55 protein-coding genes, 1 tRNA gene and 1 pseudogene (1 of these 57 only partly in view) are annotated in these 57671 nt (G+C 58.8%); 28 read left to right on the forward strand and 29 right to left on the reverse strand.

The features are described from left to right. Positions 1-17 precede the first annotated feature (17 nt). The 6 genes from KG007_RS12035 to trkA form a co-directional block, all read right to left on the reverse strand. Positions 18-803 (reverse strand): Nif3-like dinuclear metal center hexameric protein, encoded by a 786-nt coding sequence (locus KG007_RS12035; RefSeq protein ID WP_213349107.1) that lies wholly within the window; start codon positions 801-803, stop codon positions 18-20. A gap of 264 nt (positions 804-1067) precedes the next feature. Then, on the reverse strand, positions 1068-1631 hold the full coding sequence (locus KG007_RS12040; RefSeq protein WP_213349110.1) for a MerR family transcriptional regulator: 564 nt from the start codon (positions 1629-1631) through the stop codon (positions 1068-1070). A 2-nt stretch (positions 1632-1633) separates the two neighbouring features. Next, positions 1634-3043: a methyltransferase RsmF C-terminal domain-like protein gene (locus KG007_RS12045; protein ID WP_213349114.1), complete on the reverse strand. Its 1410-nt coding sequence runs from the start codon at positions 3041-3043 to the stop codon at positions 1634-1636. A gap of 2 nt (positions 3044-3045) precedes the next feature. Then, positions 3046-3660, reverse strand: coding sequence for a deoxynucleoside kinase (locus KG007_RS12050; protein ID WP_195461401.1), 615 nt, complete (start codon positions 3658-3660; stop codon positions 3046-3048). 17 nt (positions 3661-3677) lie between these two features. Continuing rightward, positions 3678-5162, reverse strand: a complete 1485-nt coding sequence (locus tag KG007_RS12055; protein WP_213349116.1) for a GH3 auxin-responsive promoter family protein — start codon at positions 5160-5162, stop codon at positions 3678-3680. 114 nt (positions 5163-5276) lie between these two features. Next, positions 5277-6617 carry a Trk system potassium transporter TrkA gene (gene trkA, locus KG007_RS12060; RefSeq protein WP_195461403.1) on the reverse strand — a complete coding sequence of 447 codons (1341 nt, stop codon included), beginning with the start codon at positions 6615-6617 and terminating at the stop codon, positions 5277-5279. Positions 6618-6746: 129 nt separating this feature from the next. On the opposite strand from trkA, the gene KG007_RS12065 reads away from it, so the two are divergent. Further along, a complete protein-coding gene (locus tag KG007_RS12065) occupies positions 6747-7019 on the forward strand; it encodes a hypothetical protein (RefSeq protein WP_213349118.1) in 273 nt (90 codons plus the stop codon). A 28-nt stretch (positions 7020-7047) separates the two neighbouring features. On the opposite strand, the gene KG007_RS12070 is transcribed toward KG007_RS12065, so the two are convergent. From KG007_RS12070 to KG007_RS12085, 4 genes are read right to left on the reverse strand one after another with little or no spacing between them, the layout of a single operon-like run. After that, positions 7048-7893, reverse strand: a complete 846-nt coding sequence (locus KG007_RS12070; RefSeq protein ID WP_195461405.1) for a 3'(2'),5'-bisphosphate nucleotidase CysQ family protein — start codon at positions 7891-7893, stop codon at positions 7048-7050. A 57-nt stretch (positions 7894-7950) separates the two neighbouring features. Next, positions 7951-8898, reverse strand: a complete 948-nt coding sequence (locus tag KG007_RS12075; RefSeq protein WP_249413338.1) for a hypothetical protein — start codon at positions 8896-8898, stop codon at positions 7951-7953. After that, a complete protein-coding gene (locus KG007_RS12080) occupies positions 8895-9839 on the reverse strand; it encodes a hypothetical protein (RefSeq protein WP_213349121.1) in 945 nt (314 codons plus the stop codon). The genes KG007_RS12075 and KG007_RS12080 overlap by 4 nt, the downstream gene beginning before the upstream one ends. Continuing rightward, a complete protein-coding gene (locus KG007_RS12085) occupies positions 9836-10204 on the reverse strand; it encodes a response regulator transcription factor (protein WP_195461407.1) in 369 nt (122 codons plus the stop codon). Before KG007_RS12085 ends, KG007_RS12080 begins: the two co-directional genes overlap by 4 nt. A 153-nt stretch (positions 10205-10357) precedes the next feature. Here KG007_RS12085 and rplU point away from each other — a divergent pair, with 153 nt between their 5' ends. The 3 genes from rplU (at position 10358) to KG007_RS12100 (ending at position 12051) form a co-directional block, all read left to right on the forward strand. After that, a complete protein-coding gene (rplU, locus tag KG007_RS12090; RefSeq protein ID WP_195461408.1) occupies positions 10358-10669 on the forward strand; it encodes a 50S ribosomal protein L21 in 312 nt (103 codons plus the stop codon). Positions 10670-10689: 20 nt separating this feature from the next. Beyond that, positions 10690-10950, forward strand: coding sequence for a 50S ribosomal protein L27 (gene rpmA / locus KG007_RS12095; RefSeq protein ID WP_195461409.1), 261 nt, complete (start codon positions 10690-10692; stop codon positions 10948-10950). A gap of 849 nt (positions 10951-11799) precedes the next feature. Beyond that, on the forward strand, positions 11800-12051 hold the full coding sequence (locus tag KG007_RS12100) for a helix-turn-helix domain-containing protein (RefSeq protein ID WP_195461410.1): 252 nt from the start codon (positions 11800-11802) through the stop codon (positions 12049-12051). Positions 12052-12204: 153 nt separating this feature from the next. Here the strand turns inward: KG007_RS12100 and KG007_RS12105 are convergent, their stop codons facing one another. From KG007_RS12105 to nifJ, 3 genes are all read right to left on the reverse strand, one after another. Beyond that, entirely contained in the window at positions 12205-12636 is a 432-nt protein-coding gene (locus KG007_RS12105; RefSeq protein WP_249413339.1) for an META domain-containing protein, read from the reverse strand. A gap of 18 nt (positions 12637-12654) precedes the next feature. Continuing rightward, positions 12655-13428 carry a S1/P1 nuclease gene (locus KG007_RS12110; protein ID WP_213349123.1) on the reverse strand — a complete coding sequence of 258 codons (774 nt, stop codon included), beginning with the start codon at positions 13426-13428 and terminating at the stop codon, positions 12655-12657. A gap of 185 nt (positions 13429-13613) precedes the next feature. Continuing rightward, positions 13614-17147, reverse strand: coding sequence for a pyruvate:ferredoxin (flavodoxin) oxidoreductase (gene nifJ / locus KG007_RS12115; RefSeq protein ID WP_213349125.1), 3534 nt, complete (start codon positions 17145-17147; stop codon positions 13614-13616). A gap of 922 nt (positions 17148-18069) precedes the next feature. On the opposite strand from nifJ, the gene KG007_RS12120 reads away from it, so the two are divergent. The 3 genes from KG007_RS12120 to KG007_RS12130 are packed head-to-tail and all read left to right on the forward strand — an operon-like array spanning position 18070 to position 21007. Further along, positions 18070-19308 (forward strand): M16 family metallopeptidase, encoded by a 1239-nt coding sequence (locus KG007_RS12120; RefSeq protein WP_195461415.1) that lies wholly within the window; start codon positions 18070-18072, stop codon positions 19306-19308. Next, entirely contained in the window at positions 19305-20573 is a 1269-nt protein-coding gene (locus KG007_RS12125) for a M16 family metallopeptidase (RefSeq protein WP_213349128.1), read from the forward strand. The genes KG007_RS12120 and KG007_RS12125 overlap by 4 nt, the downstream gene beginning before the upstream one ends. After that, on the forward strand, positions 20570-21007 hold the full coding sequence (locus tag KG007_RS12130; RefSeq protein ID WP_195461417.1) for a hypothetical protein: 438 nt from the start codon (positions 20570-20572) through the stop codon (positions 21005-21007). Before KG007_RS12125 ends, KG007_RS12130 begins: the two co-directional genes overlap by 4 nt. 6 nt (positions 21008-21013) lie before the next feature. Here the strand turns inward: KG007_RS12130 and KG007_RS12135 are convergent. After that, positions 21014-21448: pseudogene (locus tag KG007_RS12135) on the reverse strand (ribosomal RNA small subunit methyltransferase A); the annotation flags it as partial. A gap of 111 nt (positions 21449-21559) precedes the next feature. Between KG007_RS12135 and KG007_RS12140 the strand changes: the two are divergent. Continuing rightward, positions 21560-21997: a hypothetical protein gene (locus KG007_RS12140; protein ID WP_195461417.1), complete on the forward strand. Its 438-nt coding sequence runs from the start codon at positions 21560-21562 to the stop codon at positions 21995-21997. A 6-nt stretch (positions 21998-22003) separates the two neighbouring features. Here the strand turns inward: KG007_RS12140 and rsmA are convergent, their stop codons facing one another. After that, positions 22004-22795, reverse strand: coding sequence for a 16S rRNA (adenine(1518)-N(6)/adenine(1519)-N(6))-dimethyltransferase RsmA (rsmA, locus tag KG007_RS12145; RefSeq protein ID WP_213349130.1), 792 nt, complete (start codon positions 22793-22795; stop codon positions 22004-22006). Between the two features lie 75 nt (positions 22796-22870). Between rsmA and KG007_RS12150 the strand changes: the two genes are divergently transcribed. Beyond that, complete coding sequence (locus tag KG007_RS12150; RefSeq protein ID WP_213349132.1) at positions 22871-24178, forward strand: hypothetical protein; 1308 nt, start codon at positions 22871-22873, stop codon at positions 24176-24178. Between the two features lie 200 nt (positions 24179-24378). Here KG007_RS12150 and KG007_RS12155 read toward each other — a convergent pair whose 3' ends face one another. From KG007_RS12155 to recQ, 4 genes are all read right to left on the reverse strand, one after another. Further along, positions 24379-24618, reverse strand: coding sequence for a hypothetical protein (locus KG007_RS12155; RefSeq protein WP_195461420.1), 240 nt, complete (start codon positions 24616-24618; stop codon positions 24379-24381). Between the two features lies 1 nt (position 24619). After that, entirely contained in the window at positions 24620-24817 is a 198-nt protein-coding gene (locus KG007_RS12160) for a hypothetical protein (protein WP_213349133.1), read from the reverse strand. A 3-nt stretch (positions 24818-24820) separates the two neighbouring features. After that, the gene (locus tag KG007_RS12165) at positions 24821-25039 is read right to left on the reverse strand and encodes a hypothetical protein (RefSeq protein WP_195461422.1); all 219 of its coding nucleotides are present in this window, start codon (positions 25037-25039) and stop codon (positions 24821-24823) included. Between the two features lie 205 nt (positions 25040-25244). Continuing rightward, a complete protein-coding gene (recQ, locus tag KG007_RS12170) occupies positions 25245-27437 on the reverse strand; it encodes a DNA helicase RecQ (RefSeq protein ID WP_195461423.1) in 2193 nt (730 codons plus the stop codon). Between the two features lie 98 nt (positions 27438-27535). Between recQ and lptB the strand changes: the two genes are divergently transcribed. The 9 genes from lptB (at position 27536) to KG007_RS12215 (ending at position 37635) form a co-directional block, all read left to right on the forward strand. Continuing rightward, positions 27536-28330: an LPS export ABC transporter ATP-binding protein gene (gene lptB, locus KG007_RS12175; RefSeq protein ID WP_195461424.1), complete on the forward strand. Its 795-nt coding sequence runs from the start codon at positions 27536-27538 to the stop codon at positions 28328-28330. Between the two features lie 2 nt (positions 28331-28332). Beyond that, positions 28333-29577, forward strand: a complete 1245-nt coding sequence (gene aroA, locus KG007_RS12180; RefSeq protein ID WP_213349136.1) for a 3-phosphoshikimate 1-carboxyvinyltransferase — start codon at positions 28333-28335, stop codon at positions 29575-29577. Positions 29578-29657: 80 nt separating this feature from the next. Then, positions 29658-30632 carry a chorismate synthase gene (locus KG007_RS12185; protein ID WP_195461426.1) on the forward strand — a complete coding sequence of 325 codons (975 nt, stop codon included), beginning with the start codon at positions 29658-29660 and terminating at the stop codon, positions 30630-30632. Beyond that, a complete protein-coding gene (gene prmC / locus KG007_RS12190; protein ID WP_213349139.1) occupies positions 30632-31471 on the forward strand; it encodes a peptide chain release factor N(5)-glutamine methyltransferase in 840 nt (279 codons plus the stop codon). Before KG007_RS12185 ends, prmC begins: the two co-directional genes overlap by 1 nt. After that, positions 31453-31965, forward strand: a complete 513-nt coding sequence (locus KG007_RS12195) for a regulatory protein RecX (protein ID WP_213349142.1) — start codon at positions 31453-31455, stop codon at positions 31963-31965. The genes prmC and KG007_RS12195 overlap by 19 nt, the downstream gene beginning before the upstream one ends. Further along, positions 31950-33680, forward strand: coding sequence for a M23 family metallopeptidase (locus KG007_RS12200; protein WP_213349144.1), 1731 nt, complete (start codon positions 31950-31952; stop codon positions 33678-33680). The genes KG007_RS12195 and KG007_RS12200 overlap by 16 nt, the downstream gene beginning before the upstream one ends. Before the next feature lie 58 nt (positions 33681-33738). Next, complete coding sequence (locus KG007_RS12205; RefSeq protein ID WP_195461430.1) at positions 33739-34122, forward strand: response regulator; 384 nt, start codon at positions 33739-33741, stop codon at positions 34120-34122. A 139-nt stretch (positions 34123-34261) separates the two neighbouring features. Next, on the forward strand, positions 34262-36310 hold the full coding sequence (locus KG007_RS12210; protein ID WP_213349147.1) for a sensor histidine kinase: 2049 nt from the start codon (positions 34262-34264) through the stop codon (positions 36308-36310). Continuing rightward, positions 36307-37635: a sensor histidine kinase gene (locus tag KG007_RS12215; RefSeq protein WP_213349150.1), complete on the forward strand. Its 1329-nt coding sequence runs from the start codon at positions 36307-36309 to the stop codon at positions 37633-37635. The genes KG007_RS12210 and KG007_RS12215 overlap by 4 nt, the downstream gene beginning before the upstream one ends. A 59-nt stretch (positions 37636-37694) precedes the next feature. Here the strand turns inward: KG007_RS12215 and KG007_RS12220 are convergent, their stop codons facing one another. Further along, complete coding sequence (locus tag KG007_RS12220) at positions 37695-39569, reverse strand: DUF3857 domain-containing protein (RefSeq protein ID WP_213349153.1); 1875 nt, start codon at positions 39567-39569, stop codon at positions 37695-37697. Beyond that, positions 39569-41548: a DUF3857 domain-containing protein gene (locus KG007_RS12225; protein WP_213349156.1), complete on the reverse strand. Its 1980-nt coding sequence runs from the start codon at positions 41546-41548 to the stop codon at positions 39569-39571. Before KG007_RS12225 ends, KG007_RS12220 begins: the two co-directional genes overlap by 1 nt. A gap of 227 nt (positions 41549-41775) precedes the next feature. Between KG007_RS12225 and KG007_RS12230 the strand changes: the two genes are divergently transcribed. From KG007_RS12230 to KG007_RS12270, 9 genes are all read left to right on the forward strand, one after another. Further along, positions 41776-41849, forward strand: a tRNA-Arg gene (locus KG007_RS12230). A gap of 222 nt (positions 41850-42071) precedes the next feature. Continuing rightward, entirely contained in the window at positions 42072-42629 is a 558-nt protein-coding gene (locus tag KG007_RS12235; protein ID WP_195461435.1) for a 30S ribosomal protein S16, read from the forward strand. 86 nt (positions 42630-42715) lie between these two features. Then, positions 42716-43273, forward strand: a complete 558-nt coding sequence (locus KG007_RS12240; protein WP_213349159.1) for a ribosome maturation factor RimM — start codon at positions 42716-42718, stop codon at positions 43271-43273. After that, on the forward strand, positions 43270-43761 hold the full coding sequence (locus KG007_RS12245) for a CPBP family glutamic-type intramembrane protease (protein ID WP_213349162.1): 492 nt from the start codon (positions 43270-43272) through the stop codon (positions 43759-43761). Before KG007_RS12240 ends, KG007_RS12245 begins: the two co-directional genes overlap by 4 nt. Before the next feature lies 1 nt (position 43762). Then, positions 43763-44962, forward strand: coding sequence for a tRNA 2-thiouridine(34) synthase MnmA (mnmA, locus tag KG007_RS12250; protein WP_213349165.1), 1200 nt, complete (start codon positions 43763-43765; stop codon positions 44960-44962). A 14-nt stretch (positions 44963-44976) separates the two neighbouring features. Further along, positions 44977-46050, forward strand: a complete 1074-nt coding sequence (locus KG007_RS12255) for an SGNH/GDSL hydrolase family protein (RefSeq protein ID WP_213349168.1) — start codon at positions 44977-44979, stop codon at positions 46048-46050. Positions 46051-46200: 150 nt separating this feature from the next. Beyond that, the gene (locus KG007_RS12260) at positions 46201-47016 is read left to right on the forward strand and encodes an endonuclease/exonuclease/phosphatase family protein (protein WP_317194942.1); all 816 of its coding nucleotides are present in this window, start codon (positions 46201-46203) and stop codon (positions 47014-47016) included. Between the two features lie 166 nt (positions 47017-47182). Beyond that, positions 47183-49906: a pyruvate, phosphate dikinase gene (gene ppdK, locus KG007_RS12265; RefSeq protein WP_213349170.1), complete on the forward strand. Its 2724-nt coding sequence runs from the start codon at positions 47183-47185 to the stop codon at positions 49904-49906. Positions 49907-50091: 185 nt separating this feature from the next. Continuing rightward, on the forward strand, positions 50092-50553 hold the full coding sequence (locus KG007_RS12270) for an outer membrane beta-barrel protein (RefSeq protein ID WP_195461441.1): 462 nt from the start codon (positions 50092-50094) through the stop codon (positions 50551-50553). A gap of 68 nt (positions 50554-50621) precedes the next feature. Here KG007_RS12270 and KG007_RS12275 read toward each other — a convergent pair whose 3' ends face one another. From KG007_RS12275 to KG007_RS12295, 5 genes are all read right to left on the reverse strand, one after another. Further along, on the reverse strand, positions 50622-51143 hold the full coding sequence (locus KG007_RS12275; RefSeq protein ID WP_288238450.1) for a hypothetical protein: 522 nt from the start codon (positions 51141-51143) through the stop codon (positions 50622-50624). Then, entirely contained in the window at positions 51136-51438 is a 303-nt protein-coding gene (locus KG007_RS12280) for a TRL-like family protein (RefSeq protein WP_195461442.1), read from the reverse strand. Before KG007_RS12280 ends, KG007_RS12275 begins: the two co-directional genes overlap by 8 nt. 1 nt (position 51439) lies before the next feature. Next, a complete protein-coding gene (def, locus tag KG007_RS12285; RefSeq protein ID WP_195461443.1) occupies positions 51440-51985 on the reverse strand; it encodes a peptide deformylase in 546 nt (181 codons plus the stop codon). A gap of 130 nt (positions 51986-52115) precedes the next feature. Next, complete coding sequence (gene ruvX / locus KG007_RS12290) at positions 52116-52544, reverse strand: Holliday junction resolvase RuvX (protein WP_213349174.1); 429 nt, start codon at positions 52542-52544, stop codon at positions 52116-52118. A gap of 144 nt (positions 52545-52688) precedes the next feature. Next, entirely contained in the window at positions 52689-54233 is a 1545-nt protein-coding gene (locus KG007_RS12295; protein WP_195461445.1) for a glycine--tRNA ligase, read from the reverse strand. Positions 54234-54571: 338 nt separating this feature from the next. Here KG007_RS12295 and KG007_RS13990 point away from each other — a divergent pair, with 338 nt between their 5' ends. Continuing rightward, a complete protein-coding gene (locus KG007_RS13990; RefSeq protein WP_249413341.1) occupies positions 54572-55798 on the forward strand; it encodes a BACON domain-containing protein in 1227 nt (408 codons plus the stop codon). A gap of 74 nt (positions 55799-55872) precedes the next feature. On the opposite strand, the gene KG007_RS12305 is transcribed toward KG007_RS13990, so the two are convergent. The 3 genes in view from KG007_RS12305 to fabF are tightly spaced (at most 35 nt apart) and all read right to left on the reverse strand, a layout consistent with a single transcriptional unit that may run on beyond the window. Continuing rightward, on the reverse strand, positions 55873-56508 hold the full coding sequence (locus KG007_RS12305) for a JAB domain-containing protein (protein WP_229095491.1): 636 nt from the start codon (positions 56506-56508) through the stop codon (positions 55873-55875). A gap of 35 nt (positions 56509-56543) precedes the next feature. Beyond that, on the reverse strand, positions 56544-57302 hold the full coding sequence (gene rnc / locus KG007_RS12310; protein ID WP_195461483.1) for a ribonuclease III: 759 nt from the start codon (positions 57300-57302) through the stop codon (positions 56544-56546). 34 nt (positions 57303-57336) lie between these two features. Next, positions 57337-57671, reverse strand: partial view of a beta-ketoacyl-ACP synthase II gene (fabF, locus tag KG007_RS12315; RefSeq protein WP_213349177.1) — the end only. The gene runs 913 nt beyond the window's last position; 335 of the gene's 1248 nt are visible here — the last part of the coding sequence; its start codon lies beyond the right edge, outside the window — the gene reads right to left on this strand; its stop codon occupies positions 57337-57339.

Here is a 57671-nt window from a genome sequence, read left to right on the forward strand (position 1 = left end):
GTCTTTATAGTTTAGACTTAAACCAGATAGTTTACCGGATTACGCGAGCGTTCACTCTTGCGAACCGCAAAGGTACATAAATTTTTCGATAAAATATCAAATATTAATTGAATTGCGCAATATTCGCTTTCAAAATGGCCTATATCTGCTACGGTGAGGGCTTTATCGGGCGTCATGAAGTCGTTGTACTTCATATCGGCGGTGATATAAATATCGGCCCCGGCGCGGCGTGCTTCGCCGATCAGCGAAGCCCCGGCCCCGGTGCAGACCGCCACGCGGCGCACTTCGCAAGCCGCTATGTCACTGTGCCGTACGACGCTCACTTCAAGCCGCCGCCGGATAAACCGCATAAAACCCAGGGTATCAATCGCTTCAGGCAACTCGCCCACAACGCCGAATCCCGCGCCGTCCCCGGCCTGAGAAGGTTGCAAAACCTCCAGCTTTCCGACGCCCAGCATTTCGGCCAGCCGCCAGCTCATGCCCCCAGGAGCGCTGTCGAGGTTGGTATGGCAGGCATAGAGCGCAATCCGGCTGCGGATGGCCCGCTCGACGCACCGCTGAACGGGGTCGGCCGAGTTGAACCGCTTGAGCGCATGGAAGACGATCGGATGGTGGGTTATCACGATATCGCACCCCTCGGCTTCAGCCTCGTCGAGCACCTCTTCCGTAACGTCCACAGCCAGCAGCGCCTTGTGCACCTCGTCGTCCTCACGGCCGACGATAAGTCCCGCATTATCATAGGATTCCTGCCACCGAAGCGGAGCAAAGCGTTCGATAACGTCGGTTATTTGCTTGATAGTCATATGAGTTAATTATTATTGTATCCCGTTATAGGAATTCTTCGCCGCCCACGCCTGCGAAATTCTGTACTTTTTTCCGCAAAAACTCTCCGACTGATACCTTCGCCTGCAACAAACCGTCTAACGCTGGCTCCGGGCGACTATTCGCGGGTTTGCAAGCAAACCGTCCCCTCCGCTCGCGCTTTTAGCCGAATCGTCGCTTCACGGCTCCGGTATCGGGTCGGAATCCTCTCCTGCTGCCAAAATGAATAATCGGCAGGCTTGGCGCTAAAACAACGACTGCTCGTAAAACGCGAACAACTCCTTGTTTTCGACCTCCTCCTTTTTGCGGCGGGGCTTGCGCGCGGCACGTTTGGCGGCAGGCTGTGCGCCGTCGGCGGCCGCTTCGCCCGACTGCTCGTCGATTTTCACGACGGCCTTAGCCCTGCGGCGCACGGGCGCTTCGGGCCCGGCAGCGGAGTCTGCAACATCGGCGTCCGGGACGGCGACGATCTCGCCCTCACCGGCTTTCAGGTCCTCGCGAACCTCCACGAGCAGGGCGCGGATGCGCTGCAAACGCTCCATCAGTTCGGTGTCGCGGTCTACGCCGCTCTCGGCAGGAGCCTTCCGGAGCGCCTTCTTGGCTCCTTCGAGCGTCATGCCGCGCTCCTTGACCAAGTGGTAGATCATTTTGAGGTTCTCGACATCCTCGGGCGAGAAGAGGCGGTTGCCTTTCTTGTTACGCTTGGGGCGAAGGATGCTGAACTGCGACTCCCAGTGGCGGATCAGCGACGTATTGACATCGAACATCTCGGCCACCTCGCCCATCGAATAAAAAAGTTTATCGGCCATATCTATTGTTTTATAATTCGCAATGAATTGGGGTACAGGTTATTTACCCGTACACCGATCCGCTTGGCGAAACCCAGTGCACGCCCCCGTGCACACACGAGGTTCATCCCTTCGGCCAATTCGCCGGCGGCGATGTCCTGTTTACGCAGGAAACGCAGCGCCTCCTCCCCGTCCAGCTCCGCCACAGGCAGCGCACCGCGGTTCAGCCCCTCGAAAAAGGCCAGTGCAGGGTCCGGCTTCAGCACGCCTTTGAACACCTGACCCAGCGCCACCCCCGAATAGATCACGGGCAGCGCCTCGGACAACGCCCGGACTGCGTCCGCCTGTGCGGCGTACCACGCATAGCAGGTGTCGGCGACCACGGCAAAGCGCATCCGCTCGGGTTCCCGCACCCAACGGGCCAGTTCGGCGACGGCCTTTCGGTCGGCAGCCGCAAATACCGTGCGGCGTGCCTTCGGCGTACGCACGCGCCCTCCGGCATCGAAGGATTTGCGGGCCACGGCGGCAAAGAACCCTTCGCCGCAGGCCCGGTGGGGATAGAAGCGGAACGTACGGAACGCTCCGACACGTCCGCAGACGACACCCCACGCATCCTCCACGGTAATTTCGTCCGACCCGGCGATCTCGTCCCCGGCCCACGCGAGCATCCGTTCGAGCGAACCTTCGTCCTCGTCGCGGTTGAACGTACAGGTGCTGTAAACGAGCGTTCCGCCCGGTTTCAGGGCCCGCCACGCTTCGCGCAGGATTTCATCCTGGCGCACAGCGCATTGTTTTACGTTGCCTTCGCTCCATTCGGCCCGGGCGCCGGGGTCCTTGCGGAACATCCCCTCGCCGGAGCAGGGAGCGTCCACCGCCACCACGTCGAACCAGGCTTCGAAATCGCCCAGCGCACGCGGTTCGCAGGTCACGACGGCCACATTGCCCGTCCCCCATTTGCGCACGTTATCCGCCAGTACCGAGGCGCGGCGGCGGTCGATCTCATTGGCGACGACCAGTCCGCCGGGTCCCGCAAGCGAGGCATAAAGCGTAGTCTTACCGCCCGGAGCCGCACACAGGTCGAGGATACGCGCCCCTTCGGTCCGCACACCGTCGAGCAGGCGCCCCACGAACTGCGACGAAGCCTCCTGCACGTAGTAAGCCCCGGCATGGAAATCGGGATCGAGCGTAAACTGCGGACGCACGGCGAGATAACGCCCGTCGGGATTCCACGGCACACGCCCGGCGATTTCCAGGGCCGAAAGCCCGGGGTCCGATCCGCCGGAAGCGCACTCCGAAACCCCGGCGCCGGTCTTGGCGGGATTCAGGCGCACGGACACCGGCGGCTCTCCGTCGAGCGCCGCACAGAGAGCCCTGCCCTCCGCTTCACCGAGATCGCACAGGACCCGTTCTTCGAATTTCACGGGCAGCGTCATGCCTATTTCTTCTCTTTGAGGGCGTCGAGACGCGCGCAGATGCGTTCCAGCACGACAGGGTCCGAGACGAAATCCTCGTGGTCCTTGTCGACGACGAGCACTTCACCCTCGTAGATATTCTCGATCCAGTTGTTGTATTTGTTGTTCAGCCGCTTGAGGTAAAGCTCATCGATGTTCATCTCGTACTCGCGGCCGCGTTTGCGGATTTGCGAAATGAGCGTCGGGACACTCGCCTTGAGGTAGATCAGCAGGTCGGGCTTGGGGATAAGCGTCGTGACCAACCGGAAAATCTTCATGTAGGTTTCGATGTCGCGTGTGGTCATCAGCCCCATTTCATGCAGGTTGTCGGCAAAAATATGGGCATCCTCATAGATCGTGCGGTCCTGGAAAATCACCCCCTCCTTGCAGGCCGAAAGCATGTCCATCGTCTGCTGGATACGGCTTCCGAGGAACGAAATCTGGAGGTTGAACGCCCAGCGGTTCATGTCTTCGTAGAAATCGCCGATGTAGGGGTTGTCACACTCCTCGAGGTAGCATTTGGCATTGTAGCGCTTCGTAAGAATCTGGGTCAGCGTCGTCTTTCCGCTTCCGATATTACCTGCAATGGCTATGTACATAGTGGTATAGGTATTTGTTATTTTTCCATTCCGACCGGCTCCGCGCGGAAAGCCAGTATTTCGTCGGCCACACGGCGGTCGTTGACCAGCCGCGGAACCTTGTTTTTACCACGCGCACGCATCCACGCGAGGAACCGTCCGCGCTCGACGATCGTCAGGCGCTGGCGTTCGAGCGTAGTCCGGCGTTTGGCGTCGTAATCCGAATTGACGGCCCGCAACTCCTCGTCGAGCGTTTCGGCGAAGCGTTCGAGGCTGTCGGGCTCGCGTTCGAATTCCACGATCCACTCGTGGGCGCCCCGTTCGCGGAGCGACATGTAACACGGAGCGACGGTGTACTCCCCGACCACGGCTCCCGTCTTGCGGCAGGCGGCCAGCAGCGCATGTTCGGCGTTGTCGACGATCAGTTCTTCGCCGAAAACATTGATATACTGACGCGTACGACCCGCAAAGCGAATGCGGTAGGGGTTTGTCGAAGTGAACTCCACCGTGTCGCCGATCTCGTAGCGCCACAAACCGTTGTTCGACGTGATCAGCACGGCATAGACCTTCCCGCACTCCACGCCTTCGAGCGGCACGATGTCCGATCCGCTGCGGAACTCGAAGAAGGTTCCGTAATCCAGCATCAGCAGCATGTCGCTGCGCGCCGGATCGTCGGCCATGGCGAAGAACCCCTCCGAAGCGTTGTAGGTCTCCATGTATTTCATCTTCTCCGAAGGGATCAGCGCTTCGAACGTCGCCCGGTAGGGAGCGAACTCCACGCCTCCGTGAGCGAACATCTCCAGCCCGGGCCACACCTCCAGCAGGTTTTGCTTGCCGGTATACTCCAGCACGCGGCGCATCAGCGCGAGATTCCACGACGGCACGCCCGCAAAGGCCGTGATCGGCTCGCCGACGCATTCGCGGCAGATGGCGGCGGTCTTCTCGTCGAAATCGGGAATGATCGCCGTCTCGACCTTCGGCGCGCGGAACCACCCGCTCCAGAAGGTCGTCTCACGGATCAGCAGCGCCGAAAGGTCGCCGACCAGGTTGCGCCCCTCGTTATGGCACGAGCCGCCCAGCGTCAGGGTTTTGCCTTCGAAAACCCGGGTCTTCGGATTGTTGCCCGAAAAGACCGTCGCCACGTCGCGCATGCCCAGCGTATGGTTCCACCACAGCGACTCCATCGTCACGGGGATGTATTTGCTCCGATCGGAGGTCGTGCCCGACGAGCGGGCGAACAGCGACACCCGTCCGGGGGCCGTGACGCTCCTCACACCCTCCATCATCCGTTCGATATAGGGTTTGAAGGTCTCGTAATCGAAGGTCTCGACCTGCGACTGGAACTGCTCGACCGAGCGGATATGCCGCAAATCGTAGCGATCGCCAAACTCCGTGAAGCGGCCCCGCCGCAGCAACTGCCGGAACATCCGCGCCTGCGTCTGGGCAGGATGGCGGCGAAAACGGTCGATAGCCCGCTCGCGCTGCGAGAACCAGGCTTTGAGGATTATGTTTCGGAAAGACATATTGCGTTGCAATTAAAAATGAAAAATTAAGAATTAAAAATTCTCAATACCCGGCAAAACAACTCATCACAAGCCTGTTATGTCCCTTAATTTCTAATTTTTCATTCTTCATTTTTAATTAAAATAATACCCTACTTTCCCCACCGAACCCGGCATGGCGAAGACCACCACGCGGTCGTAGGGATTTATCTCCATGTTGTCGACGGCGATGAAAACCTTGTCGCCGCGGACAATGCCGCCGATGATCGTATCTTCCGGCAACCCGAGGTCCTTGATCCGGGCCTTCGTAGCCGGAGAGTTGGGTTTCACGATGAACTCCAACACCTCGGCGTCGCTGCCCGTCAGGCATTTGATAGCCTGCACGTCGGTCGACATGGTGAAGCGGAAGATGTTCGACGCGGTCACCAGCTTCTTGTTGATAATCGTGTCGATGCCGATCGACTCGGCGAGATTTATGTAGTTGAGGTTCTCGACCTCGGCAATTACTTTCTTGACCCCCATGCGCTTGGCGAGCATCGCCGCCAGGATGTTGGTCTCGCTGCGGCCAGTCACGGCCACGAAGGCGTCCATGTTCGAAAGGCCCTCCTCCATCATCGCCTCGGTATTACGGCCGTCCTCGTTGATGATCAGCGTTTTGTCCAGCGTTTCGGCCAGCCGGTAAGCCTTTTCGGCGTTGTAGTCGATCAGCTTGATGTTTACTTCGTCCTGCAACTCTGTGGCGATGCGGATGCCGATGCGCGAACCGCCGAGGATCATCATGTTCTTGATCTCGATATTCGACTGACCCGAGAACTCCATCACCTCCTTGACGGCATCCTGGCGGGCTATGACGTAGATCACGTCGCCCTCCATGAAATGCTCGCCTTCGCGCGGGATGATCGTCTGGCCGCCGCGCGTGATGGCTACCGTACGGTAACTCAGCGGGGCCTGGTCGTCGTCGAAACCCGTGAGCACCTGCCCCACCAGCGGCGAGGCCGGTTCGAGGCGGAAGACCACGAGCGAAAGTTTGCCGCTCGAAAAATCGACGTATTCCGTGGTCGACGTGTGCCCCAGCAGGTTGATCACCTCGCGGGCCGCGACCTTCTCGGGGTAAAACAGGTAGTCGATGCCCATATCGATGAACATCTCCTTGTTGTTGGGTTCGAGGTATTCGTTGTTGTCGATGCGGGCGATGGATTTCCGGGCGCCGAGTTTTTTGGCCAGCATCGCCGCCACGACGTTGTCGTTCTCCTCGTGGTTGACGGCGATGAACAGGTCGCACTTGCGCACCGAGGCCTTGCGCAGCACGGCGAAGGTCGTCGAGTCGCCCTCGACGGTGATCACGTCGGCCAGGCTGCCCACCTCGGCCAGCAACTTCTGGTCGCTGTCGATGATGGTGATGTCGTGGCCGTTGCCGCTGAGCATCTTGGCCAGGTGGCTGCCCATCTCGCCGGCTCCCGCTATCACGATTTTCATAGTTGCGTCTGTTTAGTCTGCACAATGCGTCGCCCGGAACGGCCGGGCGAGATTTTTGCAATTTATCTTACAAATGTATACATTTGTCCCCGAAACCCCAAATTTCGGGTAGTAAAAAAACGGAATCTTATGCCAACGTGGTTAATCGTCCTGCTTTGTACCATCCTCGCCGTCGGGCTGTTCGTACTGGGCATGTCCCTTACGCTGATGATCAAGGGTCACAATATCGATTCGGAAATCTCGACCAACAAGAACATGCAGCGGCTGGGCATCAAATGCGCCGTGCATGAAACGCGCGAGGCGGACGGCGGAGCCGACTGCTCCGACGGCTCGCCGGCAGGCTGCTCGGGCAACTGCGGCGCCTGCGATATCGAGGAACAGGCGGCGCAAAAGCAGAAATAAAGAAGAGGAGCGTGGCTCCTCTCTTTTTTTACAACTTGCAGAACTTCGAACGGCAGGCGAACCACGGGTTGCGGAGGTCCTCCTCGTTGTAGAGCAGTTCCTTGCCGTCGGGCAGGGTGCGGGTGCTGCCGCCGGCCTCGGAAAGAATCAGTTCCCCGGCGGCCGTATCCCATTCGTAGGTGTGTGTCGTGCGGACGTAATAGTCGACGCGGCCTTCGGCCAGCAGGCAGAATTTGTAGGAACTGCCCTGCTCGACGATCTCCAGGTCGGGATGACGTTCGCGCAGGCGGGCGACGTGCTCGTGGGTCTCGGGCGTCTGGTGCGAACGCGAAAGGGCGACGCGCAGGTGGTCGTGATCGGCCTCCGTCGTGAGCGGCAGCGGCAGCCAGTCGCGGACGATCTCATCGTAGGTATATTCCGCGGCGGCATCCGGCGCAATGTGCTCTTTGAGGTACGAACCCGAATTGCGGCCCGCAATGTACATCTTTTCGAAATAGGGAACATAAATAACCGCCCCCATGCAGACGTTATTCTCCATCAGGGCGATGTTGACCGTAAATTCGTTGTTGCCTTTGATAAATTCGACCGTTCCGTCCAACGGGTCGACCAGCCAGTAAAGCTCCCAGTTGCGGCGCTCGTCGTAACCCATTTCCCGACCCTCTTCGCTCAGGATCGGGATGCGTGTGGGCCCGAGGTATTCGCGGATGGTCCTGTGAGCGATGCGGTCTGCCAGCGTGATCGGGCTCTTATCGTCTTTGATGCTTATGTAATAATCGTCGAAGTTCTTGTAAACGCGCATGATCGAGGCTCCGGCTCTGATCGCCGCGTTGAACAGCGGCGGCAGCAGATACATTCTCACCTTGTCGTTAATCATCGTAACTCGTATTTTGGGATCGGTAATTTTTATTGCCATGGTAAAGATAACAAGAATTTATGATATCGGAAAATTTTTAGTACCGTAATAATGTTTGAAAAGGCGGCGCCATGCCACGAGCCGACCCGAGGCCGAAGGGGCTGTCTCGTCCGCAAGCCGCGCGGCGTACTCCCCGCCCGCCCAGACCAGCGCGAGGGTGGCGAACACGGCAGAAGCCCACCACCACCCCGCTGCGGAAACGGCGATGAACGCCGTCGTGAGCAGCGCAGCCAGCAGTCCGCGCAGCCGCCCCGACAGCCGCCGCCGGGAGAAAGGGACGGTCAGCAACGGCTCCCACAAGGTCCTCCGCCGGTTGCGCGGAACGACTCGCAGCGGGTGCATCCCGAAACCGCCTGCCGCAACTACCGCCTCGCGGCTCAGCAGCGCGGCCGGTTCGCCCAGGTGCGACTGCACGAGACCGAGTGTTCCGGGCGGGCCTTCGCCCAGCTCCGCGACGAGCCGTTCGATGGTCCCGGGCAGCAGGAACTGCCCCGCGGAGACGGGCAGCAGGTAGTCGTAGGTAGCCACCGCAGCGGCAGCGTCGAAGTCGCCCGCCGCCGAGCCGCGAACCCGGTCGACGAGCACCAGCCGCCGGAAATGCCGCTTGCGCGACCGGCCCAGCGACCGCACTCCCTCGACCTCCAGTTCGCCGGAGTGGGTCCACTCGACGCGGATCATGCGGTAGCGGCCGACCAGCGCGGCAAATTCCGCGACATGGTGGCGTCCGTCGAGCACCACGATCACTTCGTAACGCGCATATTCGGGGGAGAGGAGGTTTTCGATCTGCGCCGGGTCCGATACGCCGCTGCACAGGACCGAAATGCCGATACCGTCGGGAGCGTCGCTGGAGGCCGCGCGCACGGCATTGAGCAGCAGCCGTTTGTCCCGGGCACGGGTTATCAGCAGCAGCAGTGCGCCTACGCACACCGCCACCGAAACGAGCACCAGGAGAAGAACCAGCTTCATGCCAGGCAGCGTTTATAGGATTGGACGAGCGATTCGTAATAGGGACGTTCGCGCGCGCTGAAAAGCCGCCGGAGAGGGCCCGGGGAGTAGCCCTCGGCGACGATATAGCGCAGCAGGGCCTTGCGCTCGGCGGGGGACATGGACGACAGCCGTCCGGAGACGGCCCGCCGCGTCAGCGGACGGCGCAGGGCGCAGAGCGTGTAGAGCGCCTCGCGCCCCAGCTCCGGGCTTTCGTCCCCGGCCACGATGCGCAGCAGGAGCCGTTCGGCCTCCTCGATGCCGAACTGGCGCACGATGTTCAGCCCCACGATCCGCAGGTTGCGGCTCGGCGACCCGACGAGGGGTTCGTAGGCGATGGGCAGCATCCCGCGGCGCAGGACGGCCATGATCTCCCCCACTTCGCACGCCGAGAAGGGTTCGGAATATTCGGTCATCAGCCGCAGGGCTGTCGAAGGGTCGGCCGCAAGGCGCACCATCAGCGACTGGAAACGCACATAGCGGTTGCGGCTCGCAGCGTAGCGGGCAGCGCAGGCCGCCCCCGCGTCGGTGACAGGCAGGCGCGCGAGCAGCAACAGGTTATGCGCCCGGCGGTAGGCCCCAGAGCGTCGGATGCGGCGGAACAGCCACTCTTCCAGCTCATAGCGCTCGACGATGCGCCGCAGGGGCGCGGCGTCGAGCCCGTAGGTGACATCCACCAGCCCGGCAATGGCTTCGATAAGCAGCCTCCGGGCGCCGATACGGCCGATCATCGGGAAGCGCGGCACGGGGCCGTCGCCCGCAAGCAGATACGACATCACGATACGCAGGTATTTGGCACGCAGCACGGCGTCGCGGCTGCGCTGCCGCCGGGCGCGGAGTTCCGCTGCACCCAGCAGCAGCAACAGCGCAACCGTTCCGGCAGCCGCAAACGCCGTATAGAGCATCAATAGCAATTCGGTCATAACTGTCGGTTCAAAGCATTGGCGATCTTCGTCCGCAGCCGCTGCAGGCTCACGGGGAAGGTCATGTACTGGTCGACGCCGCACTCCAAAAGGCTCAGCACCGTCTGTTCGGCCTGCTGCCACGCCACGACGTAGACCAGCGGCCGCCTGAGGCAGTCGGGACGCAGCGTACGCACTACGTCGCACCCCGAAAAAAAGACCGAAGTCCCCACGACGATCACCAAATCGAACAGCATGCGCCGCGCCATGCGCTGCATGTCGGGTACACCCGATGCACAGCGCACCTCGGCCTGCATGTCGGCGAGCGACAGTCGGATCACGTCGCGCAGGAACTCCTCGTCGGAAACAATCAATATTCGGTGCATGGCGTCACACCGGCTTGGCCGGCCGCCTTTGCCACGCCAAAAACCGCGCCATAGCGGCGGACGGGCAAAAAAAATTGCCGGGTGTGTTGTTTATAAGATAAATATGCGTATATTTGCACACTCAATTTATGTTCAAATACATAATCGACTTAAATGTACGTTATAGTAGAGATTGCAGGTCAGCAATTTAAAGCTGAAAAAGGTCGGAAACTTTATGTTCACCGTCTTCAGGGCGAAGAAAATTCGTCCGTAAGTTTCGACAAAGTCCTGCTCACAGACAACGACGGTCAGGTTAAAGTTGGTGCACCTGTAGTGAAAGGCGCCACAGTGAAGTGCAAGATCCTGAAGCATCTGAAAGATGACAAGGTTTTGGTGTTCAAAAAGAAGCGTCGCACGGGCTACCAGAAGTGCAACGGCCATCGCCAGTACCTTACGCAGATTCTCATCGAGGAAATCGTTGCATAACCTTTAAAAACTGAAGTAACATGGCACACAAGAAAGGTGTAGGTAGTTCGAAGAACGGCCGCGAGTCGGAAAGCAAGCGACTCGGCATCAAACTGTTCGGCGGTCAGTTCGCAAAGGCGGGCAACATCATCGTTCGCCAGCGCGGAACGGTGCACAACGCCGGTGAAAATGTAGGCATGGGTAAAGACCATACGCTCTTCGCCCTCGTCGACGGAACGGTAGAGTTCTGCAAGAAAGGCGCAGGAAAATCTTATGTAAGCGTTTCCCCGCTGAGCGAGTAAACCCAACAAACGAAAACGATAAAAAGCGGTTTCCTCCGGGAAGCCGCTTTTTTCGTGCGCCGCAGTCTCAATAAAAATCGGGGACGGAACCATCCGCCTGGTGAAACTCGAGTATGTAAGTAGCGACGTATTCGGCCGTCGGCCCGCCCCCGAAAAAGAAGGAGCAGCGGATGGATCCTGTCGGAGAACTCTCCAGTGACGCCTCTGTACACCCGTCGTCCGCAAACGAACGGCAAAACAGGAATCCTGCAGGAAGAATGTTGCCTGTGACGCCTAAATCACAGCCGCCGCCCCAAAACCAATGCGGGGCGGCACGGGGATTATTCCCGAAGGAAAATCCCGACAGTGACGCAACGTCTGACGCCGCCCCGGAATACGACTGCGCGGCTTTGCATGGAAGACAAAACAAAAAAGCGCGAGTCTGACCTCCTCAATGCTGGCCTTAGGGAGCCATGAACCAGAAAGTCGTCCCGCGCCCGTGACTGCCCCAACCCAAAGGTCGGGGCATACACAGGACTGACAACAATCATACCTGATTCAAACAACCTCCGAAGAGGCTCCCTAAGTTTGCAGAGAGGTATAAAGAGTTGTTTACCCTTGAATTATTTGTGCAAAGATAGCTAAAAATTCCGTCCCGCCAAGGCTTAGGACCGAACAGAATACGATCAAAACCTTTTCAGAGCATGCACAAGGCCGATTGACCGCAGCCTAACGGAAAAAGGGCTGCGGTTCGGCAAACGACGTTTTACGCAACGGAAAGAGCGGAAAACGTCGTTTTTAGCGGGGTTTTGGCAAATAAGAGTCCCGGCAAGGCGCTCGAAAATGGCGATTTTAATGTAACTTTGCAGTATGCAACGAAAGAACGAACGCTATAACGAGCCGGTGATCCGCGATGTGGTTAACGGACTGCGCGAACTGCGCCACACCCGCAAGCTGTCCCAGAAACAGGTTTTCACCGACACCGACATCAACATCGGCCGGATCGAATCCGGGCACGGAAATATCTCGATCTCGACGCTCGCCGACCTGTGCGCCTACTACGGGATTACGCTCCGGGAGTTTTTCGAACGGTTCGATGCGAAGACCGCTTCCGGAAAATAGATTCCGCCGCACGAAAGGGGCAGCACATGCGAAACAGAAACGCCAACGCTGCGCCAGACACGGTAACGCAATGCAACGCAACAACATAGCGGCAAAAAGATAAAACCCCGCCTTCGGAATCCGAGAGCGGGGTTTTATTGCGGCAAAGCCGGATTACTTCTTGGCCGGAGCGTTCTCCACGGCGCGGAATTCGGCGACGACCTTCTTATCGTCGTATAATTTCAGGGCCGAGCCATCGATCTCGAAGCGGTCCACTTCGTCGAGCATCTTCACGAAGGCATCCTCGTACTCCATTTCAGGGCAGGCCATGCGGGTCATGCCCATGTTCTCGAACTCCAGTTTCTGGCCCTCGAGTTCGTACTTACCGAAGAAGCGGTTGCAGTTGGTGCGGCCCGACACGAGCGTATCGGCGGCATTGAACTGCAAAGTGAAGAAATCGGCCTCGGCGTCGATGGCCTTTGCGGGAATCGTCTCCATCTTGGCGAGTTTCCACGTCGTGCCCTCCAGCGGAAGAGCCTTCTTCTGCGAACCGCCGCAGGCGGTCATGGCTAAAAGCAGCGTAGCGGCTGCAAAAATCTTTTTCATAATTTCAAAATACGTTTATTAACCGAATAATTCATTCAAAATACGCGCCAGACGGTAACCGGCTTTCAAGACCTGCTGTTCGGCAAGAGGCTGCACGGTCATCAGGTAAGCGCTCGTCTGCGCCTTGTCGAGCCGGTCACCGGGCTTGACCCAGTCGTAGATCACACGGCAGTTGCGGGCATTCTCCCCGGCCCATTCGCGGGGCGTACCGGCGGCCAGGGCACGGCGTTCGGATTTCGAACAGCGGTCGAGCTGGTAACGGTAGTCCTCGTAACCCCAACGGTGGTTAAGCTCCAGGGCCTCGGTATCCCAGAAGCCGTGAAAAGCACATTTACGGCCGTTAAGCTCGAACCCGAAGCTGCTGTACCAAGGATATTTGACGTGCGTCGGGCAGTGCATGTCCCCCACCAGGTGCACCAGGCAGTAGATCGCCACGCGGACCGTCGAATCGTCCCGGCTGCGATAGTCGCGGAGTTTCTCTATCGCATCCTCGATCCCCAGCACGGCATCGCCTTCAGCCATTCGGGGCACATAACGGCACTCGGCATCGGCATCGAATCCGTGCCATTTCGAGGTGGCGCGGTAAGGCTTCGTAGCGCGCACGGCGTCCATCCACGAAGCGTAGTAGACAATCGAACGGCCATCGAGGTACTTCCCGATGTTCTTCTTCGCCCGGGGCGTCAGGTTGCACTCGGCAATGTAAGCAATGGCGTCGTGCCCGGTCTTGCCCCAGCCGAAGGCCGTACCGCAGGCGCCGAAAAGCACGGCGAGCAAGAGGAGTGTTTTCTTCATCTCAGGTCGGTTTTTGTCTGACAAAAATAGGCAATATAATCGGGTTGCGCAACAGCCGCAAACAGAAAAAAACCGAAACACAGCTTTTTAAACCGATTCGGACGCTTCCCGGTGCGGGCAATACAGCGTCAACAAAAAAAGGCCGCAATCCGGAGGGGATGCGGCCTTTACTCTCGAATAAACTTTTAGTACTCCATCTGCGCAAGGCGCTTGTAACCGTTGAAACGCCACTTGGCATTCTCCTCGGCGGCGGCGAACAGTTCGTTAGCCTCGCCCGGGAAGGCCTTCTGGAGCGACGTATAGCGCACCTCCTTCAAGAGGAACTCGCGGAACTTCGACCAGTCGGGCTCCTTCGAGTCGAGCACGAACGGATTCTTGCCCTGCTCCTCGAGCATCGGGTTGTAGTGCCACAAGTGCCAGTAACCACAGGCTACGGCCTCCTTGCCGACGGTCTGCGTGCGGGTCATGCCGCCCTTGATACCGTGGTTGATACACGGAGCGTAGGCGATCACCAGCGAAGGTCCGGGATAGGCCTCGGCCTCCTTGAGCACGTTGAACAACTGCTGCTGCGAAGCGCCGATCGAAACCTGGGCCACATAGACATAACCGTAGGTCATGGCCATGGCGCCGAGGTCCTTCTTGCGGATACGCTTACCGCTCGATGCGAATTTGGCGACAGCGCCCACGGGAGTCGATTTCGACGACTGGCCGCCGGTGTTCGAGTAAACCTCGGTATCTACGACCAGAATGTTCACGTCGTGGCCCGTAGCCAGCACGTGGTCCACACCGCCGTAGCCGATGTCGTAACCCCAGCCGTCGCCGCCGATGATCCACTGCGACTTCTTCACGAGCCAGTCTTTCAGTTCAAGGATCTCTTTGCAGTAGTCGCAGCCGCAAGCCTCCATCATCGGGATCAGGCGGGCCGAAACCTCGGCCGATTTAGCCGACGAACCGCGGTTTTCGATCCACTCCTTCATCACGGCTTTCAGCTCGTCGGAGCATTTGGTGCAATTCGCGATAGCGGCTTCCATCGTATCCTGGATGCGGTCGCGGAGCTTCTCTACGCCGATGTGCATACCCAGGCCGAATTCGGCGTTATCCTCGAAGAGCGAGTTGGCCCATGCGGGACCCTGGCCGGCATCGTTGGTGCAGTAAGGCGTCGAGGGAGCCGAACCCGAGTAAATCGAAGTACAACCCGTCGCGTTGGCAACCATCATCTTATCGCCGAAGAGCTGCGAAATAGCTTTGATATACGGAGTCTCGCCGCAACCTGCGCAGGCGCCCGAGAACTCGAACAGCGGCTGGGCGAACTGCAGGTTCTTGACCGACTTGGTCTTGTCGACAACCTGCTTGTAACCGATATGCTTGGTGATGTAATCCCAGTTCTTCTGCTGGGGCATCTGCTCTTCGAGCGGACGCATCACGAGGGCCTTCTCCTTGGCGGGGCAGACATCGACGCAGTTCGAGCAGCCCGTACAGTCGAGCGGCGAAATCTGGATGCGGAACTTGTACTCCTTCGTCTCGCCCAGGCCCTGCTTCCATTCCACACCCGAAGCGGCGGCCTCCTCCTCCGTAGCGAGGAACGGGCGGATCACAGCGTGGGGGCAGACATAGGCGCACTGGTTGCACTGGATACAGTTTTCGATCTTCCACTCGGGAACGTTTACGGCAATACCGCGCTTCTCGTAAGCGGCCGTGCCGTTGTCCCACGTACCGTCCTCACGACCGTTGAAGGCCGAAACGGGCAGCAGGTCGCCCTTCAGGGCGTTGATCGGATCGACGATCTTCTTCACGAAGTCAGGACGCGCGGCGTCGGCGGTGTGCGCCTCCTCCTTCACGGTGATATTCGCCCACTCGGCCGGAACCTCGACCTTCACGACGGCGTCGCCGCCGGCGTCCACAGCCGCGTAGTTCATGTTGACGATATCCTCGCCCTTCTTGCCGTAGGATTTCAGGATGGCCTTCTTCATCTCCTCGACAGCCTTGTCGAAGGGAATGACGTTGGCGATCTTGAAGAATGCCGACTGCATGATGGTGTTCGTACGCGAACCCAGGCCCAGCTCGGCGGCGATCTTCGTGGCGTTGATGATATAGAAGTTAATCTTATTCTTGGCAAGGTAGACCTTCATGTGGTCGGGCAGCGTCGCGCAGGTCGTCTCGGCGTCGTGCACCGAGTTCAAGAGGAACGAACCGCCCTTCTTGAGACCCTTGAGCACGTCGTACTTGTCGACGTACGAAGGCACGTGGCACGCCACGAAGTCGGGGGTGGTCACCAGGTAAGGCGAAGTGATGGGCAGGTCGCCGAAACGCAGGTGCGACGAGGTGTAACCGCCCGACTTCTTCGAGTCGTAGGAGAAATAGGCCTGGCAGTACTTGTTGGTCGTGCCGCCGATGATCTTGATCGAGTTTTTGTTGGCTCCCACCGTACCGTCGGCCCCGAGGCCGAAGAAGAGGCCCTCGAACGTGCCGGGCTTGGCGAGCGAAATCTCCTCGCCGACGGGCAGCGAACGGAACGTCACGTCGTCCACGATACCCACCGTGAACTGATTCTTCGGCTCGTTCATCTTCAGGTTCTCGAACACGGCCAGCATCTGCGCCGGGGTGGTGTCCTTCGACGAAAGACCGTAGCGGCCGCCGATGACGAGCGGCTTCTTGTCGCACGGGCAGGTTGCGAACGCTTCGACAACGTCCAGGTAGAGCGGATCGCCGTTGGCTCCCGGCTCCTTGGTGCGGTCGAGCACGCAGATACGCTTCACGCTCTCGGGAAGCACAGCCATGAGGTATTTCACCGAGAAAGGACGGTAGAGGTGCACGGTAACGACGCCCACCTTCTCGCCCTGCGCGATCAGGTAGTCGACCGTCTCCTTGATGGTCTCGGTCACCGAGCCCATCGCTACGACCACGTTTTCGGCATCCTTCGCACCGTAGTATACGAACGGCTTGTAGTCGCGGCCCGTAATCTTCGAAATCTCCTTCATGGTGTCGGCCACCATGTCGGGAATCGCGTCGTAGAACTTATTGGAAGCCTCGCGCGTCTGGAAATAGATGTCGGGGTTCTGGGCCGTACCGCGGGTCACGGGGTGTTCGGGGTTGAGCGCACGGGCGCGGAACTCCTTCAGCGCATCGCGGTCGAGCAGCGCCGTCAAAGCGGCTTCGTCGACCAGTTCGATCTTCTGGATTTCGTGCGAGGTGCGGAAACCGTCGAAGAAGTGCAGGAACGGCACGCGGGCCTTCAGCGACACGAGGTGCGCAACGCCGGCGAGGTCCATGACCTCCTGGACCGACGAGGTGGCGAGCATCGCAAAACCCGTCTGGCGGGCAGCCATCACGTCCTGGTGGTCGCCGAAGATCGACAGCGACTGTGCAGCCAGCGCACGCGCCGAAACGTGGAATACGCCCGGGAGCAGCTCGCCGGCGATCTTGTACATATTGGGGATCATCAGCAGCAGACCCTGCGAAGCGGTGAACGTCGAGGTGAGGGCGCCGCTCTGCAGCGATCCGTGCACGGCGCCTGCGGCTCCGGCCTCCGACTGCATTTCAACGACTTTAACGGTTTCACCGAAGATATTTTTACGGCCCTGGGCGGCCCACTCGTCCACGAGCTCGGCCATCGTCGACGACGGCGTGATGGGATAGATGGCTGCGACTTCCGAGAACATATAAGCCACATGGGCCGCAGCGTAGTTACCATCACAAGTGATAAATTTCTTTTCTGCCATTTTAGTTGAAATTTTAGATGATATTTGTGTGTATTTCCGATATTTCAGGCATAGCCCGGACAAACGGGCGATGCAAATATAGCAATTTCGGCCGAGAAACGATGTCTATTTTCTTTCAAAAAAGTGTAAATTTTTACCTTTTCAAATGTTAATAAAATAACAATCGCCCTGTTATTCAACTAACAACGAACTTGCGGGAAATCACCGAGTTGCCGAACTGGCTAACCAATAGCGGATTACCCGCAAGTCACACCCCGAGAGCAAGGAAAGCCCGGCGTAAACCGGCCGCAATCCGTGAGACGGCCCCGCAAAACCCTCGCCGAAAAAAGAGGCGGCATTTTCACGGCCCATCCTCCGCGATATTCGAAAAAAAACGGTTACCCGGCCAATCCGAAACCGCCGATGCCGCCGCAATGCTGCATATAACCGTCCCGGCGGCAGGATAATGCCCCAAAAATTAAGGTTTATGTATAGGACTTTCGGACACATCGGCGGCAAAACCGGATTTTTTACTAACTTTGCCGTCAGAAACACGTTTATATTCGTTCTTTAAATATCGTTATAGAAACGGTTATATTGGGGCTCCTAAAATCTGGTAAATTTTTTGTAAACCCACAATTGGATCGTACCCGAAGGGTGCGCGCTGATGTGAGGGGTTTACGGGCTTTACCAGAGCCATAGGAGCCATGATCTCGGCAGCACTCTTCTCGTTTCTGCCGTATATACCGAATCATGCAGCGGCGGGAACGATGGATTCTCTATCCCAAACTTCTTCATAGTCACCGAATCCATTTTCCGAACAATGAGGCGTCACTTGTATCTCCCGCCGCTGCTTTTTTCACACGTCGTTCCAGCCGCCGGACAGGAAACAAATTCAATGCGGCACGCCATTCGCAGCGGAAAATAGTTTACCTTTGCACACATGATTTCCTACCAGAAGAAAATACTCCCGAACGGACTGACCGTTGTGGTCAACCGTGACCGGGCCTCGAAACTCGCCGCCGTAAATATCCTTTACAAGGTAGGCGCGCGCAATGAAAATCCCGCACGCACGGGATTCGCCCACCTGTTCGAACACCTGATGTTCCGCGGAACGCACGCGGTGGAAAACTTCGACCTCCCGGTGCAGATGGCCTCGGGCGACAACAACGCTTTCACGAACAACGACTACACGGATTTCTACATCACGCTGCCGAAGGACAACCTCGAAACGGCCCTCTGGCTCGAAAGCGACCGCATGGAGGGGCTCGACATCACCCCCGCGAAACTCGAAGCCGAGAAAAAGGTGGTTATCGAAGAGTTCCGCCAGCGCTACCTCAACCAGCCCTACGGCGACCAGACGATGCTGCTCAGGGCGCTCTCCTACAAGGTCCACCCCTACCGCTGGGCGGCCATCGGCCTGACGACCGACCACATAGCCGGAGCGACGCTCGACGACGTGAAGGCCTTCTACCGCGCCCACTACCACCCCTCGAACGCCATCCTGTCGATCTCGGCGGACATGGAAGAGGAGCGGATGCTGGAACTGGCCGAAAAGTGGTTCGCACCGATCGCCGGACGTTCCGTCGCAACGGCGCCGATTCCCCAAGAACCCGTGCAGACCGAAGCCCGCCGCGAGGAGGTGGAGCGCGACGTGCCGGCCTCGACCATTACCGTAGCCTATCACATGTGCGCACGCACGCAGCCCGATTTCTACACGGCCGACCTGGTTTCGGACCTGCTGTCGGGCGGCGATTCGGGGCGGCTGTATATGCATCTTGTCAAAGAACGCAACCTGCTGTCGAGCGTCAACGCCTACATTTCGGGCGATGTCGACCCGGGGCTGTTCGTCTTCACGGGCCAATTGCTGCCGGGAGTGACGGCCGAAACAGCCGAAGCGGCTTTCCGCGAAGAGATCGAAGCCCTGCAAAACACGGCAGCGACCGAATACGAAATCGAAAAGGTCAAGAACAAGTTCGAGGCCAACACGCTTTTCGGCGAGCTGAACGTGATGAACAAGGCGATGAACCTCGGGTTTTACGAAATGCTGGGCGACCTCGAACTGATCAACCGCGAGGTGGACCGCTACCGCGCCGTCACCGAGGACGACATCCGCTCGTTCAGCCGCCGCATCTTCCGTCCCGAAAACAGTTCCACACTTATTTACAACGCAAAGAAATGACACCACCCCGCATAACACCCTCGGAGGTCGAAGTCGCGCAGGCCGTCCGCACGGCGCTGCCCAACGGCATCGGCCTCTACACGCTCGCCTCGGACGATTTCGAGGTGCTTCGCATTTCGTTCGTCTTCCGTGCCGGGTCGGCCGTACAGCAGACGCCCTTTTCGGCGACGGCCGCCGCCAACCTGCTGTCGGAAGGCACACGCGACATGACGGCGCAGCAGGTCGCCGAGCAACTCGACTACTACGGGTCTTGGTACGACGTAAACGTCGACCGCGACTACGCCTACATCAACTTCGCCACGCTCTCGAAGTTCTTCGACCAGACGCTTGCCGTGGCGGAGCAAATCCTGCTCTGCCCCACGTTCCCCGAAGAGGAATTGCGGACCTACGCCGCCAAACGCAGGCAGCGGCTGGCGGTCGAGCGGGCGAAGATCGACGTAAAAGCCCGCGAAGCCTTTGCCCGGGCGCTGTTCGGGCCGCGGCATCCCTACGGCATTTCGTCGGACGAACGCGAATACGACAGCCTCACACGCGACGCCGTAGCCGATTTCTACCGGCGGTTCTACACCGCCGAAAACTGCTTCGTCGTGTGCAGCGGACGCATCGGGCCCCACGAACTGGAGGCCGTGGCGCAGCTCGCCGGACGTATCCCCCACGGTGAGGCCGAAACGGCAATCGCCTTCCCGCCGCCCGAGACCACGCACACGGCGTTCGTCGAATACCCGGGAGCCGTACAATCGTCGCTGCGCATCGGCCGCCTGCTGTTCCCGCGCACACATCCCGATTTTTTGGGCATGCAGGTCGTAGCGACGGCCCTGGGCGGCTATTTCGGTTCCCGCCTGATGCAGAACCTCCGCGAAGAGCACGGTTACACCTACGGCGTAGTCTCCGCAATGGTGAATTTCGAACGCGAAGGTTACTTCGCGACAGCGGCGCAGGTCGGAGCGGACGTTACACAGGAGGCCCTGCAGGAAATCTACAAAGAGATCGAACGCCTGCGCACGGAGCCCATGCCCGAAGCGGAGCTGGAGTTGGTGAAAAACATGATGACGGGTGAAATGATGCGTATCCTCGACGGTCCGTTCGGCATCGCCGACGTGACGATCGAGAACATCCTCTGCGACCGCGACAACGCAGTGATCGGCGAGAACATCCGCCGCATCCGGCAGATGACGCCCGCAGACGTACAGCGATTGACCCGGCAGTACCTGGCGAAGGAGGACTTGGTGACGGTCGTCGCCGGAGCGGAAAAGCCCCGGTTATGAAAATATACCGGAAACCCCTCTTCAGAAGTTGGGAATCCTGGTTCTACGTCGGGACGCTCGCAATGTGTCTGCTGCTGTGGGACACGTTGCAGGCCCGGGGATTTTTCATCCTCGGAGGTTTCTATACCGGAATATACCTACTCTACCTCGCAACTCGCAACTGCATCGTGCTTTCCAACCGCAAGATTTCGATCTTCAATCCGTTCACGCGACGCACGTTCGATTACCCCTATGGCAGCCTGCGGCGGGTGGAGTTCATCCGAGACCTGCGGGGTAACCCGCGCATCCGTCTGACGTGCGACAGCGGAAAGATCCGGTGGCACTATCTGGAAGGAATTCGCAGCGGTGATTACAGCGACATCATCGCCCGACTGGAAAAGTCGGGCATCGCCGTGGAAACACGGAAAATGGAACCGTATCTAAACCGGGAATAGCGGCCGTTACCGACGGTTTACGGAAACCCAATTCGTCAGTTCAACGAACTCGGCAACGCCCAACTGCTCGGCGCGCCGGGTGAAGAAGGGATGGTCGGCCCCGCCGAAGTCGCCGAAGACCGAGCGCAGCGAGTTGCGGATCATCTTGCGCCGCTGGCCGAAGGAGGCCTTCACGACCTTGATGAAAAGCGTCTCGTCGCAACCGAGGTGTTCCGTTGCATTGCGGCGCAGGCGGATGACGGCGCTCTTGACTTTCGGGGGCGGATTGAAGACCGTCTCGTTGACCGTAAAAAGATATTCGATGTCGTACCACGCCTGCAGGAGCACCGACAGGATGCCGTACTCCTTCGACCCGGGAGGTTCGGCCAGCCGCACGGCGACCTCCTTCTGGATCATACCCACGCACTCGGGCACGAGGTCGCGGTTNGTGATCGGCGAGAACATCCGCCGCATCCGGCAGATGACGCCCGCAGACGTACAGCGATTGACCCGGCAGTACCTGGCGAAGGAGGACTTGGTGACGGTCGTCGCCGGAGCGGAAAAGCCCCGGTTATGAAAATATACCGGAAACCCCTCTTCAGAAGTTGGGAATCCTGGTTCTACGTCGGGACGCTCGCAATGTGTCTGCTGCTGTGGGACACGTTGCAGGCCCGGGGATTTTTCATCCTCGGAGGTTTCTATACCGGAATATACCTACTCTACCTCGCAACTCGCAACTGCATCGTGCTTTCCAACCGCAAGATTTCGATCTTCAATCCGTTCACGCGACGCACGTTCGATTACCCCTATGGCAGCCTGCGGCGGGTGGAGTTCATCCGAGACCTGCGGGGTAACCCGCGCATCCGTCTGACGTGCGACAGCGGAAAGATCCGGTGGCACTATCTGGAAGGAATTCGCAGCGGTGATTACAGCGACATCATCGCCCGACTGGAAAAGTCGGGCATCGCCGTGGAAACACGGAAAATGGAACCGTATCTAAACCGGGAATAGCGGCCGTTACCGACGGTTTACGGAAACCCAATTCGTCAGTTCAACGAACTCGGCAACGCCCAACTGCTCGGCGCGCCGGGTGAAGAAGGGATGGTCGGCCCCGCCGAAGTCGCCGAAGACCGAGCGCAGCGAGTTGCGGATCATCTTGCGCCGCTGGCCGAAGGAGGCCTTCACGACCTTGATGAAAAGCGTCTCGTCGCAACCGAGGTGTTCCGTTGCATTGCGGCGCAGGCGGATGACGGCGCTCTTGACTTTCGGGGGCGGATTGAAGACCGTCTCGTTGACCGTAAAAAGATATTCGATGTCGTACCACGCCTGCAGGAGCACCGACAGGATGCCGTACTCCTTCGACCCGGGAGGTTCGGCCAGCCGCACGGCGACCTCCTTCTGGATCATACCCACGCACTCGGGCACGAGGTCGCGGTTTTCGAGCACCTTGAAAAAAATCTGGGACGAGATGTTATAGGGGAAATTGCCGATGATCTTCAGACCTTCGGGGAAACGTTCGCGCAGGTTCATCCGCAGGAAATCGCCCTCGATCAGCCGCGGTGCAAATTCCGGGTAATGCTCGTGCAGGTATTCGACGCTCTCCGAGTCGATTTCCGCACCGTAAGTCACGACATCGTCGCGGCGCAGCAGGAACTGCGTCAATACGCCCATGCCGCACCCCACTTCGAGCACCGCCGACGGCCCACCGGCCGCATCCCCGCCCGAAAGCGAGTCGCAAATCTTGCGTGCAATATTCAGATCGACCAGGAAATGCTGTCCCAGTGCTTTTTTGGCCCTTACTTCACCCATAGTTTTCCATTCTCGGCTGTAAAGGTACGAAATATTCGATTTATTGCTACCTTTGTCGTTATACTCACTGAAAAAATGAAACGTATTTCCTGCCTCCTGCTGGGTCTGGGCTGCTTTGCAAGCGCCTCTGCACAGTTCAAAATCGAATCCATAACCCCGCAAAAAGCCGATCCGGCAAAGGTCGAACCGATCGTCTACGATTCGCTGGCCAATATCCGCGTGAACGGCCCGGAGGAATACTACCGGGGACTCGTCGGGCAGCGTCTGCTGTTCTATCCCCGCGACATCCACGCCGGTCTGCGGCCGGTCGCCTACTTCAACTTCCTCGCGGAAACGCCCGCCGTCGTGCGCGTCGACACCACATGGCTGCGCAAGCCCCGCAGGAAGGTCCGGCCCGAGGATTTCCGGATCGACACCCTTTACAGCGACGCTTACCGTCCCCGGTTCTACAAAGACGAACCGGCGGCCGCCTGCGGATGCACGACAATGGAGTCGTACGTTCTCGGTCGGGATCTCTGCGCGACGGCTCCCGAAACAGGCTGGTTCACTCCGGCCGAAGCCATCGAAGGGAAAACATTCGAGATAACCGGCGTCGGGATCCATGCGATCTCGGAGCAGAACCTGCGGTTTTTCCGGCTCCGCTCCGAAGAGGGCGAAACACTCTATTGGTATGCACATGCGGGAAACGACAAAACGAACCTGCGGGACGAATTTTACCCGGTCGCCGTCGAAGGGCTGGTCGAGAAGTACCGTGCGGCGTACATCGGCAAGGAGTTCTTCCTCACGAAGCGCAAACCCGAAGCTCCGGGATATGTTTCCGGATACTTCGGATTGCAGGCCAAGACTATGCAGGGCGAAGAAAACCGGCTGAATTTCGGCACGGAACTGAAGTGCCTCGACATCCGGCTGATCGGCGACGGAAAGGGTTACGCCGTACCGTCGTTCGTTTTCGAAAAGAAAGAGGACAGCGTACGGATTTACATGCCGCTCTGTCGCTTTCCGGCGCCTTTCGGCGTCGAAGGATACACCCTCGGCAGCGACCGCGCTTTCATGGAAGAGCTGATCTTCACCCCGTCCGAAGAGGTATACGCCCAGCGCGCCGAGGAGGCCCGCAAGCGTGAAGAGGCCCGTTTGCAACAGGAAAAAGAGCAGAAGGAGCGTAAGGCTGCGCTCTACCGGAAATACGGCAAGGCCACCGCCGATTTGATCCTGGAGGGCAAAGTCCGGATCGGCATGACCCGGGCCATGTGCCGTGAGGCATGGGGTTCGCCCGAGGACATCAACACCATGTCGGGAAGCTGGGGCGTACACGAACAATGGGTCTACGGGCTGAGCAGCTACCTCTACTTCGAGAACGGAATACTCTCTTCCATCCAGAACTGACAAACGAATCCGCCGGATGAACAATCATCCGGCGGATTTTTCAGACAAACGCCCCATACAACGCAGCGATTATCAGACAAAGAGTTTACCCGGAAGCGTCCCGGCAATTCCAAGCACAGGGCCGGCGGATTTATCCCGGTGCGGATTTCGCACCCGGAACCGGCGCCCCGATCGGCAGATCCCCTGCCTCACGAACGCGGTCAGCGCTTCGAACGGCGCTGGCGCTTCTTGTCGAGGCGCTGCTGTTCGCGCTGTGCACGGGCGGCACGGCGCTGCGTCAGGCGGAACGTATAGAGCAATCCGACGAACCCGATGCCGAGCAGCGAGACCCAAAACCACACGGCGATGCCGCGTTCCATGAATTCGATGGCATAGATGATGCCCGCAATAGCCAGCACCATCAGTACGAGGCGCACGAGCTGCATAAGATTGGTTTTCATATCAATCCTTATTTTGGGTAGGTTTCCTTTTCCGGTGCTGCAACGCTCCTACGGTCATCGTGGCGGATGCCAGGGCCAGAATCACGGGAACATACCAGATATCTCCCCCGTCGGCAACGGCGACCCGCCATGCCGAAACCAGGGTCCCAATGAAAAATACAACAGCCATGACGGCCATAAAGCGATCAATTACACGCATCAGCTAAGGAATTTTGTGCTTGTTCACCTCATCGAGGTGCTTGCATTTCTTTTTATTAAATTCGTTGTAAACCATTCCGATTCCGACCGCAACAAACAACAGGGCTACGACCATATCGAACACATTATTCTGGCGGGTCAGGGCCCAGTAGATGTTGATTCCGAACCACACGAGCGTCACAACCAGAAAGATCACGGCTAAAGTAAAAGTCTTCTTGTTCATAGGCGTTGTAATTTTAGGTTATACAAAATTGTCTTAACGTCTCTATGCCCACTTAATCAGCGCGGCCCGGGCCGCTTGTTCATCCGCTCCGGAAGGAAAGAGGAACAGATGCGGTGCATCGTGAAGTCCGGTGCAAACGGGATTACAAATATTCCCCGTTCGGAACGGGCAAGGGACGTGCCCGAGTACCTTGCAAAGCCGGAAATCAGTTGCCTTGTTCGCACATGAATTTGATACGCACCAGACGTATCTCCTCCTCGGTATATTCGGCCCCCAGCTCCTCGATGGCCGCATCGAGCGAATCGCTCTCGGCGTCCTCCTTGAAGTAGAGGTAAATGTCCTCGATCTTGTCCTCGTCCATAAACTCCCTCAGGTAGTACGAAATATCGAGCTTCGTGCCGGAGTTGACGATACCTTCGATTTCGGTCAGCAGTTCGTCGAAATCGAGGTCCTTGGCGCGGGCGATGTCCTCGAAATCCATCTTGCGGTCGATCGACTGGATGATGAAAATCTTGTTGCCCGACTTGCTGGCCACGCCCTTGACGATCATGTCCTGCGGACGGATGATCTCCTTCTCCTCGACGTACGCCTTGATCAGGCGGATAAACTCCTCGCCGAACTTGCGCGCCTTGCCCACGCCCACGCCCGTAATGTTCTGCATCTCCTCGACGGTGATCGGGTACTGCACGGCCATGTCTTCGAGCGACGGATCCTGGAAAATGACGAACGGCGGCAGCCCGTGCTGCTTGGCGACCTTCTTGCGCAGGTCTTTCAGCATCGAGAACAACTCCTCGTCGGCAGCGCCGCCCTTGCCCATCGGAGCGACCGATTCGGACTCTTTCTCTTCCTCGTCGTAGTTGTGATCGAGGGTCACGGTCACGGGGAACGGCATGGCGATGTAGCCTTCGCCCTTCCTGTTGACCGAGATAAGCCCGTAGTTCTCGATATTCTTGTCGACAAGGCCCAGGATCAGCGCCTGGCGCAGCACGGCTCCCCAGAAGCGGGCGTCGTGCTCGGCCCCCGCACCGAACCATTTCGACTTATTGTGTCCGTAGCTCTTGATCAGGGCCGTGGTCTTGCCCACGAGGACATTGACCAGGTAGTCGGCCTTGAACTTGTCGCCGATGTCGCGCAGGGCCTCGAGCGCCATCTTGAGCGACGCCCGGGCGTCGACCTTCGGCTTGGGGTTGCGGCAGTTGTCGCAGTTGCCGCAGTTGTCCTCGGTATACTCTTCGCCGAAGTAGTGCAGCAGCGTCCTGCGGCGGCACATCGAACTCTCGGCATAGGAGACCGTTTCGAGCAACAGCAGCTTGCCGATCTCCTGTTCGGCGATGGGCTTGCCCTGCATGAACTTTTCGAGCTTCTGGATGTCCTTATAACTATAAAAGGTCAGGCAGTAGCCTTCGCCGCCGTCACGGCCGGCGCGGCCCGTCTCCTGGTAATAGCCTTCGAGCGACTTGGGAATGTCATAGTGGATGACATAGCGCACGTCGGGTTTGTCGATGCCCATGCCGAAGGCGATCGTCGCCACGATGACCTCGACGCGCTCCATCAGAAAGTCGTCCTGATTGGCGGCGCGCGTCGACGCGTCCATACCGGCATGGTAGGCCAGCGCCCGGATGCCGTTGGCCACGAGCAGTTCGGTGAGTTCCTCGACCTTCTTGCGGCTCAGGCAGTAGATGATGCCGCTCTTGCCCTCGTTCTGCTTGATGAAACGGATGATGTCGTGGTCGACATTGTGCTTGGGCCGTATTTCGTAGTAGAGGTTCGGGCGGTTGAACGACGACTTGAAGACCGAGGCGTCGGACATGCCCAGATTCTTCTGGATGTCGAGCTGCACCTTGGGCGTGGCCGTCGCCGTGAGGGCGATCAGCGGCGCCGAGCCGATTTCGTTGATGATCGGCCGGATGCGGCGGTACTCCGGACGGAAGTCGTGGCCCCACTCCGAGATGCAGTGCGCCTCGTCGATGGCGTAGAACGAAACCTTGATTTTGCGCAGGAACGCCACGTTGTCCTCTTTGGTAAGCGACTCGGGGGCGAAATAGAGCAGTTTGGTCTTGCCGTCGAGTACGTCCTGGCGGACCTGCGCCACGGCAGTCTTATTGAGCGACGAATTGAGAAAATGCGCAATTCCCGACTCGGCCGAGAAAGTGCGCATGGCATCGACCTGGTTCTTCATCAGGGCGATCAGCGGCGATATGATGATCGCGACACCGTCCATCAGCATGGCCGGTAACTGGTAGCACAACGACTTGCCGCCGCCCGTGGGCATCAGCACGAAGGTATCCTTGCCTTCCAGCACATTGCGGATCACCGCTTCCTGGTTCCCCTTGAACGACGAAAAGCCGAAGTACTCCTTCAGCTTATCATGCAGCAGGGAAGAATCAAATTGTTTCATTTCGCCGTTACTATGCTTTAAAATCAGAAAATTCAATGTAAAGATAAAAAACTTTTCGGAAAAAAGCATAACTTTGTAAAAATTTCATCGAAAACGCAATGCGCCTTTACACCAGCGAACTCGTCAAAAAATACAAGGCCCGGACCGTCGTCGACCACGTGTCGATCGATGTCAATCAGGGAGAGATCGTAGGCCTGCTGGGCCCCAACGGAGCCGGCAAGACCACGACCTTCTACATGATCGTGGGGCTGATCAAGCCCAACGAAGGCCGCATCTTCCTCGAAAGCGACGAAGGCCAGACCACCGAACTTACCAGCCTGCCCGTCTACCGCCGCGCCCAGTTGGGCGTGGGTTACCTGGCGCAGGAGGCTTCGGTCTTCCGCCGCCTGTCGGTGGAGGACAACATCCGGGCCGTACTGGAGATGACCACCTTTTCGAAGGAGTACCAGAACGAACGGGTCGAGGCGCTGATCGAGGAGTTCCGCCTGCAAAAGGTGCGCAAGAGCCTCGGCATCCAGCTCTCGGGCGGCGAACGCCGCCGTACGGAGATCGCGCGGGCCGTGGCCATCAACCCGGCGTTTATCCTGCTCGACGAGCCGTTCGCAGGCGTGGACCCGATCGCCGTGGAGGACATCCAGTCGATCGTAGCGACACTGAAACACAAGAATATCGGCGTGATCATCACCGACCACAACGTCGATGAAACGCTGGCCATCACCGACCGTACCTACCTGCTCTACGAAGGCAAGATCCTGAAAACCGGTACGGCCGAAGAACTTGCTGCCGACCCGATGGTCCGCAAAGTCTACCTCGGCCAGCATTTCGAGCTCAAGAAGAGCCACCAGTTGACACAGGAGATGAAAAACCGCAAAGGACAGGAGGTTAAGGAGTAAATATGGATAAAACGGTTCCGCAGGGCCGCGTGAAAGGCACGCTGAAGCCGCCCTGCTCGAAAAGTTATGCACAGCGCGCCCTCGCGGCAGCGCTGCTCTCGGAGGAGGTATCGGTACTGCGCAACATCGAATTCTGCGACGACACCCGTTCGGCCCTGAGCTGTATCGAAACGCTCGGCGCACGGGTGCACCAGGTCGACCCCACGTCGCTCTCGATCGAGGGAGGGCTCGACCCGAAGGGCCATGTGCTCAACGTAGGCGAATCGGGTCTCTCGACGCGTCTTTTCACTCCCATCGCATCGCTCTGCCCCACGCCCATCACCATCGAGGGGCGCGGTTCGCTGCTGCGGCGTCCGATGCACATGATGTTCGAGCCGCTCCGGCGGCTGGGCGTGAGGGTGCGCGACAACGAAGGCTACCTCCCGATCGAGGTCTGCGGCCCGATTCAGGGCGGAAAGGTCGAAGTCGACGGATCGGTTTCATCGCAGTTCATCACGGGACTGCTGCTCGCGCTGCCGCTGGCCAGGCGCGACACCATACTGCACGTCGACGGGGCGGTCTCGACACCTTATTTAGATATGACCCTCGACACGGCGGCGCGTTTCGGCATCGAGATCAGCCAGCGCGATTACGAGGAGTTCTACATTCCCGGACGGCAGCGCTACCGCTCGACCTATTTCAGCATCGAGGGCGACTGGAGCGCCGCGGCGATGCTGCTGGTAGCCGGCGCTACGGCCGGAGAGGTCACCGTGCGCAACGTCTCGATGCTCTCGAAGCAGGCCGACACGGCCATCTGCACCGCATTGGTGCGCGCGGGAGCCGCAGTGATCAACGAGGAGGAGTCGGTAACGGTGCTGCACCGGCCGCTCCGCGCCTTCGAATTCGACGCGACGAACTGCCCCGACCTGTTCCCGGCGCTGGCGGCGCTGGCCGCTGCGGCCGACGGCGTAAGCGTCATCCGGGGAACTTCGCGCCTCGAATACAAGGAGTGCAACCGTGCGGACGCCATCCGCGACGAATACGCCCGCCTGGGCATCGAGGTCGACACCTCGGAGGAGGACCTGATGAAGATTCGCGGCGGAAAGGTTCGCTCGGCACGCACATCGAGCCACGGCGACCACCGCATGGCCATGTCGCTGGCCGTCGCCGCACTGCGCTCGGACGGCGCCGTCGAGATCGAAGGAGCCGAGAGCGTCGCAAAAAGCTACCCCGGATTTTTCGAGGATTTGGCACGCATCCGAGAGTAAATCCCGCTGCGTGCGGCACGCCCTCCCGAGGGAGACAAAAAAGGACCGACAAGTACACCACATCAGACAACCAGCGCTCTATGAATCAATTCGGACATAATTTCCGGCTCGCCATCTGGGGAGAGTCGCACGGACACCAAATCGGCATTTCGCTGGACGGCATTCCGGCAGGCATTCCGCTCTCGGAGGAAGATTTCGCCGAAGACCTCGCACGGCGCCGCAGCGGAGCCCCGGGGACCACGCCGCGGCGCGAACCCGACGTGCCGCAGATCGTGTCGGGCCTCTACAACGGCCACACGACGGGTGCTCCGCTGACCATCGAGTTCGCCAACACCAATACCCACTCGCAGGACTATTCGACCGTCATGCGCCACTACCGGCCTTCGCACGCCGACCTGGTGGCTTACCATAAATTCGCCGGATTCAACGACCCGCGCGGGGGCGGGCATTTCTCGGCGCGCCTCACCGTGGCGCTGGTCGCCGCGGGTGTGGTGGCCAAGAAGGTATTGCCGGCAGGCGTACAGTTCGCGACCCGGCTGACCGAGATCGGCGGCTGCACCGACCCCGAACGGTTCAACGAAGTACTGCACGCCGCAACAGCCGACCGCGACTCGGTGGGCGGCATCGTCGAATGCCGCGTTTCGGGAGTGCCCCTCGGATTGGGACAACCCTTCTTCGATTCGGCCGAAAGCCTGATCGCCCATATGCTGTTCGCCGTACCGGCGGTCAAGGGGGTCGAGTTCGGCAGCGGATTCGCCGGGGCCCGCCTGCGCGGTTCGCAGAATAACGACTGCTTCGTCGACTGCGACGGTACGACGACGACGAACAACGCCGGAGGCATCAACGGCGGCATCACCAACGGCAACGAAATCGTGGTCCGCGCGGCGCTGAAACCCACACCGAGCATCGGCCGCGAACAGATAACCTACAACCTGGCGACAAACAAGGTCGAGCCGCTGGAAATCCACGGCCGCCACGATGTCTGCGTCGCCCTGCGCGGCGCGGTGGTCGTCGAAGCCGCCGTAGCCATCGCGCTGGCCGACTTTATCCGCTGATGACGCGCCGGGAGACCATCGACTCTCTGGCCGCACGGCTCACAGGGCTTTACGACGCACGCGAAGCCCGCAGCATCGCGCTGGCCGCCGTAGCCGAGCTTTCGGGACTCACGCCGTCGGCGCTGCTGACCGATCCGGAGGCGGAACTCGCCGTCGGGGGATTGGCCGGGGCCGAAGCGCAGCTTGTGTCCGGGAAACCCCTGCAATACGTCGTCGGATATACGGAATTCTACGGCCGCCGCTTTGCCGTACGCGAAGGGGTATTGATTCCGCGTCCCGAGACCGAAGAGCTCGTCGACTGGGTTCTGCGCAACGAACAGGCAGCCCAAAGAGTGCTGGATGTCGGAACGGGAAGCGGCTGTATCGCAGCGTCGCTGGCCCTGGGACTGCCCGGGGCAGCGGTTTTCGCCGCCGACATTTCGGACGATGCGCTGGCCGTCGCCGCGGAGAATTTCCGGGCGCTGGGCGCAAACGTGGCGCTCCGCAAGGCGGATGCGCTCGGAGGACTGGCCGAGGCCTTTCCGGAGCGTTTCGACGTGATCGTGTCGAATCCGCCCTATGTTCCCGAGAGCGACCGCGCGGCGATGCACACCAATGTCCGCGACCACGAACCCGCCCTGGCGCTGTTCGTGCCGGACGACGATGCGATCCGCTTCTACCGCGCCATTGCGCGGGCGGGACGGCAGATGCTGCGCGAAGGTGGAAGGCTCTATTTCGAGATTTACGAACGCGCCGCAGAGGAGATCGCCTGCATGCTCGGCGCCGAAGGATATACCGACACCGAGGTCCGCACGGACCTCTTCGGAAAACCCCGCATGGTATGCAGCCGGATGAACTGAAGAAAAAACGTACCAAAACGCCCGACGAGGCGCTTGCTTCGCTGATGCGCCTCTGCGCCCGCGCCGAGAAGTCGGAGGGCGACGCACGGCGGCTGATGCGCGGCTGGGGACTGGCGGAGCGCGATGCGCAGCAGGTGCTCGACCGACTGCTCCGCGACCGGTTCATCGACGACAACCGCTATGCCGAGGCCTTCGTGCGGGAAAAACTGCGGCTGAGCGGCTGGGGCGAATACAAAATCCGCACGGCCCTGCAACGCAAAGGGGTTCGCAAGGAGACGATCGACGCGGCACTGTCGCAGGCCGACCGTTCGGGCATGGGGGAACGGCTCGCGCAGCAACTCTGCCGCAAGGCCCGGACGGTGAAATACGCCACGCAATACGAATTGAAAACCAAATTGATACGCTACGGGCTTTCGCTCGGGTACGACTACGAGGCCGTTCTGGACGCCGCCTCGGCAATGGTCAGGGAGACGGATAGATGCGACGACTTTTAACACTGTTCTTATTTACGACAATCAGCTTCGGGGCGAGGGGACAACAACTCGATCCCGAAGCGTATATTTATCCCCTGCGGGATTTGAAACAACGGCTCTACTCGGCCAATTTCGGCGAAATACGCCCGGGGCATTTCCATGCGGGCGTGGACATCAAGACCGACGGCGAGGAAGGCAAACCGGTCGTGACTGCGGCCGACGGCTATGTTTCGCGCATAGTGCTGCAGGCGGCCGGATTCGGACGCGCTGTCTACGTCACGCAGAAAAACGGCACGACGGCTGTCTACGGCCACCTGCAACGTTTCCGCGACGACATCGAGGAGCACGTGCGCAAGGAGCGTTACGCACGCCGTTCGAACAGCGTAAACCTCTGGTTCGGAGCCGGGACATGGCCCGTGAAGCAGGGCGATGTAGTGGCCTACTCGGGCGACAGCGGTTCGTCGGGCGGCCCGCACCTCCATTACGAAATCCGCGACACGAAAACCCAGCGGCTCTACAACCTCGTCCGCGAAGGAATCATACGCCCCAAAGACAACCTGCCGCCCCGCATCATGCGCCTGCATTATATCGAAGTCGACACCGTGCAGGGCGTACCGGTCCACAGCGCCCCGGAGAGTTATGCCGTGGTACGCACGGCCGAAGGCCGCTACCGCCTGACGCACGACGGCCCCGTCGGCACGGGCCGCAAGGGTTACTTCGTGGCGGAAGTCACCGACCGCCGCAACGATGTCTGGAACACCTTCGGGGTGTGGCGCGTGACGGCATTCGTGGACGGCGTCCCCCGATCCGAATTCCGCATGGACGGTTTTACGTACGACATGTCGCGTTACAGCGACGCCGTGAGTTACTACCCCATACAACTCGATTCGCGCAACGAGGCGATTCGCCTGGCGCAGTTGGCCGGAGCGCCCGACAGTTTCTATCCGGTGATGGAGGAGCGCGGGCTGGTGCGCACGGCCGAAGGCGAGGTGCGCCGCATCCGCATCGAGGCCGAAGACGACTGCGGCAACTGCTCGACGCTGGAATTTTCCGTCCGCGGACGCGCCGGGGAGTTCCGCGCCGGAGCCGACACAACAGCCGTAACGGTATGGCCCGGCCGGGCGTCGACCGTGCGTATCAGCGGCGAAGCGGAGGTCCGCATTCCCGCAGGAGCGATCTACGAACCGATCTTTGTCCGCCCCGGGCTCGGGGAGGCCCCGCAGGCAGTATCGGGTTTGGTGGTCCTCTCGCCCGCCTACCACCTTTTCGATCACACTACGCCCCTGTTCCGGTCGGTGGAGGTCAGCGTGCGCACCCGCATACCGCGGCAGTTCCAGTTGCAGGCCCAGTTGGCTGTGCGCACACGCAAAGGAACGCTGGTGTCCGCCGGGGGCAGATACGCCGACAACGCCGTAACCGCCCCGGTACGCACGGCCGGCGACCTGGTGGTCGTGGCCGATACGCTCCGGCCCGTGGTCTGTCCGCTCTTCGCCGAAGGCACAGACCTCACCAAAGCCGACGGAGTGCGGTTCCGGGCTTCGGACAACTTCTCGGGCATCGCTTCGTGGACGCTGCAAATCGACGGCGAGTGGGTTCCCTGCGACCGATTCCCGATGAAAGGAACGCTGGTTCACCTTTTCGACGCCCCGGCACAGCGGCGTACGCACACCGTGCGGCTTTCAGTCGCCGACGGATGCGGAAATACAACGCATTTTGAAGGAACATTTTACCGCTGACGAACGAAGTTTTCGGGAAATATTTCCTATATTTGCACTGATTGCAATGTAGCGTATAATGACAGACAATAACACAACCGAGCGCAAGCCGCTGATCCTGATTGCAGAAGACGTGGAAAGCAATTACAAATTGCTGGAAATAATTCTCAAGAAAGAGTACGACCTGATTTGGGCGAAGAACGGTAAGGAGGCTGTGGAGTATGCTCTCTCACAAAATCCGGACGCCGTGCTGATGGATATTAAAATGCCCGTTATGGACGGTATCGAAGCCCTGAAGGAGATTCGTACCCACACGGACAAGCTGCCCGTCATCATGCAGACGGCGTATGCTTTCGACACCGACCGGCGCATTGCCGAAGAGGCCGGCTGCAACGGATTCATCACCAAGCCCGTCATGCCGCGCGAACTGAAAATGTACCTCGACAAGTACCTCACGAAATAGGGTCACGATCCTATTCAAGGCATACTGCGGGCCGGAAAGTTTGTCCGGTCCGTTTTATTCACCACCCAAAAGTTGCGTATCGGCCGTTACGGCTGTTTTATAAATGCCCCGTCTCCGGAAAATACTCCTTGCAATCGGCATGCTGTCGGGCACTTGTCTGAATGCAACTACCTACCAGCAGGTGTCGGACAGTCTCCAGCATGTGCTCGCCTATACGGCCGATCCCGGGAAACGGGTGGAGTTGCTGCTCGACCTGAAAGACCTCAACGAAGATTCGAACCTCAACCTGGCCTATTCGATCCAGCTTTTCCGCGAAGCGGCAACCATCCGCGACACCTATGCCATGACGGCTGCAACCGTGCCTATCCTGGTGCAGTATGCCCCCTATCCCGAAAAAACCGATTCGCTCAACTATTATGTCCGCGAATTGCGGGAGCTGACACCCGGAACGCCGGAAGAGGGCATGGACGCCTATGCCGAAATGTCGATCTCCTATTACCGGCTGAACAGCGAATACGACGAGGAGAAAGCGCTTCGGCTGGCCCACGAGATCGACGCATGGTGCAACGACGACTCCGCACATCGGGACAACATTTACCACCGGGTCAAGAGGCTCTTGCTCAAGGGCCATGCGGGAATCACGATCGGCTATTACGAAAAGGGAATCAAGTCAGCCTATATCCCCCAGACGAAAATCTGGGAGGAGGCTTACGAACTGACGCGGCAAATGCCCGAACTGCTCGTGCGCAAGAATTTCGCCAACCTGGTATATTTCCTGCTCAGCGGGGCCTACAACCAGGCCCGCGACTACGACAACCAAGTAAGGCTGACCACGGATTACATCGCCCTGATAGACTCCTACTACGCCATGGAGGACCAGTTGCAGCGCCGCCCCTATCTCTACCGCGACAACAGCTACGTGAACCCCTACCGGCAGCTTATCCGCTGCTCGATCAACATCGAGCGCGACGACCTGCTGGAAAAAAATTTCGCCGAGTTCCGGGACCGTATGCTCAACGCCGAAGGCGAAAACCTCGTGCGGAACAAGACCTATGTTTACGAACTGGGCTACCTCTGGAACGGAATCCGGGGCCACTACGACCAGAGCATCCTCTACTGCGACTCGCTGCTCACGATGATCGACCAGGGCAAAGGCTATTTCCGGATGAACCCCTCGAAAATCTACCAGGTCAACCGGGACCGCAGCGTAATGCTATACCGCGCAGGACGTTACGACGAATCGTACGATTCCTACGAACGTACGGCTGCGGTGCAGGATTCGATTTTCAGCGCCGAACGCCGCGAGCGGAGCGAGACCATCCGCCGTCGTCACGACATGGACCGGCTCAAGCTCGCCGAGACCCATGGCCTGATTCGCAACCGTGCGGCGGTGATCTTCTCATTTGTCGCCATCGGCATCCTGCTGATCGGCACGGGCGTCTACTTCACCGTCGCACTGCGCCGCAACCGCCGCCTGCAAGCCGACATCGCACGGCACAACCGCAAAGCAAAGGAGAGCGAGCACATGAAATCGATCTTCATCAGCACGATTTGCCGGGGCATCGGGCAACCGCTGGACACCCTCGACCAGACGGCGCAGAAACTGATGCTCGCCGACACCGGGATAGAAACGCGGCTGGAGATGCTCGGCTCTATCCGCGAAAACACCGACCTGCTGCTCTCGACGCTCGACAACATGCTCGAAGCCGCCAACCTCGACAGCCTGACCGACCAACTGCAGCTCGAAGAGACCGACATCGACGAATTGTGCCGCGCAGAACTGCTCACGGCCTCGCGCCTGCAACACGGCAGCGAAGTCGAGTACCGGATCGAAACGCCGGGAACACGGTGCATCGTACGCACGCACGCCCAGTACTTTTCATTCGTAGTCCGCGCACTGCTCGACAACGCCGCAAAATTCACTTCCTCAGGCAACATCACGCTCCGTTACGAAACCGACCCTGCCGCCAATATGCTCCAGGTCTCGGTGACCGATACGGGCTGCGGAATCGCCCCCGAACGGCAGGTGGAGATTTTCCGTCCACTGGCCGACGGACCGGTGGCGTCGCGCGGCCTGAGCCTCTCGCTCTGCCGCATCATCGCCGAACACCTCCGCGGCTCGATACGTCTCGACTCGGCCTATACCGCAGGGGCACGGTTCATCTTCACAATCCCCCTGAAGCCATGACGAGCCGCATCCGATCCTTAATTGCGTCAGCGGTGCTGGCCCTGCTGACCCTGACGGCCTGTCCGCACAGGGCTGCGGCGCAGCCGTGGCTTCCCGAAGACAACGACAACGGATTCGGCGGCAAACCCGGCATGCACCTCTTCCTGCCCAGCCGATTCATCAAGTCGATCCGCGAGGACCGGCTGACCATGGCCCGCACCCGCTACTTCCAGGCCGCCTACCGCAAAGCGGTCAACCGCGGCGAATACATCCGCGCGCTGGCCTACACCGATTCGCTGATCTACCTTGCCGAGCACCGCCCTATTCCCGGCGTCCGACCCACGGTATGCTACCAGAAACGCGCCTGGATGCTCCACAACCTCAACCGTAACGAAGAGGCCTCAGCGGCTTACGAACGAGCCGTGAAGGTCCGCAATTCGGCCATGCACCTCGAACAGACCGAGGCCCTGCGCGAAATGCAGGCTTCGTACGAACTGGACCGGCTGGCCCTGGACAAAGCGCTGCTGACGGCCCGCCACCACAAGATAGCCCTCATTTCACTGCTTCTCCTGCTTATGGCCGTAGCCGTAGCCGTGGCGTTCGTCTACGCAAGCAACCGCCGCACGAAACGGCTCCAGCAGGAATTGCTGCGACAAATGGAGCAGGGACACAAAAGCGAGGAGAAGAAGACGGCCTTCATCAACTCGATCTGCCACGAAGTCCGCACGCCGCTCAACAGCATCGCCGGATTCTCGGAACTACTGTGCACGGAGGAGGTGTCGCCCGAAGCACACGGCCAATACTGCGAAATCATCCACGAAAGCCGCCGGCAACTGCGCTACCTGTTCGACGACATGCTCGAAGTGGCGCAACTCGAAAACCTGTCCGAACCGCTGCCGCGCAGTTACCTCGACCTCTGCGCCCTGTGCCGCTCGCAACTGCGCGCCATGAAAATCCGCTGCCCGAAGATCGGACTGGTCTACACCGACGGCATCCCCGCCGAACAGATCGCCATGGTCACCAGCGAAAAATACCTCGGCATTCTGCTCGCGGCGCTGCTCGGAAATGCCTACAAGTTTACCCGGCAGGGCGAAATCCGCCTCGAATGCGGTCGTGAAGGAGACGAACGGGTATACATCGCCGTAACGGACTCCGGATGCGGAATCCCGCCCGAAAAATACGACGAGGTATTCGAACGCTTCACCAAGCTCGATCCCTTCAGCCAGGGCAACGGACTGGGGCTTTACCTCTGCCGCCTGATCGTCCGCCACCTGGGCGGCGAAATCCGCATCGACCCGCAATACACCGAAGGGACGCGCGTCGTAGTCGTCCTGCCGCGAAAATAGGCCGAATCAGCTAAAAAAACGGGGTCCGTTGGGACCCCGTTTTTCAAATGCAGGCTTCCCTACTCTTTTTTAAGCACGATATTGGCACTGAAGATTTTAGCGCGCCCGGAGATGAAGTCACGGTACTCCTCGAACAGGTCGCGGGAGTAAGTACCGGCGTGCATGCAAGTGCGCTGTTCGATCGTGATCACCTTGTCCTGCACCTCCATGCGCAACGAATAGGTCCCGAAAGGCGTCGTGACGCTGCACGGACGGGGCCGTGTCTCGACGTGCATATTCGCGGGAAGGCGGATTTCGACGGTCGTAATATCTTCGTAACCCACGGCGCGGTAAATGTCGTACAATCGCTCCTTGTCCCGGTACTGCGAAGTGTCGCGGAACGGCGTCTGCGCGAGGAAACAACGGCTGCCCGTGCTGGTGACGTATTTCTCCGAAGCGATGTCGTAGGTGACGGTAATCGACGGCAAAGCCTCTTTCACCTCCTCGCAGGCAATGTTTTCGACCCGGATCAAGGGGATTTTGAGGTCGCCGAGCAGGAGGTCGGCCTGCTTCTTCGCATCCTTCTTCGGGAAACTCATCAACGATTCATACTGCCCCACGGCATAACATTCGGCGACATGTCCCGTCGCCGAGCCGTCCGCGGCAAGCGTTACTTCGACACGCCGGACCATCCGGTTCAGCGTGTCGGCATACTGCGGCAAAGTCACGAATTCGCCTGTGCCGTTGCGGAAAAGAACGGCGTCGTGCCCTGCAATGTCTTTGTGGACATAACCGAACGGAACGTCCGTATTGGTACATTCGAGCCACAGGGTTTCGTCTTCGAGCGGCACGCAGAGGATCGCGTGGTTGGCCTGGGCAGGCGATGCGAAATCGGGATACATCCTGCGGCGGTCCGTATGGATAATCACGTAATGCGACCCGATGCCGCATTCGCGAAGCATCGCGCCGAGGTAGTTAGACAACGCCTTGCAGTCGCCGAACTTCGTTTTGAAGACCTCTGCGGCAGACATCGGCTGCTGTCCCCCGATGCCGAGCTGGATGCTCACGTAACGGGTCGACTCACCCAGGTAATCGTACAGCGCGCGCACCTTCTCGCGCGGCGTCGGCAGCGCGTCCGTACGGCGGTGCACCTCCTGTTTGAGGGCATCGGGCAGCACGTCGCGTCCTTCGAGCAGCCCGCACTGCCAGACTCCGTAGGAAGCCCAGTCGCACATGCTGCCCCGCGTCTTTCCGTACTCGAAATCGTAGGGAGCAGCGAGCACGACCGGCACAAGGTCGACGGACGGGGGCGCTGCGGGTTCGGGTTTCACGGCGGGGAAGTTCTCCAGCGTCCAGCGGTAAACGTCGCGTCCGTCGGCGGTGGTTTTGACAGGATCGCCGATATTGGCCCCCTTATAGCCGAATTGCAGCCCGGCGGGAACCGAGACCGTATAGACGCCCTTTTCGAGCGACACCCCCGACCAGCCGACGGGCGCAAAAGCCGGAAAGGTGAGCAAGCCGTTCTTATAGCCGATTTCGTATTCGTAGCGGACCGTGTAGGGATACGACGGCGAATGGACCTCCAGGTAATAGACAGCACCGTCGGAAGCAAGGCTCTGGGCCGAAAATTCGGAATACCTGAGTTCCGAGCGTTTCAACTTGCGGACCGTTTTCCCCTGCGCATCGCGGATCGTTCCGCTGAAACTCTTCAGCGTGCGCGTCGGATCGACATAGCAGGAGAAATTACCCTTTTCGGCCGCCGAACCCTTCAGGACAGTGATCTCCTCGACGTAGCCGGCCGTCGCCGAGACCGGCGAAGAGTAGACGAAATCGACGGTGCAGAGCCGTACGACGGCATCGCTATGCCGGAGCAGCTCCTCCGCAACGGCAGGGGCCTGCGCCTGCGCGGCAACCGCACAGGCGCATCCGAGAACCAGGGAAAGCAATCGTCCCATCATTGCGCGGCATTGGTTTTACGGAGCACGATCCGACTGTTGCTCAGGTCGGCAACCATGCCGTAGAAGGCATTCACATCCTGGAATTCCGAGGGCAGGAAGAGGATGCGCGGCTGCCGGAAGATGAAATTGAACTGGAGATATTGATGCGTAAGCTGCGAGAGGTATTTGCAACTGAGTCCCTTTTCACAGGCCGTCATGTTGATATCCTTAGGCAGCTCCTCGACAGCGTAACCCTCGGGCAGTTCCAGCGAGCAGCGGATGTCGTAGGTAATCGGCTGCGGGAACTCAATGGGCAGCGTACGCGACTGGGCGTTGAGTTCGTTCGTCGACATAAAGGGAATTACCGTCGAATTGACGTAGATGAATTCGTCCGTACAGTCGAGCTGGCGGGATATTTCGTAGTCCTGGGCGACCTGAGCCGTCCCGGCATCCCTGACCTCCAGTTCTTCGATCTGGATCCCGTGCTCCTTTTCCAGCGACTCGATGTACTCCTCCTTCGACTTGGCGGCGGCGTACCTTTTGCTGAGGGTCATCGCCGGCTGGTTGAAATAGGACTCCATAATCTTCCCCTTCAGCGTACCGTCGGGTTCGACCCGGACGATCATGCTGATGCCCACGCGGTTCGGCGCCAGATCGGTGAGGTTGCACCACCCGGCTTCGCCGTCCACGCCGTAAAGGCGCGCGCGGTCCACCGACAGTTCGACAGGCAGCAGGTCGATATCGGAATTGATATCCGTACCGTCGACATAAACATATTTATCGGCATTCGAAGCATCGCACCCGCCGACGCGCAGCACAAAGGCGTGGATGCCGTCGATAGTCGGATGCGTATAGGAGAGGCGCCCCAGGTGGCGGGGGCTGAGCATCACCGGGACAACGCTGAATCCGGCATCCTTCAGGGCTGCCATCAACACGAAATTGATGTCGGCGCTCGACCCGGTCCCTTTGCCGGCGGCTGCACGCGGGCCGTCGGAGAAGAGCCGGTAATCGCCGTTCCACTTCATCTTCGACTGCACGAGGCGCAAGACGGCGCGGGCTTTTTCGACCGGCGTACCGTCAGCGGCTTTGATCGCGGCAACCTCGTCCTTGAAGGGATTGTTGATACGGGTATGGGAGTCGAACGAACTCTTATGCAAAACCTCGTTGACAGCCCTCCACGAAGTCGCGAAATTCTGGACTATCGAATAGGGCAATGCGATCTGCGCCAGTTCGAATTTGAGCATCGACCGGAAGTCGTCGAGACACCACACGTAAGGTTCCTTCTTGAGGGCGGGGATGTCGGTCCCTTCCGCCTTCAGTTTGGTAACGGTATAATTCAAGGTGTTGGCCCCCGAACCGAGCGACTCCGTCGCACTATCCCGGGTGACATTGATCCGCACATATCCCGTGCTCTCGGAGTTGAAGTTGAAAAACTCGGGGATATTGGCCTGCATACGGCTAAATGCCACGGGAATATCGTGCTGGAAGACGAACGAAGGAATGTCGGTGATGTTGGCCGAAGTCTTGCGGTATCTGTACTCGATGACCGTACCTTCGCGCACCTCGGGGATCGAGAATTTGATGAGACGCCCGTACTCGCCGATCGCCTCGGTAAAGATATACTGTCGTTTGAGCGGGGTTTTCACGATTTTCCCGTCCACCAGGTTGTAAGCCGCAGCATCGATACCCGTGATGTTTTCGCGACTCGCCGGACGGTCGTAATAATAGACGCTGACATCGGCATTGCCGACGCCCTCGGGTTTGAGAATTTTGACGCGGGCCCGGTACTCCTGGACCAGGCTGACCGTCGTGGAGAACTGGTAACTGAGGTAATTATCCTCATAGAGGATGACTGCATCGGCATCGGGGTCTTTCTCGTAACTCTCCATGCGGAGTTCGTCGAGAGAGACCTTTCCGAAACGATAGTCGTGCTCCTGCGCACAGACGGATGCGCAGGAGATTATCGCCAGAAGCGACAGAAGGGTCAGTTTTTGCATGATGGGTGAGCGTTTGGGTTTGTTAAATTAAGCAAATTTTCTCAATTTGAACAATTTAAAGCCCAAAATTTTCATTTTCCGGATCATTTTTCCCAATTCGCCCGCTCCGGCAGTCCCGGGTCCGGCAAAAGGCAGCGGCTTCAGACAGGCTGCGGAACACAAGAAATCGAACGATAAGTTTGCAGTTAGTCCGAAATTTCTTACTTTTGCAGCGTTTATCAAACGATGGTCTCGTAGCTCAGTTGGATAGAGCAACAGCCTTCTAAGCTGTCGGTCGTGGGTTCGAATCCCGCCGGGATCACAGCAAACGGATTGGTTTTTAAGCGATTAAAATCAATCCGCTTTTTATTTTAACCAGCTATGCAACCAGCAGATTTTGCCATCCGGGCGGCTCCTGCGGCAGTGTAAAATACAGTTTTTTACGACATTTATTTTGCCGGGCGGAATATTTTCCCTACATTTGCAGGCTTAAAAGCCCGAAGGGGTTAGCGTTTTTTATTAATTACACAAAATTTTATAGCAAATGGCTGTTAAAATTCGTCTGGCACGTCACGGTAAGAAGGGTTATGCCTTCTATCACATCGTTGCCGCAGATAGCAGAGCGCCACGTGATGGTAAATTCATCGAGAAGTTGGGAACCTACAACCCCAACACGAATCCTGCTACGATTGATCTGGACTTCGTGAAAGCCCTGGATTGGTTACAGAAAGGCGCACAACCTACGGATACTTGTCGGGCTATCCTCTCGTACAAGGGCGTAATGTACAAGAAACACCTGCTGGGTGGCGTAGCCAAGGGCGCGTTCACCGAGACCGAGGCCGAAGCCCGCTTCAACAAGTGGATGGAAGCCAAGTCGGGTAAGATCGAGGCCAAGACCAACAAGCTGGCGACCGACGCCAAGTCGGCCGAGAAGGCTCGTATGGCTGCCGAGGCCAAGATCAAGGAGGAGCGCGCTGCCGCAATCGCCGAGAAGAAGGCTGCCGCAGACGCCGCTGCCCGCGAGGCCGCTGCTGCCGCAGCAGCCGAGGCTACGGAAGCTCCCGCCGAAGAGGCTGCTCCGGAAGCACCCGCCGCTGAATAAGCAGGTTCTTGTTCCGATAAAAACGGTAAACTTCCGCAAGGGAGATTACCGTTTTTTTTGTATTTTTACGCCATAATTCAACTGACATGATCGTTCCCGCAGGCAGAATCAACAAATTTTTCGGCACGGAGGGCGGAGTGATGCTCTCGCTCTACCCCGCTTTTCCGGAGGATTTCGACTTAGACACCCCCTTGCGCGTCACCATCGACGCACTGGAGGTTCCGCTCTGGTGCGAGCGCTTCGAACGCCGCGGCATCTCGGGAGCCACGGCTGCTTTCGCCGACTTCGACACCCAGCGCCGGGCGCAGGAACTCCTGGGACTGGAATTCCGCATCGAGCTGGGAGAAGACGAAGACGACGATGAGTTTTACCTCGAAGACCTGATCGGTTTCGCTGTCGAGGCCGAGGAGGCCGGGGCCATACCCCGGACGGCCGAAAGCAAGGGTGCGGCACAGGCCCCGGAAAAGTTGCACGGCACAGTCACGGATTATTACGACAGCGACGCCAATCCGCTGTTCGAACTGGAACTCGGCGGCCGGCAGGTACTGGTCCCCGCCGTCGAGGAGTTCATCGCGCACATCGATTTCGAAAAGCGCACGATGCACCTGGTACTCCCCGAGGGGTTAATCGACCTGGAACGATGAAAGGAAAATTCACGACAGGACGCCTGCTGAAAAGATGGCGAATCGCGTTGGGCTGCATGCCGTGGTGGAAATTCGCCGCGCTGGTATTCGTCGCCACATTCGCGGTCAAGACGATCGCCATCCTGCTGTTCGGCATCACGACGGGAATCGAGGACGAGGACGTAGACCCCGAACGCGCCCGGCGCATCGGCTGGTTCATAGCCGTCGTCGTCGTGCCGCTGCTGGAAACGCTCATCGCCCAGGCGCTGGTCATCTGGCTCGTGCACAAGGCGCTGCCCAAATCGTTCTGGTGGCCGGTCATCTTCTCCGCGGCGGTTTTCGGCGGCGGACACCAACAGAGCCCGGTTTACCTGGTCTGCATGCTTTTCGTAGGACTGGTATGGGCGTTCGCCTACCAGAGCCGTTTCGAACGGCAGGGGTTTGCCCAGGCATTCTGGCTCATCTTCCTCATACACGCATCGAACAATGCAATAGCTTTTATTCTCTGATATGGCACGGGTGGTAATCGGACTTTCCGGCGGCGTGGATTCGTCGGTGGCGGCCTGGCTCCTCAAACAGCAGGGGCACGAGGTCGTGGGACTTTTCATGATCAACTGGCACGATACGACGGGAACGCTCGAAGGCGACTGTCCGTGGTACGACGACCGGGTGTTCGCCGAACTCGTGGCCAAGAAACTCGACATCGCCCTGCATGTGGTCGACCTCTCGGCAGACTACCGCACGCGTGTCGTGGATTACATGTTCGCCGAATACGAGAAGGGCCGCACGCCCAATCCCGACGTGTTGTGCAACCGCGAAATCAAATTCGACGTTTTCCTGCGGGAAGCGCTGAAACTGGGCGCCGACTACGTCGCCACGGGCCACTACTGCCGCAAAGCGGAGGAGACGCTGCCCGACGGGCGCACGGTTTACAAACTTCTTGCGGGCAGCGACCCCAACAAGGACCAGAGCTATTTCCTCTGCCAGCTTTCGCAGGAACAGTTGAGCCGGGCATTGTTTCCCGTCGGCGGCCTGCTGAAACCCGAGGTGCGGCGCATCGCCGAGGAGCAGGGGCTGGCCACAGCCAAACGGAAGGATTCGCAGGGTATCTGCTTCGTGGGCAAGGTCGACCTGCCAACCTTCCTCCAGCAGAAACTCGCCCCCAAGAAGGGCAACGTACACGAAATACTCCCCACGTGGCCCAAATACGTACGCGAGGCCGTTCCGGCACAGGGAGCCCCGACGAGCGAACAGTTGGCCGCCCTGGCCGAGCCGTGGCGCTACACCGTGCGCGACGGCAAGAAGATCGGCGAGCACAACGGCGCCCACTACTACACCATCGGCCAGCGCAAAGGACTCGGCATCGGGGGCCGCAAGGAGTCGCTGTTCATCCTCGCGACGGACGTGGCGCAAAACGTGATCTACGTCGGCGAGGGCGACGCACACCCCGGATTGTGGAGGCCCGCGCTGCACATCGCCCCGGAAGAAATACATTGGGTAGACCCCTTGCATGCCATGCAAGCGCTCACGAGCCGCCGTTTTTCGGTCCGCATCCGCTACCGCCAACCCTTACAGGGGGCAACGCTCCACATGCGTCCGGAAGGGCTGTATATCCTGTTCGACGAGCCCCAGCGCGGCATCACCCCGGGGCAGTTCGCTGCGTGGTACGACGGCGACGAGCTGGTCGGATCGGGCGTGATCGAGAACTGACCAAACCTGAAACCATGATAAAACACCTTGCACTTATCGCCGCCGGAGCGCTGTTTCTGCACACTGCAACGGCCCAGAAGTACGTCGACGCCTCGACGCTGACCATCATCGGCCGCACCTGTCCGATGGAAGGACATCCCTATTACCGGGTCGATACGACACGCTACCATTTCGACGAAAAGATCATACGCACCTACTGCGGCTACCCCGCGGGCATGGCCGTGCTTTTCACCACCGACAGCCGCCGGATCGAGGCCCGCTGGACCACGGCCCCGCGCAACTACGGCTGGAACATGACCCCGGTCCTGCAACGCGGCATGGACCTCTACGTCCGGGAAAACGGCGTGTGGACAATGGCCGGGGCGGCGCGTCCCGGATTGCAGGACAAACACGCCGGCACGATCGTCGACCACATGGACGGACAGCCCAAAGAGTGCATGCTCTACCTGCCGGCGTGGAGCGAGTTGCTGACGCTGGAGATCGGCGTGGACGACGACGCTTCGGTTTCTCCGCTCGAATCGCCCTACAAACACCGTGTCGTCGTCTTCGGATCGAGCGTCACCCACGGCGCCTCGGCCAGCCGCCCGGGTATGGCTTACCCGGCGCGCATGAGCCGTATGACGGGCATCGAGTTCGTCAACCTGGGTTACAGCGGCAGTTGCAAACTCCAACCCGAATTCGCGCGGCTGCTCGCCGAAACCGATGCCGACGCATTCCTGTTCGACGCTTTCTCGAACCCCGGCCCGGCCCAAATACGCGAACGGCTCGACGGGTTTGTCGCAACGCTCGTCAAAGCCCATCCCGACAAACCGCTGATCTTCATGCAGACCCACTGGCACACCGCGGGCAACCTCGACCAAGAGGCTGCGAAATTCCACCGCGAGCGGATCGACACCGTCGACGAAATGATGCGGCGGCTGGCGAAACAATACAACAACGTCTATTTCCTCGACGGCGAGTGGTTTCTCGGCAAAGACGCCGAAGGGACCATCGACTGCGACCACGGTTCCGACCTGGGATTCGACCGCATGATCGCCGAGCGGCTGCCCCGCATCGCGAAAATCCTGCGTAAATACGGGATCAAATAGCCTTTCCCGCATCGTTACACCCCGGCCGGCATGGCCGAAAGTCCGAAGTACGACATCAAATACAATGTAAACCATATCAGCGAAATCGCCAGGTTCCCCGGCTGTTCGCCGCGTGATTTCCTTCCCGAAAATTCCCTTTAAACCCCGATCGTGAAGATTCGCCGCCTGATAACGTCTGTCCTGCTCTGCGCGGGATGCTGCGCCGCCCTCGGACAACGACCTGTCGGCATCGCCTTCTACGACGTGGACCGGATTTACGACACCCTTCCGGCCCTTTTCTACGACGATGCGGATTACACACCCGAAGGCCGCCTGCGCTGGACATCGGAACGCTATACACGCAAAATCCGCAACACGGCAGCCGTAATCGACTCGATGGCCCTGCCTCTGGTCGCCCTGTGGGGCGTGGAGAACGAACAGGTCGTGCGTGACATCGCGGCAGCCTGCGAAGGCGAATACTCCTACCTCCACCGCACGCTCAATTCGCTCGACGGAATGGATTTTGCGTTGCTCTATTACGGAGACCTCTTTTTCCCGACCTACGACGAACCGGGGCGCCGCTACCTCTACATCGAGGGCGAACTGGGGCGCGATACCGTGGGACTGGTGCTGTGCGGCGATGCGCGCATGGCCCGATGGGTCGTGAAGGACCTGCGCGAAGAGCGTCCGCACGCCAAACTGATCGTAATGGGACGCTCGGATTTCCCGGCCCCCGAAACCTGGGGATTGCACGATGCGACCCGGCGCGCCGAACAGGCCGGGCGGGGCACGGTACGCCGCGGCGGACGGTGGCAGATGCGCGACCGGATACTCGCCGATACGGCCCTTAAAACCTCGGAAGGCGATGTTTTTGCGCGCCGCTATCTGGTTGACCAAAAGACCGGTAACCCCTTCACAACCTACTCCCGCGGGGCTTATCGGGGCGGCTACGGGTATTCACTGCCGGTATTTGTATACATCCGGTAGATTTTTTTGGAATTTTCGAAAAGTTTTCGTATTTTCGCAATCCCTTCAACGGAAATGCATTTTATGGATGCGGTAACGGAAACGTCACCGCAATTTTTCGGCTTCACGGGACAGGAATAAGAAAAAATTTTTATATTTATAGAACAATTCAAAACCAAAAAAAGTTATGGCAGACGTAAAACGGGTCTATACCTTCGGTAACAAAGAGGCCGAAGGAAACGGCAAAATGCGTGAACTGCTCGGCGGCAAAGGTGCGAACCTTGCGGAGATGAACCTTATCGGCATCCCCGTACCTCCGGGATTCACCATCACCACGGAAGTATGTGCGGAATTCTATAAACACGGCAAAGAGGCCGTGATCAATATGCTCCGCCCCGAAGTCGAGAAGGCGATGCAGAACATCGAGAACCTGACCGGCATGAAATTCGGCGACAAAGAGATGCCGCTGCTCGTTTCCGTCCGCTCGGGAGCACGCGCGTCGATGCCCGGCATGATGGACACCATCCTCAACCTGGGCATGAACGACCAGGCCGTAGAGGCTGTAGCCAAGCGTACGGGCAACCCGCGTTTCGCTTGGGACTCGTACCGCCGTTTCGTACAGATGTACGGCGACGTGGTGCTGGGCATGAAACCCGTATCGAAAGAGGACCACGATCCGTTCGAGGTGATCATCGAGGAGCAGAAGGCCAAGAAGGGCGTGAAGAACGACACCGACCTGACCACCGACGACCTGAAGGAGCTGGTGAAGAACTTCAAGGCCGCCGTGAAGAAGCAGACAGGCGAGGATTTCCCCGCCTGCCCGTGGGAGCAGCTCTGGGGCGCCGTTTGCGCCGTATTCGGCTCGTGGATGAACGACCGCGCCATCCTCTACCGCAAGCTCAACAACATCCCCGCCGAGTGGGGCACGGCCGTATCGGTACAGGCCATGGTATTCGGCAACATGGGCGAAAATTCCGCGACGGGCGTAGCCTTCTCGCGCGACGCCGCAACGGGTGAGAACCTCTTCAACGGCGAATACCTGATCAACGCCCAGGGCGAGGACGTGGTTGCCGGCATCCGCACCCCGCAGCAAATCACCATCGAGGGTTCGAAGCGCTGGGCCGTTGCCCAGAAGGTTTCGGAGCAGGACCGCAAGACCAAATTCCCCTCGCTCGAGGAGGTGATGCCCGAAGTCTACAAGGAACTGTTCGACATCCAGCACCACCTGGAGCAGTATTTCAAGGATATGCAGGACATCGAGTTCACGATCCAGGACGGCAAGCTCTGGATGCTCCAGTGCCGCAGCGGCAAGCGTACGGGCGCCGCGATGGTCAAGATCGCGATGGACATGCTGCGCGAAGGCCTGATCGACGAGAAGACCGCCGTACTGCGCTGCGAGCCCGCGAAGCTCGATGAGCTGCTCCACCCGGTATTCGACAAGAAGGCTATCTCCAACGCACAGGTCATCACCAAGGGCCTTCCCGCATCGCCGGGCGCTGCCACGGGTCCCGTCGTATTCTTCGCCGAGGACGCCGAGAAAACGCTGGAAAAGACCGGCAAGCGCGCCATCCTGGTCCGCATCGAGACTTCGCCCGAAGACCTGAAGGGCATGCTCGACGCAGCAGGCATCCTGACCGCACGCGGCGGTATGACCTCGCACGCAGCCGTCGTAGCCCGCGGCATGGGCAAGTGCTGCGTATCGGGTGCAGGCGAGTTGCAGATCGACTACAAGACGCGTACGATCCAGGTGAACGGATTCACCGTAAAGGAGGGCGACTGGATTTCGCTCAACGGCTCGACGGGCGAGGTTTACCTCGGACAGGTAGCCACCATGGCCGCCGACGTGAGCGGCGACTTCGGCCAGTTGATGGACCTCGCCGGCAAATACTCGGTGCTGAAGGTTCGCGCCAACGCCGACACCCCGAAGGATGCCGCACAGGCATTCTCGTTCGGCGCCGAGGGCATCGGCCTCTGCCGCACGGAGCACATGTTCTTCGAGGGCGACCGCATCAAGGCTTTCCGCGAAATGATCCTCGCCGACGACGAAGCCGGACGCCGCGTGGCGCTGGCCAAGCTGCTGCCGATTCAGCGCGGTGACTTCGAAGGCCTCTTCAAGGCCATGAACGGATTCCCCGTGACGGTGCGCCTTCTGGATCCCCCTCTGCACGAGTTCGTACCCCACGACGAGAAGGGCCAGAAAGAGATGGCCGCCGAAATGGGCGTACCCCTCCAGAAAATCGTCGCCAAAGTCGAGTCGCTGGCCGAGTTCAACCCCATGCTGGGACACCGCGGCTGCCGTCTGGGCAACACCTACCCCGAAATCACCGAGATGCAGGCACGCGCCATCATCGAAGCTGCGATGAACGTCCGCGCTGCGGGCATGCCCGTTCACGTGGAGATCATGGTTCCGCTGGTGGGCAACCACAAGGAACTGCGCTACCAGAAGAAGATCATCGACGCTACGGCAAACGAGGTATTCTCGGAGCGTAACGACAAGATCGACTACATGGTCGGCACGATGATCGAGGTTCCGCGCGCCGCCGTGACGGCCAACCAGATCGCCGAGGTCGCCGAGTTCTTCTCGTTCGGAACCAACGACCTGACGCAGATGACACTGGGCTTCTCGCGCGACGACATCGGCAAGTTCCTGCCCGTATACCTGGAGAAGGGCATCCTGAAAAACGACCCCTTCCAGATCCTCGACCGCAACGGCGTAGGCCAGTTGATCCGCGAAGCCGTACTCAAGGGACGCGGCGTTCGCGAAAACCTCAAGTGCGGTATCTGCGGCGAGCACGGCGGCGAACCTTCGTCGGTAGAGTTCTGCCACTATGCAGGCCTGAACTACGTGAGCTGCTCACCCTTCCGCGTGCCCATCGCACGCCTGGCCGCCGCACACGCAGCGCTCAACTAAATACGATCCCGGCTCCGGCCGGGACCGATACGACCCGGGGTCTGCGCACGATTGTCGCAGACCTCTTTTTTATTGGAAAAAAAGTCCGGTTCGTTGAATTTATTTGGCCGCCAACGGGAAAATTTTTATATTTGTTTTGGCAAACAGTTTGAATAACGTTTATTCAATATAAAAAAAACGGAAAAATGAAAAAGATTCTTTTAACGGCGATTGTCGCACTCTTCGCAGTAACAACGGTATCGGCGCAGGACAAAGGCAACTGGGCGCTGGGACCCCGCATGAACATCTACACCAACACGGGTGACGCCGTGGTCGGTCTGGGTGCATTCGGGCGTTACAGTTTTACGGATAACTGGCGTATCGAACCGTCGCTCATGGCATTGCTCCACAGCGGCTGCTCGATCGACCTGAGCGTCGACGCCCAGTATGTTTTCCACTTGGGCGAAGGCTGGAGCGTTTACCCCGCAGTGGGTTTCACGGCCAACGACATCGGCAAGTGGGCTGCGGGCCTGAACATCGGCGGCGGTTTCGACTTCTCGATCGCCCGCGACTGGGACCTTTCGGCCGGCCTGAAATGGCAGCCCATGTTCGACGACTGGCGTAAAAACCCTGTAGTCATCAGCATCGGCGCGGCTTACAAGTTCTAAGCTCCGATATGCAACGAAAAATCCGGAAACCTTGCAGTTTCCGGATTTTTTACATTTAAAACGACCGCTCAGCGCTTTTCGTTCACATATACCATCTCGAATATCTTATACCCGATCGGCGCGTAACTGCGCCATGCGGAGCGTTTGACGCTGTAAACAGAAGCCCGTCCCCCGACATAGACCGTCACTTCGGGCAAAGCCCGCTCGTCGAAAAAACCGCAGAGTTTCGATCCGTCGGCATCGAACGTATAGCGGTGCTTCCAGTCTTTTTTCCCGGGTTCGAGGTAGAGTTTTTCAACCGGGCCGGACATCGTCATGGCGCCAGCCGCAAAACGCACGGAATCGGCCGGAACGGCATCGGGCATGCGGCAGGTGAAATTGATCGTGGCACGCCCGCCGCGGTTCTCCTTGTAGGTAATGTCGAATGTCAGGTCGCCTGTCTCGCGGTTCTCGAACAGCGTCACGGGGAAGGTATGATAAATCACCCCGTCGGCCTCGGCCTTCGACACATAATGACTGCGGATGTTCTGCGCCGAAACCATCGAGGCTCCGGCGATGCATGCGACAGCCAGCAGGAGGCGTTTAGTCACCGTAAACGATGATCGTGTAGATCGTATAGACGCCTACATAGGACTTGGCCTGGTAGTCCACGTGGTGGATGCGCGTGATGCCGGCCTCGCGGGCTGCGGCCTGGATGCTCGCATCGCCCATAGCGACGACACCCACATAACCTTTGGCCTCGGCCGTGCCGACCTTGCTCGATCCGGCGTTACCCGTCACGGCCAGTCCGTCCTTCACGTCGGTATAGATTCCGCCTACGAGGGGCGATTTGACGCATCCGGCAAACATCATTGCAGCGAATGCACATGCGAAAAGTTTTTTCATATTATTTGGTTTTATAGGCACAACGGTATTTGCCCTTCGCCAGGTTCAACAACTTGCCTTTGAGCAGTTGACGGCGAAGCGGTGCGATGCGGTCGGTGAAAACTACCCCTTCGATGTGGTCGTACTCGTGCTGGATCACCCACGCCTTGAGTCCCGTGAACTCTTCGTCGTGCTCGACGAAATCGGTATCCAGGTAGCGCATACGGATCGACAACGACCGCGCCACGTCGGCATGGATGCCGGGGAACGAGAGACAGCCTTCGTTGTAGGTCTTTTTCTCCTCGGAGAAAGCGTAAATTTCGGGGTTGATGAAAGCGCGTTTGTAATCGACACACGACGGATCTTCCTCGGCCCACGGCGTGCAGTCGACGATGAACAGGCGGATGTCCTTGCCGATCTGGGGCGCGGCCAGTCCGACGCCTTCGGCCTCTTCGAGCGTGAGGAACATATCCTCAACGAGTTTTTTCACTTCGGGGTAATCGGGTGCGATCTCCGCACAGCGTTTGCGAAGCACCTCGTCACCGTAAATAACAATCGGGTATATCATAAACTAAAATTCCTTTCTTTTTTTACGCTTTTCGTCAGAACGAGTTGAATTTCGGGCTTCGTGCCGCGGGACACGGATGGGATGTACAAACAGTACCTCCCATTCGGGGCACGCAAGGGAAATGCGAAATTCAACCGTTATCACGGAAAACGACAGATTCCATATAGGACTGGAGTATAATCGTCGCCGAAATCTTATCCACCAGGGCTTTGTCGCGGCGGGCCATCTTGCCGATGCCGCTTTCGAGCATCGTACGATGGGCCATCACCGAGGTAAAACGCTCGTCGTAAAAGACCACCGTCTTATCAGGATAGGCTTTCCGCAGACGCCCGGCCAGCGGCTCGATAAACCGCCATGTCTCCGACGGCGTTCCGTCCATGCGCGAGGGCTTCCCCACGACTATCGTACTAACGTCCTCGGCGGCGAAATATTTTGCCAGCCACGCTTCGAGCCCCTTCGTCTCGACGGTCTCCAATCCTCCGGCGATCAGGCGCAGGGGATCGCTCACGGCGATTCCCGTACGCTTCGTGCCGTAATCTATGGCAAGGATGCGTCCCACTTGTCAGAGGTTTAGCCCAGATTGAGCGTCCAACACCTCATCCGGTAACAGCAGCCAGACGAGGAGCAGTACGATCAAAAATACAAGTAACGCGAACTTCCAAGTCGCATACCATTTTTTCTTTTGCTCCTCCATATACTACATCTACTGATTTTGTTTTTTGAATAACTTGCGGTAGGAGCACTCCTCGTCGACCATGGCGTGCAGGGCCTCGATCTTGACGCGCTCCTGGGCCATCGTATCGCGGTGGCGGACCGTAACGGTTCCGTCTTCGAGCGTCTGGCCATCGACCGTCACGCAGAACGGCGTACCGATGGCATCCTGACGACGGTAACGCTTGCCGACCGAATCTTTTTCATCATACACAACATTGTAGTCGTATTTGAGTTCGTCGACGATCTTCCGGGCCACTTCGGGCATGCCGTCTTTCTTGACCAGCGGCAGCACGGCGACCTTGATCGGAGCCAGCGCAGGCGGGAATCTCAGCACGACACGCGAATCGCCGCCCTCGAGCGTCTCTTCGGTATAGGCCGCCGACATCACCTGCAGGAACATGCGGTCCACGCCGATCGAGGTCTCGACCACATAGGGAACATAGCTTTCGCCCGTCTCCGGATCGAAGTACTGGAGTTTCTTGCCCGAGAACTTCTGGTGGCTGCCCAGGTCGAAATCCGTACGCGAGTGGATACCCTCGACCTCCTTGAAGCCGAACGGGAAGTTATATTCGATGTCCGTCGCAGCATTGGCGTAGTGGGCCAATTTGTCGTGGTCGTGGAAACGGTAGTTGTCGTCGCCGAAACCCAGAGCGCGATGCCAGGCCATACGGGTGTTCTTCCACTCGTTCCACCACCCCATCTCGGTCCCGGGGCGTACGAAGAACTGCATCTCCATCTGCTCGAACTCGCGCATGCGGAAAATGAACTGGCGGGCGACGATCTCGTTACGGAAAGCCTTACCGATCTGCGCAATACCGAACGGGATTTTCATGCGGCCCGTTTTCTGGACATTCAGGAAGTTGACGAAGATGCCCTGCGCCGTCTCGGGACGCAGGAAGATCGTATTGGCGCCTTCGGAGGTCGAACCCATCTGGGTCGAGAACATCAGGTTGAACTGACGCACGTCGGTCCAGTTGCGCGTACCCGAAATCGGGCATACGACCTCGCAGTCGACGATGATCTGGCGGAGTTCCGCGAGGTCGTTGGCGTTCAGCGCATCGGCGAAACGCTTGTGCACCTCGTCGCGTTTGGCCTGTGTTTCCACGACACGGGGCGAAGTCTCGCGGTATTTGGCCTCGTCGAAATCGGCCCCGAAGCGTTTGCGGGCCTTCTCAATCTCCTTACCGATCTTTTCATCCTGCTTGGCGAGCCAATCCTCGATCAGTACGTCGGCACGGTAACGCTTCTTCGAATCCTTGTTGTCGATCAGCGGGTCGTTGAAGGCCGACACGTGTCCCGAAGCCTCCCACGTCTTGGGATGCATGAAGATCGCAGCGTCGATACCGACGATATTCTCGTGCAGCTTGACCATCGAATCCCACCAATAACGCTTGATATTGTTCTTCAGCTCCACGCCGTTCTGGCCGTAATCGTACACAGCTCCCAGGCCGTCGTAGATTTCGCTCGAAGGAAACACGAATCCGTACTCCTTGCAATGGGCTACCAGCTTTTTGAAAAGTTCTTCCTGAGTCATCGTATTCTCTATTGTTTACTGATTTTCTAAGCTACAAAAATACAAAATAAATGGTAACGAAGGCTTTTGATACGGATTTTATTTCTATATTTGTATCGGCAGCCTGCGAGGGCCGCCGACATACGACGATAAAAAGCGCATCGGCTTTTTTCTTACAGGTGAAAATTGGACACTTTCGCAGAACAGTAAGGAATTAAGGTGATGCTCTCGCTGTTTTTCAGCGTGGGCATATTCTATTATTCTACTGTTCGGGTCGTCCAATACCTCACTTGTGGATATGGAATTTTGCCTGCGCCTTTTGTTTGCCGGGACGGAAACATCCTTTAAACAAAATAAAAATGAAAACAGCAAAATTCTTCATGGCGTTCATCGCCACCGCGCTGCTCGCGTCGTGCAACGACAAGGACAACGATTATTCGGGCGATTTCGGGCAGATCAAGGTCCCGGACACCCGGCAGTTGGAACAGACCGTCACGGCCGACGACACGCAGGTCGCCCAGGGCGTGACCTTCACCACCGAAGGGGCGTGGACCTCCTCGATTGCCGAAACCCGCGCCGAAGCCCCCGACTGGATCACGATCTCGCCCGACCACGGCGACGCCGCAGGCAGCTACACGATCAAAATCACCCTGGATTCCAACAGTTCGGAAGAAACCCGTACGGCAAAGATCGTCATCTCGTGCGGCACGTCGAAAATCGAAATCAACGTTACGCAGGAAGGCACGGGCGAAAGCGGCGGCGGCGACGAACCGTCGGTCCGACAACCGAACGGCAGGCTGGCAAAGATAACACTCAAAACGAACGGTAAGGCAGACGGCGTCATCACGATAGGCTACGACACAGAAGGGCGCATCGTCTCCTACAAGGACACCGATGCCGACGGATCGCCCTATTCGGAAGTCAGCATGGTCTACACCTCCAACTCCAAGATGCACCTGACACAGACCTATTACGACAAAGGAACTCCGGAAACATACGAAGTGGAGTGCACCGGAACATTCACGTCCGGATTCTGCCGGATAGACTTCGCCACGGAGACGCGGCAGGGACAAACCCGGTATCTCGAATACACTTACGACAACAACGAATACCTGATCAAGGCGACGGAGCAGTACGGTTCTGAGTATGAGGCCATCACCCGATACGCTTACGAAGATACGGGTCTCCCCGGTGCGCAGAACCTCACGGGCATCACCTGGGGCATCGACTCACAAACGTTCCAGTACAACGAAAAAGACCCGCAAACCGACCGGACAAATGATACCAACACCCGGTTGTTCAGCACATTCAAAGGACAAATGATCGCCCCGGAACTGTTGCTGATCGAAGAACCGAACGAATTGCTGGCACTGGGATTCAACGGCCGCCAAAGCCGGTTCATGCCCGGGCACGTGAAAAGCAGTTTCAGCGGAACCGAATACCGGCAGGAGGTCGCCTACAAATACACCGTCCCCGCCGACTGGAAGATCGGCGAGCAGATCGACGGCATGAGCATCATCGTAGAAACGCAGGAGGGCGGTTTCTCCACGACACAAGAAGCCGTGCTGACTTTCGACGGCATATAAAATCGCCCTGTAAACGACAAAACGGACGGTTCCCTTCCCGGGAACCGTCCGTTTCTCTTTTTATCCGCACCGCTCTACCCCATCAGTCCTTCGCGCAGGAACGAAAAATCCCCATCGCGGGCGATAATGATGTGGTCCAGCAGCCGGATGTCGAACAAGGCTGCGGCGCGCGCAACCCGTTCGGTCAGGGCCTTATCCTGCCCGCTCGCCTCGGGAGTACCCGAAGGATGGTTGTGCACGAGGATAAGCTGCGTAGCGAGCAGTTCCAACGCCCGCTTAACGATCAGCCGGTGATCGACCACCGTACCCGTCACCCCGCCCTGGCTGATGCGGAGACGCTCGATAACACGGTTCGACGACGTAAGGTAAACTACCCAGCACTCTTCGTAGGAAAGGCGTTCCAACTGCGGCCGGAACAGCCGCACGACATCGTCGCCCGTATTGATGAAGTCGGCCCCTGAAACTCCGGCAGCGGCAGCCCGCCGCCCGAATTCAGCCGCAGCCAGCAGCATCCGTGCGCGTTTCAGCCCCAATCCTCCGACCATGCGCAGGCGGGCTTCGGGCTGGTCGCCGATACGCGCCAGCGAACCGTCGTAGGCCGAAAGCACCACCTCGGCCAATTGGTCGTCCTCGGTGAGCAGGGTCAACAGTTCACGGTCGCTCAGGGCTTCCACGCCCCGGGCCGCCATTTTATCGGTGATATTATTCATCGGCAAGACATTCTGCCCGGACTGCCCCGGACAAGCTATTGTGCGAGTTTATCGACTTTATCCAGCAGCGTGGCGCACTGTTCGTCGCTCATATACTGCGACACGGAGAATGCCGCACGTTGTTCGGCCTCTTTCTTCGAATCCCCGGCGCCGTGGCCCACCTCCATGCCGTCGACCAGCACCGTGCAGTAGAAAACCGGGTGGTTCGAGGCATACTCCTTGTCGTGCTCCGTACGGAATTCGATCCGATGGCGGTTCTTCTGGCTCCATTCGATCAGGCGGCTCTTGAAATCGTTCTCCGACTCGGTCAACTCTTCCAGGTCCAGATGCCGGAAATAGATATTGTTGATCAGCAGCCGGTTGACGAATTCATAGCCCTGGTCGAGGTAAACAGCTCCCATCATCGCCTCGAAGGCGTCGCCGTAGATATGCTTCTGGGCAATGCCCGTACCGCCGTTCGAAATCACATGGGCATCCAGCCCCAACTTCACGGCCAGCGCATTGAGCGACTGCCGCGATACGATTTTCGACCGCAACTGGGTCATAAAACCCTCGTCCCGGTCGGGATATTCGATAAAGAGGTAGTCCGAAGTCACGGCCTCGATCACAGCGTCGCCCAAATATTCCAGGCGTTCGTTGTTGATCGCACGGCCGTCCTCCAAAACTAAAGAAGCTGACTTGTGTATCAAAGCCAGCTTGTAAAGTTCGATGTTGTGCGGAATGAACCCGAACAAATCATCGACAATTTTGTAATACTCCCGGTCTCGTCCGAAATTCCGTCGGAAAGGACGCAGCAAAAAGTCAATCACGGCGCGGACGTTACAGGTGTTAGAGTTTGCGGAAAATAACCGTCGAGTTGTGACCGCCGAATCCGAACGTATTGCTCAGCGCGCACTTCACGTCGCGCTTCTGCGCTACATTGAGCGTCAGGTTCAGTTTCGTGTCGATCTCGGGGTCGAGGTTCTCGCAGTTGATCGTGGGGGGCACTACGCCGTGCGTCATCGCGAAGATGCACGCCAGGGCTTCGACAGCACCGGCAGCACCCAGCAGGTGTCCCGTCATCGACTTGGTAGCAGAGATATTGACATTGTAAACATGGTCGCCCAAAACGCCGGCAACAGCCTTCAGCTCAGGACCATCGCCCGCAGGGGTCGAAGTTCCGT

It is taken from the genome of Alistipes montrealensis, from assembly GCF_018362775.1.
GTDB classification, from domain to species: Bacteria; Bacteroidota; Bacteroidia; order Bacteroidales; family Rikenellaceae; genus Alistipes; species Alistipes montrealensis.

Excerpts from the sequence above, each read along its gene's own strand:
- rplU (WP_195461408.1), top strand. The coding sequence starts at position 10,358 with ATGTACGTTATAGTAGAGATTGCAGGTCAGCAATTTAAAGCTGAAAAA.
- KG007_RS12305 (WP_229095491.1), bottom strand. The coding sequence starts at position 56,508 with ATGAATAATATCACCGATAAAATGGCGGCCCGGGGCGTGGAAGCCCTG.
- KG007_RS12055 (WP_213349116.1), bottom strand. The coding sequence starts at position 5,162 with ATGTCTTTCCGAAACATAATCCTCAAAGCCTGGTTCTCGCAGCGCGAG.
- KG007_RS12195 (WP_213349142.1), top strand. The coding sequence starts at position 31,453 with ATGCAGCCGGATGAACTGAAGAAAAAACGTACCAAAACGCCCGACGAG.
- recQ (WP_195461423.1), bottom strand. The coding sequence starts at position 27,437 with ATGAAACAATTTGATTCTTCCCTGCTGCATGATAAGCTGAAGGAGTAC.
- KG007_RS12140 (WP_195461417.1), top strand. The coding sequence starts at position 21,560 with ATGAAAATATACCGGAAACCCCTCTTCAGAAGTTGGGAATCCTGGTTC.
- KG007_RS12130 (WP_195461417.1), top strand. The coding sequence starts at position 20,570 with ATGAAAATATACCGGAAACCCCTCTTCAGAAGTTGGGAATCCTGGTTC.
- KG007_RS12050 (WP_195461401.1), bottom strand. The coding sequence starts at position 3,660 with ATGTACATAGCCATTGCAGGTAATATCGGAAGCGGAAAGACGACGCTG.
- KG007_RS12035 (WP_213349107.1), bottom strand. The coding sequence starts at position 803 with ATGACTATCAAGCAAATAACCGACGTTATCGAACGCTTTGCTCCGCTT.
- rpmA (WP_195461409.1), top strand. The coding sequence starts at position 10,690 with ATGGCACACAAGAAAGGTGTAGGTAGTTCGAAGAACGGCCGCGAGTCG.
- prmC (WP_213349139.1), top strand. The coding sequence starts at position 30,632 with ATGACGCGCCGGGAGACCATCGACTCTCTGGCCGCACGGCTCACAGGG.
- KG007_RS12155 (WP_195461420.1), bottom strand. The coding sequence starts at position 24,618 with ATGAAAACCAATCTTATGCAGCTCGTGCGCCTCGTACTGATGGTGCTG.
- KG007_RS12125 (WP_213349128.1), top strand. The coding sequence starts at position 19,305 with ATGACACCACCCCGCATAACACCCTCGGAGGTCGAAGTCGCGCAGGCC.
- KG007_RS12110 (WP_213349123.1), bottom strand. The coding sequence starts at position 13,428 with ATGAAGAAAACACTCCTCTTGCTCGCCGTGCTTTTCGGCGCCTGCGGT.
- rsmA (WP_213349130.1), bottom strand. The coding sequence starts at position 22,795 with ATGGGTGAAGTAAGGGCCAAAAAAGCACTGGGACAGCATTTCCTGGTC.
- KG007_RS12270 (WP_195461441.1), top strand. The coding sequence starts at position 50,092 with ATGAAAAAGATTCTTTTAACGGCGATTGTCGCACTCTTCGCAGTAACA.
- KG007_RS12210 (WP_213349147.1), top strand. The coding sequence starts at position 34,262 with ATGCTGTCGGGCACTTGTCTGAATGCAACTACCTACCAGCAGGTGTCG.
- nifJ (WP_213349125.1), bottom strand. The coding sequence starts at position 17,147 with ATGGCAGAAAAGAAATTTATCACTTGTGATGGTAACTACGCTGCGGCC.
- mnmA (WP_213349165.1), top strand. The coding sequence starts at position 43,763 with ATGGCACGGGTGGTAATCGGACTTTCCGGCGGCGTGGATTCGTCGGTG.
- ppdK (WP_213349170.1), top strand. The coding sequence starts at position 47,183 with ATGGCAGACGTAAAACGGGTCTATACCTTCGGTAACAAAGAGGCCGAA.
- KG007_RS12205 (WP_195461430.1), top strand. The coding sequence starts at position 33,739 with ATGACAGACAATAACACAACCGAGCGCAAGCCGCTGATCCTGATTGCA.
- KG007_RS12100 (WP_195461410.1), top strand. The coding sequence starts at position 11,800 with ATGCAACGAAAGAACGAACGCTATAACGAGCCGGTGATCCGCGATGTG.
- KG007_RS12150 (WP_213349132.1), top strand. The coding sequence starts at position 22,871 with ATGAAACGTATTTCCTGCCTCCTGCTGGGTCTGGGCTGCTTTGCAAGC.
- KG007_RS12080 (WP_213349121.1), bottom strand. The coding sequence starts at position 9,839 with ATGACCGAATTGCTATTGATGCTCTATACGGCGTTTGCGGCTGCCGGA.
- KG007_RS12245 (WP_213349162.1), top strand. The coding sequence starts at position 43,270 with ATGAAAGGAAAATTCACGACAGGACGCCTGCTGAAAAGATGGCGAATC.
- KG007_RS12200 (WP_213349144.1), top strand. The coding sequence starts at position 31,950 with ATGCGACGACTTTTAACACTGTTCTTATTTACGACAATCAGCTTCGGG.
- KG007_RS12255 (WP_213349168.1), top strand. The coding sequence starts at position 44,977 with ATGATAAAACACCTTGCACTTATCGCCGCCGGAGCGCTGTTTCTGCAC.
- KG007_RS12040 (WP_213349110.1), bottom strand. The coding sequence starts at position 1,631 with ATGGCCGATAAACTTTTTTATTCGATGGGCGAGGTGGCCGAGATGTTC.
- KG007_RS12045 (WP_213349114.1), bottom strand. The coding sequence starts at position 3,043 with ATGACGCTGCCCGTGAAATTCGAAGAACGGGTCCTGTGCGATCTCGGT.
- KG007_RS12085 (WP_195461407.1), bottom strand. The coding sequence starts at position 10,204 with ATGCACCGAATATTGATTGTTTCCGACGAGGAGTTCCTGCGCGACGTG.
- KG007_RS12215 (WP_213349150.1), top strand. The coding sequence starts at position 36,307 with ATGACGAGCCGCATCCGATCCTTAATTGCGTCAGCGGTGCTGGCCCTG.
- KG007_RS12240 (WP_213349159.1), top strand. The coding sequence starts at position 42,716 with ATGATCGTTCCCGCAGGCAGAATCAACAAATTTTTCGGCACGGAGGGC.
- aroA (WP_213349136.1), top strand. The coding sequence starts at position 28,333 with ATGGATAAAACGGTTCCGCAGGGCCGCGTGAAAGGCACGCTGAAGCCG.
- KG007_RS12185 (WP_195461426.1), top strand. The coding sequence starts at position 29,658 with ATGAATCAATTCGGACATAATTTCCGGCTCGCCATCTGGGGAGAGTCG.
- KG007_RS12120 (WP_195461415.1), top strand. The coding sequence starts at position 18,070 with ATGATTTCCTACCAGAAGAAAATACTCCCGAACGGACTGACCGTTGTG.
- KG007_RS12165 (WP_195461422.1), bottom strand. The coding sequence starts at position 25,039 with ATGAACAAGAAGACTTTTACTTTAGCCGTGATCTTTCTGGTTGTGACG.
- KG007_RS12105 (WP_249413339.1), bottom strand. The coding sequence starts at position 12,636 with ATGAAAAAGATTTTTGCAGCCGCTACGCTGCTTTTAGCCATGACCGCC.
- KG007_RS12280 (WP_195461442.1), bottom strand. The coding sequence starts at position 51,438 with ATGAAAAAACTTTTCGCATGTGCATTCGCTGCAATGATGTTTGCCGGA.
- KG007_RS12295 (WP_195461445.1), bottom strand. The coding sequence starts at position 54,233 with ATGACTCAGGAAGAACTTTTCAAAAAGCTGGTAGCCCATTGCAAGGAG.
- KG007_RS12075 (WP_249413338.1), bottom strand. The coding sequence starts at position 8,898 with ATGAAGCTGGTTCTTCTCCTGGTGCTCGTTTCGGTGGCGGTGTGCGTA.
- KG007_RS12220 (WP_213349153.1), bottom strand. The coding sequence starts at position 39,569 with ATGGGACGATTGCTTTCCCTGGTTCTCGGATGCGCCTGTGCGGTTGCC.
- KG007_RS12070 (WP_195461405.1), bottom strand. The coding sequence starts at position 7,893 with ATGATTAACGACAAGGTGAGAATGTATCTGCTGCCGCCGCTGTTCAAC.
- KG007_RS12225 (WP_213349156.1), bottom strand. The coding sequence starts at position 41,548 with ATGCAAAAACTGACCCTTCTGTCGCTTCTGGCGATAATCTCCTGCGCA.
- KG007_RS13990 (WP_249413341.1), top strand. The coding sequence starts at position 54,572 with ATGAAAACAGCAAAATTCTTCATGGCGTTCATCGCCACCGCGCTGCTC.
- KG007_RS12235 (WP_195461435.1), top strand. The coding sequence starts at position 42,072 with ATGGCTGTTAAAATTCGTCTGGCACGTCACGGTAAGAAGGGTTATGCC.
- def (WP_195461443.1), bottom strand. The coding sequence starts at position 51,985 with ATGATATACCCGATTGTTATTTACGGTGACGAGGTGCTTCGCAAACGC.
- KG007_RS12160 (WP_213349133.1), bottom strand. The coding sequence starts at position 24,817 with ATGCGTGTAATTGATCGCTTTATGGCCGTCATGGCTGTTGTATTTTTC.
- KG007_RS12065 (WP_213349118.1), top strand. The coding sequence starts at position 6,747 with ATGCCAACGTGGTTAATCGTCCTGCTTTGTACCATCCTCGCCGTCGGG.
- trkA (WP_195461403.1), bottom strand. The coding sequence starts at position 6,617 with ATGAAAATCGTGATAGCGGGAGCCGGCGAGATGGGCAGCCACCTGGCC.
- lptB (WP_195461424.1), top strand. The coding sequence starts at position 27,536 with ATGCGCCTTTACACCAGCGAACTCGTCAAAAAATACAAGGCCCGGACC.